Source organism: Sphaerotilus natans (genome assembly GCF_900156335.1).
Classification (GTDB): domain Bacteria; phylum Pseudomonadota; class Gammaproteobacteria; order Burkholderiales; family Burkholderiaceae_C; genus Sphaerotilus; species Sphaerotilus natans.
The window spans coordinates 1-56,755 of sequence record NZ_FTMZ01000013.1 but is presented as its reverse complement, the minus strand read 5'-3'; the positions used below and the strand labels follow the sequence as shown (position 1 = coordinate 56,755).

At 69.5% G+C, this 56,755-nt stretch carries 53 protein-coding genes and 1 pseudogene (1 of these 54 cut by a window edge); 28 read left to right on the top strand and 26 right to left on the bottom strand.

Annotation, left to right across the window (positions count from 1 at the left end):
• Nucleotides 1-1,683: the 5' portion of a formate dehydrogenase subunit alpha gene (locus BW996_RS12535; RefSeq protein WP_037480251.1), read on the bottom strand. It extends 1,314 nt beyond the left edge of the window; the window shows 1,683 of its 2,997 coding nt (coding positions 1-1,683); the start codon lies at nt 1,681-1,683; its stop codon lies beyond the left edge, outside the window.
• Between the two features lie 35 nt (nt 1,684-1,718).
• Complete coding sequence (locus BW996_RS12530) at nt 1,719-1,931, bottom strand: hypothetical protein (protein WP_037480253.1); 213 nt, start codon at nt 1,929-1,931, stop codon at nt 1,719-1,721.
• A 432-nt stretch (nt 1,932-2,363) separates the two neighbouring features.
• Here BW996_RS12530 and BW996_RS12525 point away from each other — a divergent pair, with 432 nt between their 5' ends.
• The 5 genes from BW996_RS12525 to mobA are packed head-to-tail and all read left to right on the top strand — an operon-like array spanning nt 2,364 to nt 6,825.
• Entirely contained in the window at nt 2,364-2,897 is a 534-nt protein-coding gene (locus BW996_RS12525; protein WP_037480255.1) for a DUF3305 domain-containing protein, read from the top strand.
• On the top strand, nt 2,894-3,505 hold the full coding sequence (locus BW996_RS12520) for a DUF3306 domain-containing protein (RefSeq protein WP_076458934.1): 612 nt from the start codon (nt 2,894-2,896) through the stop codon (nt 3,503-3,505). The genes BW996_RS12525 and BW996_RS12520 overlap by 4 nt, the downstream gene beginning before the upstream one ends.
• Nucleotides 3,405-5,579, top strand: a complete 2,175-nt coding sequence (locus BW996_RS12515) for a 4Fe-4S dicluster domain-containing protein (protein ID WP_241461914.1) — start codon at nt 3,405-3,407, stop codon at nt 5,577-5,579. Before BW996_RS12520 ends, BW996_RS12515 begins: the two co-directional genes overlap by 101 nt.
• Nucleotides 5,576-6,211 carry a TorD/DmsD family molecular chaperone gene (locus tag BW996_RS12510; protein WP_051631774.1) on the top strand — a complete coding sequence of 212 codons (636 nt, stop codon included), beginning with the start codon at nt 5,576-5,578 and terminating at the stop codon, nt 6,209-6,211. The genes BW996_RS12515 and BW996_RS12510 overlap by 4 nt, the downstream gene beginning before the upstream one ends.
• 14 nt (nt 6,212-6,225) lie before the next feature.
• The gene (gene mobA, locus BW996_RS12505; protein WP_037480259.1) at nt 6,226-6,825 is read left to right on the top strand and encodes a molybdenum cofactor guanylyltransferase MobA; all 600 of its coding nucleotides are present in this window, start codon (nt 6,226-6,228) and stop codon (nt 6,823-6,825) included.
• Here mobA and BW996_RS12500 read toward each other — a convergent pair.
• On the bottom strand, nt 6,815-7,300 hold the full coding sequence (locus BW996_RS12500; protein WP_037480261.1) for a YqaA family protein: 486 nt from the start codon (nt 7,298-7,300) through the stop codon (nt 6,815-6,817). The genes mobA and BW996_RS12500 overlap by 11 nt on opposite strands.
• Before the next feature lie 135 nt (nt 7,301-7,435).
• Here BW996_RS12500 and dusB point away from each other — a divergent pair, with 135 nt between their 5' ends.
• From dusB to kynA, 14 genes are all read left to right on the top strand, one after another.
• On the top strand, nt 7,436-8,476 hold the full coding sequence (gene dusB / locus BW996_RS12495) for a tRNA dihydrouridine synthase DusB (RefSeq protein ID WP_037480263.1): 1,041 nt from the start codon (nt 7,436-7,438) through the stop codon (nt 8,474-8,476).
• A gap of 104 nt (nt 8,477-8,580) precedes the next feature.
• Nucleotides 8,581-8,802, top strand: coding sequence for a helix-turn-helix domain-containing protein (locus BW996_RS12490; RefSeq protein ID WP_037480358.1), 222 nt, complete (start codon nt 8,581-8,583; stop codon nt 8,800-8,802).
• A gap of 53 nt (nt 8,803-8,855) precedes the next feature.
• The gene (gene purH / locus BW996_RS12485; protein ID WP_037480266.1) at nt 8,856-10,430 is read left to right on the top strand and encodes a bifunctional phosphoribosylaminoimidazolecarboxamide formyltransferase/IMP cyclohydrolase; all 1,575 of its coding nucleotides are present in this window, start codon (nt 8,856-8,858) and stop codon (nt 10,428-10,430) included.
• Between the two features lie 19 nt (nt 10,431-10,449).
• Complete coding sequence (locus BW996_RS12480; protein WP_051631775.1) at nt 10,450-10,923, top strand: GNAT family N-acetyltransferase; 474 nt, start codon at nt 10,450-10,452, stop codon at nt 10,921-10,923.
• Nucleotides 10,924-10,943: 20 nt separating this feature from the next.
• Nucleotides 10,944-11,498, top strand: coding sequence for a crossover junction endodeoxyribonuclease RuvC (ruvC, locus tag BW996_RS12475; protein ID WP_037480267.1), 555 nt, complete (start codon nt 10,944-10,946; stop codon nt 11,496-11,498).
• Between the two features lie 106 nt (nt 11,499-11,604).
• Nucleotides 11,605-11,781, top strand: coding sequence for a hypothetical protein (locus BW996_RS21715; RefSeq protein ID WP_156027831.1), 177 nt, complete (start codon nt 11,605-11,607; stop codon nt 11,779-11,781).
• A gap of 87 nt (nt 11,782-11,868) precedes the next feature.
• Nucleotides 11,869-12,783, top strand: a complete 915-nt coding sequence (locus tag BW996_RS12470; protein ID WP_037480269.1) for a helix-turn-helix transcriptional regulator — start codon at nt 11,869-11,871, stop codon at nt 12,781-12,783.
• 109 nt (nt 12,784-12,892) lie between these two features.
• Entirely contained in the window at nt 12,893-13,984 is a 1,092-nt protein-coding gene (locus tag BW996_RS12465; protein ID WP_037480271.1) for a hypothetical protein, read from the top strand.
• A 71-nt stretch (nt 13,985-14,055) separates the two neighbouring features.
• Nucleotides 14,056-15,678, top strand: coding sequence for an APC family permease (locus tag BW996_RS12460; protein ID WP_037480274.1), 1,623 nt, complete (start codon nt 14,056-14,058; stop codon nt 15,676-15,678).
• Complete coding sequence (locus BW996_RS12455; protein ID WP_076458933.1) at nt 15,675-15,965, top strand: YkgJ family cysteine cluster protein; 291 nt, start codon at nt 15,675-15,677, stop codon at nt 15,963-15,965. Before BW996_RS12460 ends, BW996_RS12455 begins: the two co-directional genes overlap by 4 nt.
• 206 nt (nt 15,966-16,171) lie before the next feature.
• Nucleotides 16,172-16,834 carry an IrmA family protein gene (locus BW996_RS12450; RefSeq protein ID WP_037480276.1) on the top strand — a complete coding sequence of 221 codons (663 nt, stop codon included), beginning with the start codon at nt 16,172-16,174 and terminating at the stop codon, nt 16,832-16,834.
• A 101-nt stretch (nt 16,835-16,935) separates the two neighbouring features.
• Entirely contained in the window at nt 16,936-17,565 is a 630-nt protein-coding gene (gene kynB / locus BW996_RS12445; RefSeq protein WP_037480278.1) for an arylformamidase, read from the top strand.
• Nucleotides 17,566-17,590: 25 nt separating this feature from the next.
• Complete coding sequence (gene kynU / locus BW996_RS12440) at nt 17,591-18,907, top strand: kynureninase (RefSeq protein ID WP_037480280.1); 1,317 nt, start codon at nt 17,591-17,593, stop codon at nt 18,905-18,907.
• 43 nt (nt 18,908-18,950) lie between these two features.
• Nucleotides 18,951-19,817, top strand: coding sequence for a tryptophan 2,3-dioxygenase (gene kynA / locus BW996_RS12435; protein WP_037480282.1), 867 nt, complete (start codon nt 18,951-18,953; stop codon nt 19,815-19,817).
• Here the strand turns inward: kynA and BW996_RS12430 are convergent.
• The 18 genes from BW996_RS12430 to rsmH form a co-directional block, all read right to left on the bottom strand.
• Entirely contained in the window at nt 19,747-21,816 is a 2,070-nt protein-coding gene (locus BW996_RS12430; RefSeq protein WP_076458932.1) for a putative bifunctional diguanylate cyclase/phosphodiesterase, read from the bottom strand. The two genes, kynA and BW996_RS12430, sit on opposite strands and share 71 nt — an antisense overlap.
• A 14-nt stretch (nt 21,817-21,830) precedes the next feature.
• Nucleotides 21,831-22,505, bottom strand: a complete 675-nt coding sequence (locus tag BW996_RS12425) for a glutathione S-transferase family protein (RefSeq protein WP_051631776.1) — start codon at nt 22,503-22,505, stop codon at nt 21,831-21,833.
• Between the two features lie 161 nt (nt 22,506-22,666).
• Entirely contained in the window at nt 22,667-22,852 is a 186-nt protein-coding gene (locus tag BW996_RS12420; RefSeq protein WP_037480284.1) for a hypothetical protein, read from the bottom strand.
• Between the two features lie 4 nt (nt 22,853-22,856).
• Entirely contained in the window at nt 22,857-23,792 is a 936-nt protein-coding gene (gene lpxC, locus BW996_RS12415; RefSeq protein ID WP_037480286.1) for a UDP-3-O-acyl-N-acetylglucosamine deacetylase, read from the bottom strand.
• A 121-nt stretch (nt 23,793-23,913) separates the two neighbouring features.
• Complete coding sequence (ftsZ, locus tag BW996_RS12410) at nt 23,914-25,131, bottom strand: cell division protein FtsZ (protein ID WP_037480288.1); 1,218 nt, start codon at nt 25,129-25,131, stop codon at nt 23,914-23,916.
• Between the two features lie 32 nt (nt 25,132-25,163).
• Nucleotides 25,164-26,405, bottom strand: a complete 1,242-nt coding sequence (gene ftsA / locus BW996_RS12405) for a cell division protein FtsA (RefSeq protein ID WP_037480290.1) — start codon at nt 26,403-26,405, stop codon at nt 25,164-25,166.
• A 25-nt stretch (nt 26,406-26,430) separates the two neighbouring features.
• Nucleotides 26,431-27,243 (bottom strand): cell division protein FtsQ/DivIB, encoded by an 813-nt coding sequence (locus BW996_RS12400; RefSeq protein ID WP_051631777.1) that lies wholly within the window; start codon nt 27,241-27,243, stop codon nt 26,431-26,433.
• A 20-nt stretch (nt 27,244-27,263) separates the two neighbouring features.
• Nucleotides 27,264-28,259, bottom strand: coding sequence for a D-alanine--D-alanine ligase (locus BW996_RS12395; RefSeq protein WP_037480291.1), 996 nt, complete (start codon nt 28,257-28,259; stop codon nt 27,264-27,266).
• A complete protein-coding gene (gene murC / locus BW996_RS12390) occupies nt 28,259-29,680 on the bottom strand; it encodes a UDP-N-acetylmuramate--L-alanine ligase (RefSeq protein WP_037480292.1) in 1,422 nt (473 codons plus the stop codon). Before murC ends, BW996_RS12395 begins: the two co-directional genes overlap by 1 nt.
• Complete coding sequence (gene murG, locus BW996_RS12385; protein WP_037480294.1) at nt 29,677-30,807, bottom strand: undecaprenyldiphospho-muramoylpentapeptide beta-N-acetylglucosaminyltransferase; 1,131 nt, start codon at nt 30,805-30,807, stop codon at nt 29,677-29,679. The genes murC and murG overlap by 4 nt, the downstream gene beginning before the upstream one ends.
• Entirely contained in the window at nt 30,804-32,051 is a 1,248-nt protein-coding gene (gene ftsW / locus BW996_RS12380) for a putative lipid II flippase FtsW (RefSeq protein WP_037480296.1), read from the bottom strand. The genes murG and ftsW overlap by 4 nt, the downstream gene beginning before the upstream one ends.
• Entirely contained in the window at nt 32,048-33,637 is a 1,590-nt protein-coding gene (gene murD, locus BW996_RS12375; protein WP_037480298.1) for a UDP-N-acetylmuramoyl-L-alanine--D-glutamate ligase, read from the bottom strand. The genes ftsW and murD overlap by 4 nt, the downstream gene beginning before the upstream one ends.
• Nucleotide 33,638: 1 nt before the next feature.
• Nucleotides 33,639-34,820, bottom strand: coding sequence for a phospho-N-acetylmuramoyl-pentapeptide-transferase (gene mraY, locus BW996_RS12370; protein ID WP_037480300.1), 1,182 nt, complete (start codon nt 34,818-34,820; stop codon nt 33,639-33,641).
• Nucleotides 34,810-36,270, bottom strand: coding sequence for a UDP-N-acetylmuramoyl-tripeptide--D-alanyl-D-alanine ligase (locus tag BW996_RS12365; protein WP_037480302.1), 1,461 nt, complete (start codon nt 36,268-36,270; stop codon nt 34,810-34,812). The genes mraY and BW996_RS12365 overlap by 11 nt, the downstream gene beginning before the upstream one ends.
• Nucleotides 36,271-36,286: 16 nt before the next feature.
• The gene (locus BW996_RS12360) at nt 36,287-37,858 is read right to left on the bottom strand and encodes a UDP-N-acetylmuramoyl-L-alanyl-D-glutamate--2,6-diaminopimelate ligase (RefSeq protein ID WP_051631778.1); all 1,572 of its coding nucleotides are present in this window, start codon (nt 37,856-37,858) and stop codon (nt 36,287-36,289) included.
• Nucleotides 37,858-39,678 (bottom strand): peptidoglycan D,D-transpeptidase FtsI family protein, encoded by a 1,821-nt coding sequence (locus BW996_RS12355; protein WP_375131339.1) that lies wholly within the window; start codon nt 39,676-39,678, stop codon nt 37,858-37,860. Before BW996_RS12355 ends, BW996_RS12360 begins: the two co-directional genes overlap by 1 nt.
• The gene (gene ftsL / locus BW996_RS12350; protein WP_037480307.1) at nt 39,675-39,968 is read right to left on the bottom strand and encodes a cell division protein FtsL; all 294 of its coding nucleotides are present in this window, start codon (nt 39,966-39,968) and stop codon (nt 39,675-39,677) included. Before ftsL ends, BW996_RS12355 begins: the two co-directional genes overlap by 4 nt.
• A complete protein-coding gene (gene rsmH, locus BW996_RS12345) occupies nt 39,965-40,957 on the bottom strand; it encodes a 16S rRNA (cytosine(1402)-N(4))-methyltransferase RsmH (protein WP_037480309.1) in 993 nt (330 codons plus the stop codon). Before rsmH ends, ftsL begins: the two co-directional genes overlap by 4 nt.
• 592 nt (nt 40,958-41,549) lie before the next feature.
• Between rsmH and BW996_RS12340 the strand changes: the two genes are divergently transcribed.
• A complete protein-coding gene (locus BW996_RS12340; RefSeq protein WP_139330869.1) occupies nt 41,550-42,800 on the top strand; it encodes a DUF6600 domain-containing protein in 1,251 nt (416 codons plus the stop codon).
• Nucleotides 42,801-42,809: 9 nt separating this feature from the next.
• Here the strand turns inward: BW996_RS12340 and BW996_RS12335 are convergent, their stop codons facing one another.
• The 3 genes from BW996_RS12335 to gatC all read right to left on the bottom strand — a co-directional run bounded on the left by BW996_RS12335 (nt 42,810) and on the right by gatC (nt 45,999).
• The gene (locus tag BW996_RS12335; protein ID WP_037480313.1) at nt 42,810-44,114 is read right to left on the bottom strand and encodes an Hsp70 family protein; all 1,305 of its coding nucleotides are present in this window, start codon (nt 44,112-44,114) and stop codon (nt 42,810-42,812) included.
• Nucleotides 44,115-44,185: 71 nt separating this feature from the next.
• Nucleotides 44,186-45,679 (bottom strand): Asp-tRNA(Asn)/Glu-tRNA(Gln) amidotransferase subunit GatA, encoded by a 1,494-nt coding sequence (gene gatA, locus BW996_RS12330; protein WP_037480316.1) that lies wholly within the window; start codon nt 45,677-45,679, stop codon nt 44,186-44,188.
• A gap of 20 nt (nt 45,680-45,699) precedes the next feature.
• The gene (gene gatC / locus BW996_RS12325) at nt 45,700-45,999 is read right to left on the bottom strand and encodes an Asp-tRNA(Asn)/Glu-tRNA(Gln) amidotransferase subunit GatC (RefSeq protein ID WP_037480318.1); all 300 of its coding nucleotides are present in this window, start codon (nt 45,997-45,999) and stop codon (nt 45,700-45,702) included.
• 261 nt (nt 46,000-46,260) lie between these two features.
• Here gatC and BW996_RS12320 point away from each other — a divergent pair, with 261 nt between their 5' ends.
• Genes BW996_RS12320 through rodA form a run of 5 tightly spaced genes read left to right on the top strand, consistent with a single transcriptional unit; the run spans nt 46,261 to nt 52,247 of the window.
• Complete coding sequence (locus tag BW996_RS12320; protein ID WP_037480320.1) at nt 46,261-47,304, top strand: rod shape-determining protein; 1,044 nt, start codon at nt 46,261-46,263, stop codon at nt 47,302-47,304.
• A gap of 45 nt (nt 47,305-47,349) precedes the next feature.
• Nucleotides 47,350-48,345 carry a rod shape-determining protein MreC gene (gene mreC / locus BW996_RS12315; protein WP_076458931.1) on the top strand — a complete coding sequence of 332 codons (996 nt, stop codon included), beginning with the start codon at nt 47,350-47,352 and terminating at the stop codon, nt 48,343-48,345.
• 11 nt (nt 48,346-48,356) lie between these two features.
• Nucleotides 48,357-48,875, top strand: coding sequence for a rod shape-determining protein MreD (mreD, locus tag BW996_RS12310; protein WP_037480323.1), 519 nt, complete (start codon nt 48,357-48,359; stop codon nt 48,873-48,875).
• A gap of 40 nt (nt 48,876-48,915) precedes the next feature.
• On the top strand, nt 48,916-51,084 hold the full coding sequence (gene mrdA / locus BW996_RS12305; RefSeq protein WP_076458930.1) for a penicillin-binding protein 2: 2,169 nt from the start codon (nt 48,916-48,918) through the stop codon (nt 51,082-51,084).
• 2 nt (nt 51,085-51,086) lie between these two features.
• Complete coding sequence (gene rodA, locus BW996_RS12300; RefSeq protein WP_037480380.1) at nt 51,087-52,247, top strand: rod shape-determining protein RodA; 1,161 nt, start codon at nt 51,087-51,089, stop codon at nt 52,245-52,247.
• A gap of 27 nt (nt 52,248-52,274) precedes the next feature.
• On the opposite strand, the gene BW996_RS12295 is transcribed toward rodA, so the two are convergent.
• Together BW996_RS12295 and BW996_RS12290 are read right to left on the bottom strand one after the other, a co-directional pair.
• Entirely contained in the window at nt 52,275-53,756 is a 1,482-nt protein-coding gene (locus BW996_RS12295; protein WP_081838039.1) for a sensor histidine kinase, read from the bottom strand.
• 64 nt (nt 53,757-53,820) lie between these two features.
• A pseudogene (locus BW996_RS12290) lies at nt 53,821-54,490 on the bottom strand (response regulator).
• Nucleotides 54,491-54,712: 222 nt separating this feature from the next.
• On the opposite strand from BW996_RS12290, the gene recA reads away from it, so the two are divergent.
• The 3 genes from recA to BW996_RS12275 all read left to right on the top strand — a co-directional run.
• Nucleotides 54,713-55,768, top strand: coding sequence for a recombinase RecA (recA, locus tag BW996_RS12285; protein WP_037480324.1), 1,056 nt, complete (start codon nt 54,713-54,715; stop codon nt 55,766-55,768).
• A gap of 14 nt (nt 55,769-55,782) precedes the next feature.
• Nucleotides 55,783-56,268, top strand: coding sequence for a recombination regulator RecX (recX, locus tag BW996_RS12280; RefSeq protein ID WP_037480325.1), 486 nt, complete (start codon nt 55,783-55,785; stop codon nt 56,266-56,268).
• A 161-nt stretch (nt 56,269-56,429) separates the two neighbouring features.
• On the top strand, nt 56,430-56,755 hold a 326-nt coding region (locus BW996_RS12275; RefSeq protein WP_175619123.1), incomplete at its 3' end, for an ATP-grasp domain-containing protein.

Genomic DNA, 56,755 nt, shown 5'->3' with positions numbered 1-56,755 from the left:
GGTGCACGAGCCCGAGGTCTCGAACTGCGTGCACGCCGGCAGCAGGTAGACCGCGCGGTTCGGATTCAGGTCATCCTTGTTCATCGGCGGCATCGCCGCCATCGCCGCGGTGGCGCTCGGGAACGGGTCGATGACGACCAGCAGGTCGAGCCTGTCCATCGCCTTCTTCATCTCGAGACCGCGCGTCTGCGAGTTCGGCGCATGGCCCCAGAAGATCAGGCCGCGCAGATTGCTGTCCTGGTCGATCAGCTCGTTCTTCTCGAGCACGCCGTCGATCCAGCGCGAGACCGTCATGCCGGACTTGGTCATCATGCCCGGCGCGTACTGCTTCTTGATCCACTCGAAGTCGACGCCCCAGACCTTGGCGAAGTGCTTCCACGCGCCCTCGGCCAGGCCGTAGTAGCCCGGCAGCGAGTCCGGGTTCGGGCCGACGTCGGTGGCGCCCTGCACGTTGTCGTGGCCGCGGAAGATGTTGGTGCCGCCGCCGGACTTGCCGACATTGCCCAGCGCCAGCTGCAGCAGGCAGGACGCCCGCACGATCGCGTTGCCGATGGTGTGCTGCGTCTGGCCCATGCACCAGACGATGGTGCCGGGGCGGTTGTCGGCCAGGATCTTCGCGACCTTGTAGGTGGTGGCCTCGTCGACGCCGCAGGCCTCCTGCACCTTGTCCGGCGTCCACTTGGTCAGACACTCCTCGCGGACCTTGTCCATGCCCCAGACGCGGTCCTCGAGGTACTTCTTGTCTTCCCAGCCGTTCTTGAAGATGTGGTGCATCACCCCGAACAGGAAGGGAATGTCCGAGCCCGAGCGGATGCGCACGTACTCGTCGGCCTTGGCCGCGGTGCGGGTGAAGCGCGGATCGACCACGATCATCTTGCAGCCGCGCTCCTTGGCATGGAGCATGTGCAGCATCGACACCGGGTGCGCTTCCGCCGCGTTCGAGCCGATGTAGATCGCCGCACGGGCGTTCTGCATGTCGTTGTACGAGTTCGTCATCGCGCCGTAGCCCCAGGTGTTGGCGACGCCGGCGACGGTGGTCGAGTGGCAGATGCGGGCCTGGTGGTCGGTGTTGTTCGAGCCCCAGAAGCTGATCCACTTGCGCAGCAGGTAGGCCTGCTCGTTGTTGTGCTTGCTGGATCCGACGACGAACAGCGAGTCCGGGCCGCTCTGCTTCTTCAGCTCGAGCATGCGCGCGCTGATCTCGGTGAGCGCCTGGTCCCAGGAGATGCGCTGGTACTTGCCGTCGACCAGCTTCATCGGGGTCTTCAGGCGGTATTCGCCGTGGCCGTGCTCGCGCAGCGCCGCGCCCTTGGCGCAGTGCGCGCCCATGTTGATCGGCGAGTCGAACACCGGCTCCTGGCGCACCCAGACGCCGTTCTCGACCACCGCGTCGACCGCGCAGCCCACCGAGCAGTGACCGCAGACGGTGCGCTTGACCTCGACCTTGCCGGTGCCGGTCAGCGCGGTGCGCGCCGACTCGGAGGCGTCGGCGCGCTTGACCAGCGTCAGCTGCGAAGCCGCCAGGCCGGCGCCCACGCCCAGGCCGGAGCGGCGCAGGAAGCTGCGGCGGTCCAGCGTCGGGATCGAGCGCTGCAGGCCACGGGCCAGGCTGGAGACGAGGGAAGAAGGGGCGGCGCCGGCCGCGGGGGCGGCAGTCGGCGTCGGACGGCGGGTCAGCAGCATGTCGATGTCTCCGGGATCCTCTGACTCAGACGCGGTCAGACGCGGGCGGTGCGGTAGTAGCGCTGCACATGCTCCGACAGCTGGTAGCCGCCGCCGCTCGAGGGCGTCGGCGCAGCAGGCTCGGCCGGTGCGGCCACCGGGCGGGACGTGCCCGGCAGCACCGCCGCCACGGCGGCCAGCGCGCCAACGGTGCCGGCAGCGGCGAAGACACGGCGGCGGGTCGGCGCGGGGCGGTCGGAAGTGCTCATCACGGAACTCCGGACAGGTCGGATGGAAGGGGGAAGGAAAGGGAGAAAAGGGATTCAGGCAGGCCAGGGCCGGCGCGATCAGGGATCGGCCGAGCCTGCGAGCGAAGGATTGAACCGTATTGGGCGCAGCCTATGCAAGCGCGGCAATAAGGGTTGTCACGCAGCGCATGGCAAGGGAATCGCGACAGTTTGTCGCTGGTGTCGCGACAATTTGTCGCGTCAGTTTGCCGCAGCCCGCCGCAGCCTCTGGGATTTGCCGGCCCCGACCGGTTGCGCAGAATGTCGCCACCCGGCTGGCAATTCGTCGCAGGGCGGCCCCCGAGGGCCCGGAAAAACATCGGAGCCCGCTGTCTCCGAATCGATACAAACCCTTGATCCGCGGCAAGACCGGGTGGCCGGCGCTAGACTGCCCGGCTTTGCCGACCCGCCGCCATGACCCAGCCCACCGATGAAAGCCCGCCCGCGCCGCCCGAGATCCGGGTCGCGGTGGTGATCGAACGCCACGCGCGTCCCAGCGTCTGGGAGGAATGGAGATTCTCGCTGGCCGAGGTGCTGATCGACGAAGGCCAGTGGGGAAACCAGCCGCGCTGCCTGCGCGACGACGGCCAGCGCGCGAGTTTCCTGTACCCGGGTTTCCCGGTGCGCCTGCACCGCGACGAGGGCGAGGGTTATTACCTGAACCTGAGTTCGGGCGCGCCGGTCTGGTTCGTGATGTGGCGCGTCGATGACGAGAATGCGTCGCAGGCCGCGCCGGAAACCGTCACGCTGTCCTACAACGAGGCCGGGCGGCTGCTCGACGCGCAGGAGCGGGTCGACAACCTGCCGCTGCCCGAGGCGGTGCGCGCCTGGCTGCAGGCCTGGACCGACGCCAACTACCGGCCCGAGCCGAAGAAGCGCCGCCGGCCGGCCTCCTTCGTCGATCCGGCGCGGCGCGGGCCGGGCGGCGACGCGCCGGAGTGCGCATGAGCGGCAGCGAAGGCTTCTTCTCGCGCTGGTCGCAGCGCAAGGTGCAGGTGCGCCAGGGCGAGGCGCCGCCCGAGCCCGCCCACGCAGCCGTGCCGGCGCCTGCGCCGCAGGCCGCGACGGGGATCGCCCCGCCGGCCCCAGCCCTGGCCCCGGCCGGACCCGCGCTGCCGCCGCCCACGCTCGACGAGGTCGCGCGCCTGCCCGACGGCGCGGAGGTCGCGCGCTTCGTGGCCCGCGGCGTCGATCCGTCGGTGAAGAACGCCGCGCTGAAGAAGCTCTTCGCCGATCCGCACTTCAACGTCATGGACGGCCTGGACATCTACATCGACGACTACGGCCGGCCCGACCCGCTGCCGGCGGCGATGCTGCGCCAGATGGCGCAGTCGCGCTTCCTGGGCCTGTTCGACGAGGACAGACCCGCCTCCGCCCCTGCCCCCGAATCCCTTGCCGACGCCCCGCCCGGCGACCTGCCCGATGAAGACCCTGATCTGCGACTGCAACCGAACGATGCCGCTGGACACGGCGGCGATCGCCCGCGCGCTGGCGACGACGCCGGGCGCCCGCTCAGAGGGCCTGGAGACGACGCACAGCCTGCTGTGCCGGCGTGAGGCGCCGGCCTTCCAGCGTGCGGCCAAGGCGGTCGGCCCAGGCGACCGGCTGATCGTCGCCTGCACGCAGGAGGCGCGGCTGTTCACCGAGCTGAACGACGCCACCGCCGGCAGCACGCCGGTGGCCGAGCGGCCGATCCGCTTCGTCAACCTGCGCGAGACCGGCGGCTGGTCGCGCGACGCCCGGGCCGCCACGCCGAAGCTGGCGGCGCTGATCGCGGCGGCGCAGCTGCCCGATCCGGCGCCGGTGCCGGGCGTGGGCTACCGCTCGGCCGGACGCTGCCTGGTGGTGGGCGACGCCGACAGCGCGCAGCGCGCCGGGGCACTGCTGGCCGACCGGCTCGACGTCACGCTGCTGGTCGACGGCGCCGGCGCGCTGGCGCAGCGCCGCGACCTGCCGGTGTTCGCCGGCCGGCTGAGCCGGGTGACGGGCTGGCTCGGCGCCTTCGAGGTGCAGTGGACCTCCGGCAACCCGATCGACCTGGACCTCTGCACCCGCTGCAACGCCTGTCTGGACGCCTGCCCCGAAGGCGCGATCGACTTCAGCTACCAGATCGACCTGTCGCGCTGCGGCGGCCACCGCGACTGCGTGCGCGTCTGCGACGCGGCCGCGGCGATCGACTTCGAGCGCCCACCGCTGCGCACCGACGAGCGCTTCGACCTGATCCTCGACCTGCGCGCCACGCCGGCCTTCAGCCAGCACCAGCCGCCGCAGGGCTATGTCCATGTGCCGCCGGGCAGCCAGCAGACCGCCGCGCTGGGCGAGGCGGTGCTGAAGCTGCGCGAGTGGGTGGGCGAGTTCGACAAGCCGAAGTTCTTCCGCTACGAGCCGCGGCTGTGCGCGCACAGCCGCAACGAGCAAATCGGCTGCAGCGCCTGCATCGACGTGTGCTCCACCCGCGCGATCCGCAGCGACGCCTCGCGCAAGGGCAAGGCGAAGACCGAGGCGGCCGGCGGCATCATCGTCGAGCCGCATCTGTGCGCCGGCTGCGGCGCCTGCACCACCGTCTGCCCGAGCGGAGCGCTGTCCTTCACCTATCCCGGTCCGGTCGACCAGGGCCGGCGGCTGCAGCGCCTGCTGGCGACCTACGCCAAGGCGGGCGGCCGCGACGCGATGCTGCTGTTCCACAGCGAGGGCGCCGGTGCGGCGCTGATCGACGAGCTGGGCCGCGCCGCGCGGGTCGACCGCGACATCCAGGGCGTGCCGGCCCGGGTGATCCCGCTGGCGCTGTGGCACACCGCCAGCGTCGGCCTCGACCTGTGGCTGGCGGCGATCGCGCAGGGCGCCAGCCAGATCCGCGTGCTGCTGACCGCCGAGGAGGCGCCCGAATACCGCGACGCGCTGGCCGCGCAGATGGCGCAGGCCCAGGCCATCCTGCACGGCCTGGGCTATGCCGGCGAGCACTTCGGCCTGGTCGAGGCGCGCGATGCCCGCGACCTGGCGGCGCTGGACGCGGCGCTGCGGGTGGCGCCGGCGCAGGGCGTCGCGCAGCCGACGGCGGTCGTCGCGCAGGCCGACAAGCGCGCCACGCTCGACGTGATGCTCGACCACCTGCTCGCCCAGGCGCCGCGCCGCGCCGAGCGGGCGGCGGCACAGGCCGAGCCGATCGCGCTGCCGGCCGCAGGCAGTGCCTTCGGCGCGGTGGTGGTCGATGCCGACAAGTGCACGCTGTGCCTGAGCTGCGTCGGCGCCTGCCCGGAAAACGCGCTGGGCGACAACCCCGAGAAGCCGCAGCTGCGCTTCACCGAGCGCGCCTGCGTGCAGTGCGGCCTGTGCGAGAGCACCTGCCCGGAGCAGGCGATCACGCTGGTGCCGCGCCTGTGGCTGGCCGACGAGGGCCGCGCGCGGCGCCAGCCCCGCGTGCTGCACGAGGCCCAGCCCTACCGCTGCATCCGCTGCAGCAAGCCCTTCGGCACGCTCAAGGCCATCGAGACGATGATCGGCAAGCTCGCCGGCCACCCCGCCTTCCAGGGCGCCGGCGCCGAGCGGCTGAAGATGTGCGGCGACTGCCGCGTCATCGACCTGCACAGCCGGACCGACGAGGTCCGCATCACCGACCTGCCCCGCCCATGAAACCGCACGAGATCCGCGCGCTGAGCTTCGCCAGCGCCGACGACGCCGAGGAGCTGGCCCGCGCCGAGCTCTACGGCCTGCTGGCCCGGCTGTGGTTCGCGCCGCCGGATGCGGCGCTGCTGCAGCAGTTCCGCGTCGCTGTCACCGAGGCGCCCGAGGCCGGCGGCTTCCTGGAGGCGCCGTGGCAGGCGCTGGTGGCCGCGATGCGCGCGACCACGCCTGAGGCCGCTGCCGCCGAGTTCGACGCGCTGTTCGGCGGCGTCGGCAAGCCGGAAGTCTTCGTCTACGGCTCCTTCTACCTCGCCGGCTTCCTGAACGAGAAGCCGCTGGCGGCGCTGCGCGGCGACCTGGCCGCGCTCGGCCTGGCCCGTGACGAGACCCGCGGCGAGACCGAGGACCACATCGCAGGCGTCTTCGAGGTGATGCGCTTCCTGATCGCCGGCGACGACATCGCGGTGTGCAACCTCGAGCAGCAGCGCCGCTTCTTCCGGGCGCATGTGCAGACCTGGGTCGAGCGCCTGTGCGACGCGGTCGAGGCCCATCCGCAGGCGCTGCTGTGGCGCCCGATCGGCGCGCTGACGCGCGCCTTCGTGCAGGTCGAGGCGCAGGGCTTCGATCTGCTGGAACTGTGAAGGGAGCCGGCACGATGATCGATCCGCAGGACATCACCGGCCTGATCCTGGCCGGCGGACGCGGCAGCCGCATGGGCGGCGTCGACAAGGGGCTGCAGAACTACCAGGGCCTGCCGCTGGCGCTGCACGCCCTGATGCGGCTGCAGCCGCAGGTCGGCAGCGTGATGGTCAACGCCAACCGCAACCTGGGCGCCTACGAGTCCTTCGGCGTGCCAGTCTGGCCGGATGCCGACAGCGACTTTCCCGGCCCGCTGGCCGGCTTCCTGGCCGGGCTGGAGCGCTGCGAGACCCCGTATCTGGTGACGGTGCCGTGCGACTCGCCGCGCTTCCCGCTCGATCTGGTGGCGCGGCTGGCCGAGGCGCTGCATGCGCAGCAGGCCGATCTGGCGATGGCGGTGACGCGCGAGGCCGACGGGCGCGAGCAGCCGCATCCGGTCTTCTGCCTGATGCGCGCCTCGCTGATGGACAGCCTGGTGGCCTTCATGGCCGGCGGGCAGCGCCGCATCGACCGCTGGACCGGCCAGCACCGCTGCGCGAACGTGCTGTTCGAGGACAAGGACCCGGGCGCCAGCGCCTTCTTCAACGCCAACACGCCCGAGGACCTCAGGGCGTGAACTGCCCCGGAAACACCCACAGCAGCGCCGCCGTCATCACCAGATAGCGGCCGAACTTGCCGATCGCCATGTAGAGCACGCAGGGCCAGAAAGGGAGGCGCAGCCAGCCGGCGACCGCGCACAGCGGATCGCCCACGCCCGGCAGCCAGCTCAGCAGGCAGGCCTTCGGGCCGAAGCGGCGCAGCATCGCCAGCGCGCGGTGCTCGGTGGCGGGCCGGTTCGCGACCTGCTCCCAGGCCTTCTCGGCGCCGAAGCCCATCCACCAGGAAATCGCCCCGCCAAGCGTGTTGCCGACGGTGGCCACGCCCACCGCCGGCCAGAACAGCGCCGGATCGAGCTTGACCAGCCCGAAGACCGCCGGCTCCGAGCCCAGCGGCAGCAGCGTGGCCGAGATCAGCGAGACGATGAAGACGGTGCTCAGGCCGAACTTCGGCAGGGCCAGCGCGGCCAGCAGGGACTCGATCCAGGTTTCCATGGCGCGGATTCTGCGCGAAGGCGAGCCGCTATACTCTGCCTCCTTTTTCAGCAGTTCCCGGCCGGCACCGCTCCGGCCGGACGCGCCCGACTCCCGCTTCGCCCGGCCCTTCACCCTGTTCTCTGCCCGTTCCCGATGCGCATCGGTCCCCACGAGTTGCCCAACCGCCTGTTCGTCGCGCCGATGGCCGGCGTGACCGACCGGCCTTTCCGCCAGCTGTGCAAGCGGCTCGGCGCGGGCCATGCCGTCAGCGAGATGGTGACCTCGCGTGCCGATCTGCGCGACAGCCTGAAGACCTCGCGCCGTCTGAACCACGACGGCGAATCCGCGCCGATCGCGGTGCAGATCGCCGGCACCGACGCCGAGATGATGGCCGAGGCCGCGCGCTACAACATCGCGCGCGGCGCGCAGATCATCGACATCAACATGGGCTGCCCGGCCAAGAAGGTCTGCAACAAGTGGGCCGGCTCGGCGCTGATGCAGGACGAGACGCTGGCGCTGGACATCGTCGCGGCGGTGGTCGAGGCCAGCGCGCCGCACGGCGTGCCGGTGACGCTGAAGATGCGCACCGGCTGGTGCCAGCAGGCGAAGAACGCGCTGACGATCGCGCGCGGCGCCGAGGCCCGCGGCGTCGCGCTGGTCACGGTGCACGGCCGCACCCGCGAGCAAGGCTACAGCGGCCAGGCCGAGTACGAGACCATCGCCGCGGTCAAGGCCGCGCTGTCGATTCCGGTCTGCGCCAACGGCGACATCGACAGTCCGGAGAAGGCCCGCGACGTGCTGGCCGCCACCGGCGCCGACGCCATCATGATCGGCCGCGCCGCGCAGGGCCGGCCGTGGATCTTCCAGGAGATCGCGCATTTCCTGGCCACCGGCGAGCACGCCGCGCCACCGGCCACGCTGCAGGTGCGCGAATGGCTGCTCGAGCACCTCGAGGACCACTACGGCCTGTACGGCGAGCTGGCCGGCGTGCGCACCGCGCGCAAGCACATCGGCTGGGCGGTGCACGCCCTGCCCGGCGGCGAGGACTTCCGCCGCCGCATGAACCGGATCGAGACCACCGCCGAGCAATCGCGCGCGGTGCATGACTTCCTGGGCGAACTCGCCGGCGCGCATCCGCTCTGGCCCGAGGCCGCCCCGTTTCCCGCAGAACCCGTCGACGCCCTGGCGGCATGACATCCATGAACGACATGAGCATCCGCGCCCTGACCTCCCTGCCGGACTCTCTGGTGGACGATCTGGTGGACGAGCCCGCCGACGCCCCGCCCTCCGGCAGCCCGATCGACCAGTCGATCCGCAGCACGCTTGGCACCTATTTCGACGACCTCGACGGCACCACGCCGCACGGCCTGTACGACATGGTCATCAAGGCGGTCGAGCGTCCGCTGCTCGACGTGGTGATGGCGCGCGCCGACGGCAACCAGAGCCGCGCCGCCGAATGGCTCGGCATCAACCGCAACACGCTGCGCCGCAAGCTGGTCGAGCACCGGCTGATCGACTGAGCCGCCCGGCCGCCTCCGCCCCTTCCCGATTCCCCACCGATCGTCATCCCACCATGACCACCGCCCTCCTTTCCGTCTCCGACAAGACCGGCATCGTCGAGTTCGCCCAGGCGCTGCACGCGCGCGGCATCCGCCTGCTCTCCACCGGCGGCACCGCCAAGCTGCTGGCCCAGAACGACCTGCCGGTCACCGAAGTGAGCGAGATCACCGGCTTCCCCGAGATGCTCGACGGCCGCGTCAAGACGCTGCACCCGCGCGTGCACGGCGGCCTGCTGGCCCGGCGCGACTTCCCCGAGCACATGGCCGCGCTGAAAGAGCACGGCATCGACACGATCGATCTGCTGATCATCAACCTCTACCCCTTCGCGCAGGCCACCGCCAAGGCCGACTGCACGCTGGAAGACGCCATCGAGAACATCGACATCGGCGGCCCGGCGATGCTGCGCGCGGCGGCCAAGAACTGGCAGGACGTGGCCGTGGTCATCGACCCGAGCGACTACGCCCAGGTGCTGGCCGAGCTCGACGGCGCAGGCCTGACCCGCAAGACCAAGTTCGGCTTCGCGAAGAAGGTGTTCTCGCACACCGCCGCCTACGACGGCATGATCAGCAACTACCTGACCTCGCTGGAAGCCGGCGCGGAAGACAAGACCGCCGACGTGCCCGCCCGCGAGGAATACCCGAGCGTCTTCAACCTGCAGCTGCACAAGGTGCAGGGCATGCGCTACGGCGAGAACCCGCACCAGTCGGCCGCCTTCTACAAGGAAGCCCAGGTCGCGAACGGCCTGCTGGCCGGCTGGACGCAGATTCAGGGCAAGGAGCTCAGCTTCAACAACATCGCCGACGCCGACGCCGCCTGGGAATGCGTCAAGGCCTTCGACGTGCCGGCCTGCGTGATCGTCAAGCACGCCAACCCCTGCGGCGTGGCCGTGGGCGCGACGCTGCTCGAAGCCTACGAGAAGGCCCTGAAGACCGACCCGACCTCGGCCTTCGGCGGCATCATCGCCTTCAACCGCCCGCTCGACGCCGACGTGGTCGAGAAGATCAACGCCAACAAGCACTTCGTCGAAGTGGCGATCGCCCCGGTGATCACCCCGGCAGCCCGCGCAGCCTACGCCAGCAAGGTCAACGTGCGCCTGCTGGAAGTACCGGTGAGCCAGGCGGTCAACGCGCTGGACTTCAAGCGCGTGGGCGGCGGCATGCTGCTGCAGTCGGCCGACAACGTCGACATCGTCGGCGAGATCAAGGTGGTGACGAAGCTGGCCCCGACCGAGCAGCAGATGCAGGACCTGCTGTTCGCGTGGAAGGTCGGCCGCTTCGTCAAGAGCAACGCGATCGTCTTCTGCAAGGACGGCATGACCTACGGCGTCGGCGCCGGCCAGATGAGCCGCCTGGACTCGGCCCGCATCGCCTCGATCAAGGCCAAGGCCGCCGGCCTGAGCCTGGACGGCACGGCCGTGGCCAGCGACGCCTTCTTCCCGTTCCGTGACGGCCTGGACGTGGTCGTCGATGCCGGCGCCACCTGCGTCATCCACCCGGGTGGCTCGATGCGCGACCAGGAAGTCATCGACGCGGCCGACGAGCGCGGCATCGCGATGGTCTTCACCGGCACCCGCCACTTCCGCCACTGAGCCCGGCGAGCCGCGTCCGATGAGCGCCCCGATCTCGATCCGCCCGGCCGGACTGGCCGATCTCGACGCGGTCGCGGCGCTCTTCGACGCCTACCGCCAGTTCTACGCGCAGGCGCCCGACCGGGCGCGCGCCACCGCCTTCATCCAGGCGCGGATGCAGGCGGGCGAATCGGTCATCCTGCTGGCCGAGCGCGTGCCGCCGGCCGGCCCGGCCGAGTCGGTGGGCTTCTGCCAGCTCTATCCGAGCTTCTGCTCGGTCGAGGCGGCGCCGATCTTCGTGCTCTACGACCTGTTCGTCGCGCCCGAGGCGCGCCGCAGCGGGCTGGGCGCGGCGCTGCTGCGCGCGGCCGAGGCCCAGGCGCGCCAGGGCCGCCGCGTGCGCATGGACCTGACCACCGCGCACGACAACCACACCGCCCAGCGCCTGTACGAGTCGCTCGGCTGGGTGCACGACACCGTCTTCCGCACCTACACCCGCCGCGTCGCAGGCTGAGTCCGGACACGGCCGCCGCCATGCGCATCCTCGGCATCGATCCGGGCCTGCAGATCACCGGCTTCGGCCTGATCGACGTCGACGGGCCGCACCTGGCCTATGTCGCCAGCGGCACCATCCGCACCGCCGAGGCACCGCGCGGCGACCTGCCCGCGCGCATCCGGCTGATCTTCGACGGCGTGCGCGAGGTCGTCTCGACCTACCAGCCCGACGCGGCCGCGCTCGAGATCGTCTTCGTCAACGTCAACCCGCAGAGCACGCTGCTGCTCGGGCAGGCGCGCGGCGCGGCGCTGGCCGCGCTGGTGGCCGGCAGCCCGCCGCTGCCGGTGGGCGAATACACCGCAGTGCAGATGAAGCAGGCCGTCACCGGCCACGGCGGCGCCGCCAAGGCGCAGATCCAGGCGATGGTGCAGCACCTGCTCAAGCTGCCCGGCCAGCCCGGCAAGGACGCCGCCGACGCGCTCGGGATCGCCATCACCCACGCCCACGCCAGCCGCAGCTTCGCCGCGCTGGCCCAGGCCACGCCGCTGGCACGCCGGCAGCACGCGCTGTATCGGGGCGGGCGGAGCTATTGAGGCCCGTCGCCGCATCGCGGCACCCGGCCCTCGGGCCCTTCAGATCGTTCACTTGCAGAACGAGCGCGACACCACCTGTCGCGGGCGGTGTCTAGGCTTGCGCGTCATGAAACCGCTGATGTTCCTTCTGACGCTGCTCTACCTGCTGCTGCTGGCCACGGCCCGGCTGACCCATGGTGCCGATGCCACGCTCACGCAGCAAAACCATCCGGAACCAGAAAAAATTCACAGCAGCCTCCACCCCGGAATGCGGGGCAAGCCGCAACAAGACCTACCCTCTTGATCCAAAGAAAACAAACAAGAACACCGGGCTGATAGAGAAAAAGACCAGAAGTCAGCCCTCCGATCGACTGTCAACGATCCGCTTTCCATGACAAGAAGCGCAGGGCACGACACGCTGGCTGACCGGCTGACGCTCATTCTTTGCAGGCTCAACCAGGGTCACACGCTGCATCCGGCCGATCTCGCGGACGAGTTCGCCGTGAGCGTGCGCACCATCCAGCGCGATCTGTCGCAGCGTCTCGGCCAGCTCGGTGACCTGATCGAACGCACCGAGGACGGCGGCTACCGGATGGCGCCGCAGTACTTCGGCAAGCTGACGCTCACCGATCTGGAGCGATTCGCCGCGCTGACCGGCCTGAGCGGCCTGTATCCGGTCTTCGATGACAACTTCGTGCGCGAGCTGCTCGACAGCCGGCTGGAGTCGGTGCTGCAGGTGCGCGGCCACAGCTACGAGGCGCTCGACAGCGCGCAGCAGCAGCGCTTCCGGCAGGTCGAGGCGGCCACCCGCGAGCGCCAGCTCATCGGCTTTCGCTACCGCAAGCCCGAGGGCGAGAAGACCTACGAGGCCCTGCACCCCTACCGGCTGGTCAACCACACCGGCATCTGGTACCTGATGGCGCTCGACGGCAGCACGCTCAAGAGCTTCGCCTTCAGCCGGATCAGCGCGCTGCTGGTCTCGCCCGAGCGCTTCGAGCCCGAGCCGGCCTTGACCGCCCGGCTCGATGCCGAGGACGGCATCTGGCTCAACGAGCAGAAGACCGAAGTCGTCCTGAAGGTCTCGCGCGACGCCGCCGGCTATTTCCTGCGCCGCAAGCTCGTGCCCGCCCAGGAGATCGTCCGCCACCTCGAGGACGGCAGCCTGCTGGTGTCGTCCCGCGTCGCCCATCCCAACCAGATCCTGCCGATCGTGCGGTATTGGGTGCCGAATGTGCGGATCGTGAGTCCGGAGGGGTGGCAGAAAGATCTGAAGCGAGAGTTGGCGACGTATGTCAGTCAAGCATAAAAATCGACTTCAAAATTTTTAAAACAAGAACATTCTCCGTCGCTCTGTCTTCTCAAGGACTCGAGCATTCATGAAACCAGGGCCGTTCAAGCCCTCAGAAGGAAATCTCATGCCTCTTCCCCTCATCATCGGTGCGGCTGCGCTGGTCACGGCCGCCTATGGCGCCAAAAAAGGCTATGACGGCTACCAGAAGCACTCGGAAGCCGATGACATCGTCAATTCGGCCAAAGCACGTTACGCCAAAAACAAGGATGAGTTCGACGCACAGGAAAAGTCAACCAACAAGGCACTGGAGGCACTGGGGCGAGAAGAACTGGAGATTGGCAGAAATTTCAACGAATTCAAGACTATCGCCAATGAGCTGCTGAAAAAGCTCAATGCGGACCGCCAAGACAAGCTGAAGATCAACATTCCTCAGCACAAGCTACAAAGCATCGAAAGTTACAGCTATACCGCTGTTGGGGTACTGGGTGCCACCGCTGGGGCAGGCCTTGCAGGTGCAGCGACTGGATTCGCAGTATACGGCGGTGTCATGGCGCTGGGTGCAGCATCCACCGGCACGGCCATTTCCTCGCTGGCAGGCGTGGCAGCGACCAATGCAACACTTGCAGCAATCGGTGGAGGTTCGCTTAGTGCCGGCGGTTTGGGCATGGCTGGCGGCACCGCAATACTAGGTGCCGCTGTGGCGGGCCCGGTGCTGGCCATCGCTGGCTGGGCTTATGACAGTCATGGTGATGAAGCCCTGAAGAACGCGCACAAGGCCGACCGCGAAGTGGACAGTGCGATTGCCAAGCAGCAGAAGGCTCAGCAGCAATTGGTCAAAGTGGAAGAGTATGCCTTTGAGATCAGATCTGTTTTGAAGTCAACATACAGGCAATTCGACAAGCATTTCGAAAATATCAAGTACGTTAATAATCGCCTCAACGATCTCCGCTCAAGAAATATTGACCCGAGCGCTGACTTGGCCAGCATGAGTGACAGCATCATGCAAGCAATCGAGAATGGCTACGCCTTGGCCGCAATAATGGTCGACCTGATCACCACCCCACTATTCAAGGTCAAGAAATTCAATGGCAATGTGGTCAAGGACAAAAATAATGTCCCCATCATGGACACCGATGCTGATGGCTCAATGCTGCTCAACAGCAACGAGCTAGATGAGCAAATCGACAAGACCCGAACCGAGGCACAGGGTCGATAACAAGGAAGAATTTTTATGCGGAGCCACGAGGCTCCGCCACCACTTAAAATTTATTCAACATCAACACCAGCATGCACGCCGCAGCAAAAAATTTCCCTTGGGCAGACGAACTCGAGAAAACCGTAATCACCAGTCTCACCACCAGCTTTGGCTTAGATTTTCTACTATTCAAGGACAAGCTCGGCGGCGAAGTAGATACCATTCACAACGTACGCAACGGCGTATGGGCAACCGCAGCAGAGAAGAATCGCTTTGACCAACGCGGGGAATACGATTCCACGCCCTACCATCAACATGAAAATTATGTTGCCAAGGGCACGGAAGACAAAGCCAGCCACGCTGCAGGCACATTGGAGGACCCTTACAGAAACAAGGCGATGTCCGCCAACGAACGGCGGGACCTAGATCACGTCATCAGCGCCAAGGAGATCCACAATGATGCAGGTCGGGTACTCGCCGAACTGAATGGCGTAGAACTGGCCAACCAGAGCAGCAACCTGCAAAGCACCCTCAGCACGATCAACCGGTCGAAGCAAGCCACCCCGATCGACGAATGGATTGACAATCTTCCCAGCCGGATATCCAATCTTGAAAGCGAACTGACAAAAGATCGCGAACGACTGACAAAAATGCCGCGCGAAACGCCGCAACAAAATAATGCCGCGCGCGGCCTAGAAGACAGCATCAGAAAAAACGAAGAAAAAATTAAAGCCCTTAAAACGGTTGATTTGGACGGCATGAGAAAACGCGATGCTGAAGCGCGGCATGCCTACGAAGGACAAATCAACAAGACATACTATACCAGCAGCAAATTCCTGCAACAGACAGCCAGCTCTGCCGGCCTGGCAGGCATCTCAATGGGCACCCGACAGATGCTTGGATTGGTGATGGCGGAAGTCTGGTTCGAACTGCGTGAGCAACTGCCAAAATTACTGGAAAATCTCAAGAAAAATTTCAACCTCGAATCATTTGTTGAGAGCATCAACAGCTCACTCAAGGGGATCTGGAAGCGGGTTCAATTACGTTTCAATGATTTTCTTATGGCATTTAAGGATGGGGTATTCGCCGGTGTATTAGGCAGCTTGACAACCACGATCTTCAACATCTTCGCCACCACTCAAGCAATGGCGATCAAGATCATCAGAGAACTGTGGAGTCAGTTGGTCAAGGCCATCAAATTGCTGGCATTCAACCCCGACGAGCTAAGCCTCGTAGAGCAATGCAAAGCAGTCACCTCATTGCTGTCAGTTGGCGTTGCCTCGGTCGTGGGGACCATGGCATACACCCAACTAGTGCCGCTCTGCAGCTTCCCGTTTGGCTCTGAGTTGGCCTCCTTTGCAGGCGCGCTCGTAACGGGCCTAATCACCCTTGGATTGAACTACTTCCTGCTGCACAGTGAGATGGCAGGCAAGCTCTGGAATTTCATAGAAGATTTGTCGCCACACGCCAGCACGGTACGTGAATTTCAAGCAATCAACGCCGAGTTAGACCGCTACCTGTTGGAGCTGAGCCGACTGGATTTCAATTTGAACACGGCAGAATTAAAATCCTTCACCGACGAACTTGATTCGGTCAATGACGAAATCCAGCGCGGCAAGCTACTAAAGAAGACCATCGAGGCACGTGGCATAGAATTGCCGTTTGAGATGGGAAATTCAGCAAGCACGCGAAAGTGGCTGGCATCTCTGGTATGACGCCATCAGAATTTCCCTGCACCCAATGTGGCCTGTGTTGCCAGCATGTTGATCTGAGCGCCGAGACCCGGCTTCTTGATCGTGGTGATGGCACCTGCCGTCACTACGGCGAGGAAAATAAAATATGCACTATATATGCAGACCGGCCTTCCATTTGCCGGGTAGATGTACAGTACGAGGAAAAATATTCTGGAAAATACTCGTGGAATGAATTTGTGGAAATAAATACCCACGCATGCAAAGCCATAGAGAAAATTCATTTCCACCCAACACGTCGCCTCGGCTGAAAAATTCAGAAAAACCTGAGACTGTAATCGAGCGCAACAAGCAGACCACGCGACATCACCTGTCGCGAGCGACTCATACGCTCACCACTCGATTTGAATCTGCAACGCACTCAACGAAACTCATGCCGCTGACCGCACGCCCTCCCCTGCGACCATCCACGACTTCCACGGCCCGGTCCCGCCCAGCGCTGTGGCGCCATCTCCCCTTGCTCGCACTGGGCAGCCTGCTGAACCTGCCCGCCCAGGCCATCGAGGTCTGGCACAGCAACACGGTCTTCGGCGGCCAGGGCCAATGCGTCGCCACGCTCACGCTTGACAGCGGGCTCGACGAGTTCCGGCAGGTGCGACTGCAGGCCACTGTGCTCGACAAGGCCGGGCGGCGGCTGATGGCCCAAACCCTCGATCTGCCCAGCATCGGCTCCAGCTCCGCAGAACGCTTCGCCGAAGTCATGATCGACGGCGAGGCGCTCTGCGACGAGCAACTGCAACTGCAGATCACCTCCGCCACAGCCGTCGCCAACGGCAAGCGCATCGACCTGTTGCGCACCGGACAGCTCACGCCTCGCGTCTTCAAGCCGATGCCCATCCGCATCTCAGCGCCGGCGGCCGCGGCGGCCCCCAAGCCGGCTGCACCGGCGGGCCGGGTCATCGACCTGCACCTGACGACGGCGCCACAACTCAGCCAAGAAGGCATTCACATCCAGAGCGCTCAAGGCCGGCATTCGATGTTCGCGGTCAATGCCAGCGAAGCTGTCTGGCGCACCTTCCAGAAGGCTCGCGCCGGGCAATGCCTGCGTCTGTACGTCGGCCCCGAGTTCAACTTCTCCGACGCCTCATCCATTCAGCGGATCGAAGCGAACTGCAAGTGATGGTGGCCCACGCCCTCGCCTCAGAGGTGGCCCGTATTTCCCCTCCCCGTTGCAAACAACCGACACCATGGCCTGCGGAACGCCCTTAACGTGCCGCCGCCATGAACCCGCCCACCCTGCACGACATCTCGCCCCTGGTCAGCGCAGCGGCGCCGATCTTCCCCGGTGACGAGCCCTACGCGCTGCGCTGGACCGCCCGCCTGGGCCCCGGCTGCCCGGTCAACCTGAGCGCGGTGACGATGTCGCCGCACGTCGGCGCTCATGCCGACGCGCCGCTGCACTACGCCGACGACGCGCCCGCCATCGACGCGGTGGACCTGCACGCCTACCTGGGCCCGTGCCGGGTGATCCACGCCATCGGCTGCGGCCCGCTGATCACCATCGACCACCTGCGCCACGCCGCCGCCGGCCTGCCGCCGCGCGTGCTGGTGCGCACCTGCGAGCGCGCCGACACGGTCTGGAACCCTACCTTCAGCGCCTACGCCCCCGAGACCCTGGCCTGGCTGGCCGATCAGGGCGTGCGCCTGGTCGGCATCGACACGCCCAGCGTGGACCCCGGCGACAGCAAGACGCTCGACGCCCACCAGATCCTGCGCCAGCGCGACCTGCGCGTGCTGGAGAACCTGGTGCTCGACGCGGTGCCCGCCGGCGACTACGAACTGATCGCGCTGCCCCTGAAGCTGGCCGGCGCCTGCGCCTCGCCGGTGCGCGCCGTGCTGCGAACCCTCTGAACCGAACCCCGTGGAGCCGACATCCATGACCGACCCCCAAGCCCTGGACCGCGCTGCCTGCGCCGCCCGTGACACCGCCGACCCGCTGGCCCCGCTGCGCGAGCAGTTCGATCTGCCCGCCGGCGTGAACTACCTCGACGGCAACTCGCTGGGCGTGCTGCCGCGCGCCACCGCCGCCCGCGTGCAGGACGTGGTGACCCAGGAATGGGGCCAGGGCCTGATCCGCAGCTGGAACAGCGCCGGCTGGATCGACCTGCCGCGCCGCGTGGGCGACAAGATCGGCCGCCTGGTGGGCGCCGCCCCGGGCGAGCTGGTGGTGGCCGACTCGACCTCGGTCAACCTGTTCAAGGTGCTGAGCGCCGCCGCCCGCATCGCCCAGGCCGACGACCCGGCACGCCGGGTGATCGTCTCCGAGCGCAGCAACTTCCCCACCGACCTCTACATCGCCGAGTCGGTCGCGGCCCAGCACGGCATGGTGCTGGAGCTGCACGACATCGACGCGATCCCGGCCCGCCTGGCGTCCGGCGCCGGTTCGGACGTGGCCGTGCTGATGCTCACCCAGGTCAACTACCGCAGCGGCCGCATGGCCGACATGGCCGCCGTCACCGCCCAGGCCCACGCCGCCGGCGCGCTGATGCTGTGGGACCTGGCACACTCGGCCGGCGCGGTGCCGGTGGACCTGAACGGCGCCAACGCCGACTTCGCCGTGGGCTGCGGCTACAAGTACCTCAACGGCGGCCCCGGCGCGCCGGCCTTCTGCTGGGCCCACCCGCGCCACGCCGAGCGCTTCTGGCAGCCGCTGTCGGGCTGGATGGGCCACGCCGCGCCCTTCGTCTTCGAGCCCGGCTACCGCCCGGCGCCCGGCATGCAGCGCTACCTGTGCGGCACGCCACCGGTGATCGGCGCCAGCGCGCTGGAATGCGGCGTGGACGCCATGCTGGCCGCCGAGCCCCTGGGCGGCATGGCCGCGCTGCGGACCAAGTCGGTCGCCCTGTCCGAGCTGTTCATCGCGCTGGTGCGCCAGCACCTGGCCGGCAGCGGCCTGACGATCCACACCCCGCTGGACGCCGCGCAGCGCGGCAGCCAGGTGTCGCTGGGCGTGCCGGCCGATGGCTCGATCGACGGCTATGCGGTGATGCAGGCCCTGATCGCCCGCGGCGTGATCGGCGACTACCGCGCCGGCGACGGCACCGCCGCCGAGCCGCACCTGCTGCGCTTCGGCTTCACGCCGCTCTACACCCGCTTCGTCGACGTGTTCGACGCCATCCAGGCCCTGGCCGAGGTGCTGGCCCGCGGCGAATGGCGCGAGGCCCGCTTCATGGCCAAGGCCGCGGTGACCTGAACGACGACCGAAACGACGACCGGAACAAGAACAAGGAGACCGCATGTCCTGCCCCTACCACGCCCCGTCCGCACCCCGCGGCGAGGCCATCGTGCGCGACGAAGGCGCGCAGCTCGATTTCTCCGGCGACATGAGCTATGGCGACTATCTGCAGCTCGACCAGATCCTCACCGCGCAGAAGCCTCTCTCGCCGGACCACAACGAGCTGCTGTTCATCGTCCAGCACCAGACCTCCGAGCTGTGGATGAAGCTGATGCTGCACGAGCTGACCACCGCGGTCGGCGCCATCGCGCGCGACGAACTGCAGCCGGCGTTCAAGATGCTGGCCCGCGTCTCCAAGATCATGGAACAGCTGGTCCACGCCTGGGATGTGCTGGCCACGATGACGCCGCCCGAGTACTCGGCCATCCGGCCCTACCTGGGCCACTCCAGCGGCTTCCAGAGCTGGCAGTACCGCTGCATCGAGTTCAGCCTGGGCAACAAGAACGCCGCCATGCTGCAGCCGCACGCGCACCGGCCGGACCTGCTGGCCACGGTGGAGGCGGCCTGGCAGGCGCCGGGCCTGTACGACGAGGCGCTGCGCCTGCTGGCGCGCCGCGGCATCGCCGTGCCCATCAGCCACCTGGAGCGCGACTGGACCCAGCCCTACGTGGCCGACGAGGCGGTCGAGCAGGCGTGGCTCACCGTCTACCGCGATCCCCAGCGCCACTGGGATCTCTATCAGCTCGGCGAGGAGCTGACCGATCTGGAGGACGCCTTCCGGCTCTGGCGCTTCCGCCACCTGACCACGGTGGAGCGGGTGATCGGCTTCAAGCGCGGCACCGGCGGCACCGGCGGCGTCAGCTACCTGCGCCGGATGCTGGACACGGAGCTGTTCCCGGAGCTGTGGGCGCTGCGCACGCAGCTGTGAGGATCGGCCAGCGCCGCTCGAACTCGTCCGGCGGCACGGCCGGGCCGAACAGCCAGCCCTGATACTCGTGCACGCCGTGGCCACGCAGCCATTCCAGCTGCCCGGCCAGCTCGACGCCCTCGGCCACCATGGTCACGCCGAGCATGCGGCACATGGTGACGATCATCTCGGTGATCGCCGGGCGGTCGGACAGCGCGCGGATGAAGGATCGGTCGATCTTCAGCGTGTCGACCGGATAGCGGTGCAGATAGGCCAGGTTGGAGTAGCCGGTGCCGAAATCGTCGATGGCGATGCGCAGGCCCATCTGACCGAGCGACTCCAGCGCAGTGACGGTGCGGTCGTCGTGGCCGAGCAGCACCGACTCGGTGATCTCCAGCTCGATGCGGCGCGGATCGCAGCCGGTGCGCTTCAGGATCGCGTCGATCTCGTCGATCAGGCCGGCGTGGAAGAACTGGCGCGGCGACAGGTTGACCGACACGGTCAGCACGCGCCCGGCCCCCGCCCAGGCCACCTGCTGCGCGCAGGCCTTCTCCAGCACCAGCGCGCCGAGCTCGCAGATCAGGCCGCAGTCCTCGCAGACCGAGATGAAGACATCCGGCGGGATCATGCCGCGCTCGGGATGGTGCCAGCGCACCAGCGCCTCGGCGCCGACGATGCCGCCGCTGACCACATCGACCCGCGGCTGGTAATGGACGCTGATCTGCCCCTGCGCCAACGCCCGGCGCAGCTCGACTTCCAGCGCCAGGCGCGACTGCGCCGAGGCGGTCATCTCGGGACGGAAGCGCATCGCACCACCGCGCCCGGCCGCCTTGGCGCCGTACATCGCCAGATCGGCGTGGCGCATCAGCGTGTCGATGTCCTCGCCGTCGTGCGGGAAGACACTGATGCCGATCGAGGGCGTGACGCGCAGCTCGGTCTGCGGCAGCACCACCGGCTGGGAGATCAGCGCCACCAGCGCGTCAGCGCGCCGCTCGGCCCGCGCGGCGGCCTCGCGGTGCGGCAGCAGCAGCAGGAACTCGTCGCCGCCCAGCCGTGCCACCCGCTCGCCCGGCTCGAGCGCATCGTTCAGGCGCCGTGCCAGCTGCACCAGCAGCTCGTCGCCGACCGCATGGCCGAGCGAATCGTTGACCCGCTTGAAATGGTCCAGATCGACGAAGACCAGCGCCGCCTCGTCGCCGCGCAGCCGGCAGGCCTTCAGGGTCTGGGAGAAGTCCTTGATGACCTGGTTGCGGTTGGGCAGGCCGGTGAGCTGGTCGTGGTCGGCCAGATACTGCGCCTGGGCCTGGGCCTGCTTCAGGCCGCTGATGTCGATCTCGGTGACCAGCAGCGCGCGCCGTCCGGTCACCGGATCGCTGCACAGCCGCGCCGACAGGTCGTGCCAGCGCTCGCCCGCCGCGGTGCGCACCCGCGCGATGATCTTGCCTTCGCCGCAGACCTGCAGCGCGGTGACCAGATCACGCAGGTCCTCGCGGTCGACCAGCCGGGACGACAGCCGCTCCGACCCTTCGGCCACGCTGGAGCGCGAGGCCGGATTGCGGTAGAGCGCACGACCAGCACGGCTGTACAGCGTGGTCATCACCTCGGTGTGCAGCAGCGCGTCGACGCTGCGCAGCGAGTCCGGCGGCGCAGCCGTCTCGGCACGCCGGGCGTCGCACAGCATCGCCATGCGGCCGTCGTCGAGCCGCCAGCCGCTGAAGTCGACCCACAGCGTGACCGGCACGCCGGCCGGATACAGCGTCCACTGCTCGCCGAAGCGCTCGCCGGACTGGAAGTCGGCCTGGTACTGGCGCAGCCGCCGCGCCACCGCCACCGACATGCCACGGCCCATGTCGCGGGCGCGCAGGTCCTCGAGGCTGCCGGCCTGCCACATCCGCACCGCCTCGGCATTGGCCCAGTGCACCCGGCCACGATCGATGTCGAAGATCCACACCGGATGATCGAGCCGGTCGAGCAGCACGGCCGCGTCGACCCGCGCGGGCTCGAGAGTCAGAGCCTGCATCGGCGCACTCCCGCTCAGGCCAGAGGCTGAAGCAGATCGGCCACCGGACGGTGGCCGGGCTGCGAGCGCACCCGCTCGATCCAGCGCAGCACGGCCGGATGGCGATCGAGATCGAAGCCGCCCTCGCGGGCCAGGTGCGTGTAGCCGAAGACCGCGATGTCGGCGATGCCGTAGCCGCTGTCGCACAGGAACTCGCGCTCGGCCAGATGCGCGTCCAGCAGCGCCAGCCCGGCATGGCCGGCGTCCAGCCAGCCGGGAAAGCGTGCCGCGTTGGCCTCGCGCAGCGCCGGCACGAGGGTCGAGAAGAAGCGTGCCGGCGAGATGTTCGGCTCCAGCGCGGTCTGTTCGAAGATCATCCACTGGATGGCCTGCGCCCGGTGCAGCGGCGCGGCCGGGATCAGCGCGCTGCCCTCGGCCAGATACCAGGCGATCGCGTTCGACTCGCCCAGGCGCTCGCCACGGTCGGTCAGCAGGAAAGGCACCTGCCCGCGCGGATTGATGGCCAGGAAGCCAGGCCGGCGCGTCTCGCCGCCGAGCACGTCGATCGGCTGCAGATGGCAGTGCACCGCAGGTGTCCCGGCGCCGCGCTGGGCCAGCACCTGGACCGGCTTGTAGCTGTTGCCAGAACCCGCAGTGATGTAGAGCGTGTGCGAGGCGGCTTGAACGCCACCGGATGCGCCAGTGCTCATGTGTCGTACCTCCCTGCCCCGGTCGGGGCTCGACGGGCTGAGCAGCCCGGAAACGGTGGGAGGCTCCCCACGGAGCATCCCGCCGGGGAGATCGGAGAAAATCTGCGGAAATTGAGCGATGCCGACTGGAGCCTGGCGCGCACCCGGCCCCGCCGCGTGACCTACAGCACCAGCGCGAGCCGCTGCAGCAGCAGCACCGCGAAGAATCCCAGCGCGGCGATGACGGTCCAGCGCACGATCAGCAGCCCCAGCCGACGCCAGCGCGCCTCGCCAGTGGCCAGGTAGACCGCGAAGCTCAGCAGCCCGGCCACCATCAGCAGAAAGACCAGGGTGCGGAAGACCAGCACGGGATCACCAGGCCGGCGCCAGATCGGCCAGACCCCGCGGCGCCAGGCGCTCGTCCTGGAAGGTCACGATCTCCCAGGCGGACTCGTCGGCCAGGAGCGCGCGCAGCAGGCGGTTGTTGAGCGCATGGCCGCTCTTGTAGGCGGTGTAGTCGGCCAGCAGCGGCCGGCCGCAGACATGCAGGTCGCCGATGGCATCAAGGATCTTGTGCTTGACGAACTCGTCGTCGTAGCGAAGCCCCTCGGCGTTGAGCACGCGGTAGTCGTCGACGACGATCGCGTTGTCCATGCTGCCGCCCAGGCTGAGGCCACGCGAGCGCATCATCTCGACATCCTTCGTGAAGCCGAAAGTGCGCGCCCGCGCGATGTCCTGCTTGTAGCGCCCTGAAGCGAAGTCGAAGACGACGCGCTGCCCGGTGGCGTCCACCGCCGGATGGCCGAACTCGATCTCGAAGCCGAGCCGATAGCCGTGGTAAGGCGCCAGCCGCGCCCACTTCAGCGTGCGGCCCTCGCCTTCACGGATCTCCACCGGCTTGCGCACCCGGATGAAGCGCTTGGGCGCGTCCTGCAGCGCGATGCCGGCGCTCTGCAGCAGGAAGACGAAGCTGGCCGAGGAGCCGTCGAGAATCGGCACCTCGTCGGCGGTGATGTCGATGTGCAGGTTGTCGATGCCCAGACCGGCGACCGCCGACAGCAGATGCTCGATGGTCTGCACCTTCGGCGCACCGGGATCACCGCCGGGCGAGATCGTCGTCGCCATGCGGGTGTCGCAGACCGACTGCGGCGTGACCGGAATGTCGACCGGCGTGGGCAGGTCGATGCGGTGGAAGACCAGACCGGTGTCCGGCGCGGCCGGGCGCAGCACGAGCTCGACCTTCTGGCCGCTGTGCAGGCCGACACCGACGGCGCGGGTCAGCGACTTGAGGGTGCGTTGGGGCAGCATGACCACATTCTAGGCAGCACGATGTCGCGCGGGCGTTGCGCAAACGACAAGGCCCGGTGTCCGCGAGGACACCGGGCAAACAGGAAGCAGCAAGGAAAGGGAACGGGAGCGTGCGGGCGTGTCAGTCCGCCTGCTTGCGCAGGAAGGCCGGGATCTCGATCTCGTCCATGCCCTTCGAGGCCATCGCGTCGACCCGGGCCGCGGCCTGGGTGCGGTTCGGACGCCACACGCTCGGCGAGGACGAGCCGACCGAGGCACCGCCGCGCTGCTGGTCGACCAGCGGATGCGTCAGGACCGGGATGTTGTCGGTGCCGGTGCGTTGCCCTACTGCGGGCGGCACCACCTGGACCACACGCTGCTGCGGCGCCACCGGCTGGACCTTGGCGCCCGAGGACAGACCGGTCGCGATGACGGTCACCCGCAGCGCGTCGCCCAGGCTCTCGTCGTAGGCGGTGCCGTAGATCACATGGGCCTCTTCCGCCGCGTAGCGACGGATCGTCTGCATCGCGTTGCGGCTTTCCGACAGCTTGAAGTTCTGCTTGCTCGCGGCGATCAGCACCAGCACGCCGCGCGCGCCGGACAGGTCGACGCCCTCGAGCAGCGGGCAGGCCACGGCCGCCTCGGCGGCCTTCTTGGCGCGGTCCGGGCCGCTGGAGGTGGCGGTGCCCATCATCGCCTTGCCCGGCTCGCTCATGACGGTCTTGACGTCCTCGAAGTCGACGTTGACCAGGCCAGGAATGTGGATGATGTCGCTGATGCCGCCGACGGCATTGCGCAGCACGTCGTTGGCCTCGGCAAAGGCCTCTTCCTGGGTGATGTCGTCACCGAGGACCTCGAGCAGCTTCTCGTTGAGCACGACGATCAGCGAATCGACATTGGCCTCGAGCTCGTTGAGCCCGGTGTCGGCCTGCTTCATGCGGCGCGGGCCCTCGAACTCGAAGGGCTTGGTGACCACGCCGACGGTCAGGATGCCCATGTCCTTGGCCAGGCGGGCAATGACCGGGGCCGCGCCGGTGCCGGTGCCACCGCCCATGCCGGCGGTGATGAAGACCATGTGGGCGCCTTCCAGCGCCGCCTTGATGCGGTCGACCGCTTCTTCGGCCGAGGCCTTGCCGGCCTCCGGACGCGAGCCTGCGCCCAGACCGGTGTGGCCGAGCTGCAGCAGCGTGTGCGCCTTGGAACGGTTCAGTGCCTGTGCGTCGGTGTTGGCGCAGATGAACTCCACGCCCTGCACGCCGCGGTTGATCATGTGGTCGACCGCATTGCCGCCGCCGCCACCCACGCCGATCACCTTGATCTGCGTGCCCTGATTGAACTCTTCGATCATCTCGATACCCATGCCGCTCTCCTTGTGTCTGCGTCTGAATTACATCAGAAACTTTTCAGGAACCAATCCCTGGCCCGGACGAACAGTCCCTGGGCCACTCCCGGGGATGCTGCACCGCTCGGCGCCGATCGCATGCCGCGCACTCTTGCCAGGCGCGCCTCCTCCAGCAGACCCATCGCGGTCGCCGAGCGGGGGCTCGCCACCATGTCGTAGAGGGCCCCGCCATAGGTCGGAACCCCCTTGCGCACCGGCTTGAGGAAGATGTCCTCGGCCAGTTCGACCATACCCGGCATCACAGCCGATCCCCCGGTCAGGACAATGCCCGATGAGAGAAGTTCCTCATGGCCACTTTCCCGGATCACCTGCTGGACAAGCGCAAATATCTCTTCTACGCGGGGTTCGATCACGCCCGCCAGCGCCTGACGGCTCAAGATCTTCGGAACCCGGTCACCGAGTCCGGGCACCTCGAGCTGCTCGGCCGGATCGGCCAGCAGCTGCTTGGCCACCCCATGTTCGATCTTGATCTCCTCGGCATCCTTCGTCGGCGTGCGCAGCGCCATCGCGATGTCGCTGGTGATCAGATCCCCCGCAATCGGAATCACGGCAGTATGACGGATCGCGCCATCCGTGAAAATCGCCACATCGGTGGTGCCGGCACCGATGTCGACCAGCGCCACGCCAAGCGCCTTTTCATCGGGCGTCAGCACCGACAGGCTGGAGGCGCTCGGGTTGAGCACCAGCTGCTCGACCTCCAGCCCGCAGCGCCGCACGCACTTGACGATGTTCTCGGCCGCGCTGTGCGAGCCGGTAACGATATGCACCCTGACCTCGAGCCGCGCGCCGCTCATGCCGACCGGCTCGCGCACCTCCTGGCCGTCGATGACAAATTCCTGCGGCTCGACCAGCAGCAGGCGCTGGTCGTTGGGAATGTTGATCGCCTTGGCGGTCTCCACCACCCGCGACACATCGAAGGGCGTGACCTCCTGGTCGCGCACGATGACCATGCCGGTGGAGTTGCGCCCGCGCACATGGCTGCCGGAAATGCCGACATGGACCCGGCCGATCTTGCAGTCGGCCATCATCTCGGCCTCTTTCAGCGCCTGCTGGATCGAGTGCATCGTCGCGTCGATGTTGACGACGCTGCCGCGCTTGAGTCCGAGCGAGGGGGCCACGCCCAGCCCGGCCAGACGCAGCTCGCCGTCCGGCAGCAGCTCGGCCACCACCGCCATCACCTTGGCGGTCCCGATGTCGAGCGCGACGACGAGTTCGTTGTATTCCTTGGACATGGCTGCGTCTTTCTCGCGAGCGTGCTCAGTGCTTCCTGGCCGGTGCCGGATGGGCGGTGGTGCCCATGCCGGCCAGCTTCAGCGCATAGCCCTCGACATGCCGCAGATCGGCATATTCGATGGCGCGGTTCTCGAAGCGGCGCGACACCTGGCCGACGCTGGCCACGAAGCGCCGGGTGCGATCGACGATCTCGTCGGCATCACCCCGCCCCAGCTCGATGACCGCGCCCCGGTCGAGATGGGCACGCCACGATCCGCGGTCTGACAGCTCCAGCCGGTCCACCCGGCTGCGCATCGAGGCGAAGACCGGCACCAGGCGCTTCCACATCGCCAGGACCTGGGCCGAGGTGTCGCGCGGCCCGCGCAGCGTCGGCAGCGTCTCGTCCTCGACATCGCCGAGGTTGACCTCAAAGACCTCGCCGAAGCTGTTGACCAGCAAGGGCTCGCGCGCCTCGCGTTCCCAGTAGGCGACCGGCTGGTGCTCCTCCAGCCGCACGATCAGGTCGTGCGGCCAGACGCGGCGCACCTCGGCGCGCCGCACCCAGGGAATCGACTCGAAGGCGGCCCGCGCCTCGACCAGATCCAGCGTCAGGTAGTTGCCTTCCAGCCGGGGCAGCGCATGGCGTCGGATCGAGTCGGTGGTGCTGTGCTCGACCTCGCCCTCGACATGGACCTGCTTGAGCGCGAACCAGGGCGAATGGACCAGCCAGTGGCCGCCGACCAGCAGCAGGCCCAGCACCAGCAGCCAGACCAGCACCGACGAGCCCGAGCGCATCAGCTGCACGTCGAGCGGCAGCATGACCGGATCGGACGGGGCGGAGCTGTCGCGTGTCGTCATACCAGCGCCTTCGTTCGCCTTCACTCGCGAGGCGCGGCCGGAGCCACATCCAGGCGCGCGGCCGCCAGCAGCCGCAGGCACAGGTCCTCGTAGCTGACGCCGGCCGCGCGGGCCGACATCGGCACCAGCGAGTGGCCGGTCATGCCCGGCGAGGTGTTCATCTCCAGCAGGAAGGCCTGGCGGTCGCTGGCGCGGATCATCAGGTCGGCGCGGCCCCAGCCGCGGCAGCCCAGCGCCTTGTAGGCCGCCACGACGATGCGCTGGATCTCGCGCTCCTCGTGCTCGGGCAGGCCGCTCGGGCAGAGGTAGCGCACCTCGTCGGTGAAGTACTTGTTCTGGTAGTCGTAGCCGGCCTCGGGCGGCACGATACGGATGACCGGCAACGCGTGCGCGCTCTCGCCCTCGCCCAGCACCGGGCAGGTGATCTCGTCGCCGGCGATGAAGGCCTCGGCGAGCACGTCCGGGTCATGGCGCAGCGATTCCTCGACCGCCGCGGCCACCTGCGCCGCCTCCAGCACCTTGGTCACGCCGATCGACGAGCCCTCGCGCGGCGGCTTGACGATCAGCGGCAGGCCCAGGCGCGCGGGCAGCGCGGCAATCGCCTCGGGCGACTGCTCCTCGGGGGCCAGGCGCACGTGCGCCGGCGTCGGCAGGCCTTCGGCGATCCAGACGCGCTTGGTCATCACCTTGTCCATCGCGATCGCCGAGGCCATCACGCCGGAGCCGGTGTAGGGGATGCCCATCATCTCGAGCGCGCCCTGCACGCAGCCGTCCTCGCCGTGGCGGCCATGCAGCGCGATGAAGGCACGGTCGAAGCCCTGCTCCTTGAGCTCGTGCAGGTCGCGCTCGGCCGGATCGAAGGCCTGCGCGTCGACGCCGCGCGCGCGCAGCGCCGCCAGCACGCCCGCGCCGCTCATCAGCGAGATCTCGCGCTCGGCGGAGGTGCCGCCCATCAGCACGGCGACCTTGCCCAGCGCGCGGACATCGACAGTCACGACAGGTTCCTGGGCACTCATCACGCACGCTCCTTCAGCAGATCGTTCAGCCGCTCGATCACCTTGGCGGGCACGCCGCCGATGGAGCCGGCGCCCATCGCGATGACGACGTCGCCGGCCCGCGCCTGCTCCAGGATCACCTGCGGCAGCTCGGCGATGTCGTCGACGAAGACCGGATCGACCCGGCCAGCCACCCGCAGCGCGCGCGTCATCGCGCGGCCGTCGGCGGCGACGATCGGCGCCTCGCCGGCCGCGTAGACCTCGGTGAGCAGCACCGCATCCGCCGTGCCCAGCACCTTGACGAAGTCCTCGAAGCAGTCGCGGGTGCGGGTGTAGCGGTGCGGCTGGAAGGCCAGCACCAGGCGCTGGCCGGGAAAGGCGCCGCGCGCGGCGGCGATCACCGCAGCCATCTCGACCGGGTGGTGGCCGTAGTCGTCGATCAGCGTGAACAGGCCGCCCTCGCGCGCCGGGTGGTCGCCCCAGCGCTGGAAGCGCCGGCCCACGCCGCCGAACTTCGCCAGCGCGGCGACGATCGGCGCATCCGGCAGCTCCAGCTCGGTGGCGATGGCGATGGCCGCCAGCGCATTGCGCACATTGTGTTCGCCGGGCAGGTTCAGCGTGATCTGCAGGTCCGGCAGCGTCACGCCGTTGCGGCGCTGGCAGGTGAAGCGCATCTGGCCGCCGGGCAGCGCCTGCACGTCCACCGCGCGCACCTGCACGCCCTCGTCCAGGCCGTAGGTGATGACCGGGCGCGAGATCATCGGCAGGATCGAGCGCACGCCGGGGTCGTCCGCGCACAGCACCGCCGAGCCGTAGAACGGCATCTTGTGCAGGAAGTCGACGAAGGCCGCCTTCAGCCGCGCGAAGTCGTGGCCGTAGGTGTCCATGTGGTCGGCGTCGATGTTGGTGACGACCGACAGGATGGGCAGCAGGTTCAGGAAGGAGGCGTCGGACTCGTCGGCCTCGACGACGATGTACTCGCCCGAGCCCAGCGCCGAGTTGGCACCGGCCGAGTTGAGCTTGCCGCCGATGACGAAGGTGGGGTCGACGCCGGCCTCGGCCAGCACGCTGGTCACCAGCGAGGTGGTGGTCGTCTTGCCGTGCGTGCCGGCGATGGCGATGCCCTTCTTCAGGCGCATCAGCTCGGCCAGCATGACGGCGCGCGGCACCACCGGGATGCGCCGCGAGCGCGCGGCGATCACCTCGGGGTTGTCGCCCTTCACCGCGGTGGAGGTGACGAGCGCCTCGGCGCCGGCGATGTGCGCGGCGTCGTGGCCGATGTGGATGCGGATGCCCAGCTCGGCCAGCCGGCGGGTCACCGCGCCATCGGCCTGGTCGGAGCCGGAAACGGTGTAGCCGAGGTTGTGCAGGATCTCGGCGATGCCGCTCATGCCGGCGCCGCCGACACCGACGAAGTGGATGTGCTTGACGGCGTGCTTCATGCTTGCTTGAGGGGGGTCGTCATCAGGGGATTCGTGAGGTGCTCGATCTCGTCGGCGACGCGCTGGGCCGCGCGCGGCTGCGCCAGCGTGCGTGCGCGCTGCGCCATCTGCAGCAGCCGGGTGCGGTCGAGCCGACGCAGCAGCTCGGCCAGCGATTCAGGCGAGAGCTCGGCCTGCGGCAGATGGATGGCGGCCTTCTGCCGGTCCATCCAGATCGCATTGTCGCGCTGGTGCGCGGTGGTGCTGACGATCAGCGGCACCAGCACGCTGGGCACGCCGGCCGCGCACAGCTCGCTGACGGTCACCGCGCCGGCGCGGCAGACGATCAGGTCGCACTCGGCCAGGCGGCGCGGCATGTCCTCGATGAAGGGCAGCACCTCCAGCCCGGCCGCCGACGGGTCGAGCCCGGCCTGCACATAGGCCGCACGCACGGTCTCGAGATGGGCCACGCCGGTCTGGTGGGTGACGACCGGGCGCTCGGCCGGCAGCAGCCGGGCCAGCGCGCGCGGCAGCGTCTCGTTGAGCACCTGCGCGCCCAGGCTGCCGCCGACCACCAGCACCCGCAACGGACCGCTGCGGCCGGCAAAGCGCTGCTCGGGCGGTGCGATCGCCTCGATCTCGGCACGCACCGGATTGCCGGTCACGATGCCCTGGGCCACGCCGCGCGCGGCCTCGCCATCGAAGCCGAAGGCCACCCGGTCGGCGAAGCGCAGCAGCGAGCGGTTCGACAGCAGCAGGCCCGCGTCCGCGTTGACCAGCATCAGCGGCCGCCCCAGCAGCCGCGCGATCAGCCCGCCGGGAAAGCAGACATAGCCGCCCATGCCCAGCACCGCGGTGGTCGAGCGCCGCTTCAGGATGCCCAGGCACTGCGCCAGCGCGCGCGCGAGCTGCAGGCCACCGCGCAGCAGCCCGAGCGCGCCCTTGCCGCGCAGGCCGGCGAAGCCGATGGTGTCCATCGGAATGCCGGTCGGCGGCACCAGGCGGTTCTCCATGCCCTTCGGAGTGCCCAGCCAGCTCACGGTCCAGCCGCGGCGCATCATTTCGCGCGCCACCGCCAGGCCCGGCATGATGTGGCCGCCGGTGCCGGCAGCCATGATGACCAGATGACGCTGTGCCGACGCGCTCATGGGCGCCCTCCTCTCAGGATCTGGCGGTTTTCCATGTCGATGCGCAGCACCACCGCCAAGGCCACGCAGGTCATGATGATCGCCGATCCGCCGTAGCTCATCAGCGGCAGCGTCAGGCCCTTGGTGGGCAGCACGCCCAGATTGACGCCCATGTTGATGAAGGTCTGCCCGCCCATCCACAGGCCGATGCCCTGCGCGGTCAGGCCCGAGAACACCCGGTCGAGCGCCACCGCCTGGCGGCCGATCACGAAGATGCGCCTCACCATCCAGAAGAAGGCGACGATGACGACGCTCACGCCGACCAGACCGAGCTCCTCGCCGATGATGGCCAGCAGGAAGTCGGTGTGCGCCTCGGGCAGGTAGTGCAGCTTCTCGAGCGACTGGCCCAGGCCCTGGCCGAAGTACTCGCCCCGGCCGAAGGCGATCAGCGAGTGCGTCAGCTGGTAGGCCTTGCCGTCGGCGTTGTCCTTGGCCCAGGGATCCAGGAAGGCGAAGATGCGTCCGCGCTTCTCGGGCGACACGGTGATCACCAGCACCAGGGCCGAGACCAGCACGCCGATCATGATCACGAACACCCGGCCATTGACGCCACCCAGGAACAGGATGCCCATCGAGATGATCGCGATCACCATGAAGGCGCCCATGTCCGGCTCGGCCAGCAGCAGCAGGCCCACCACGCCCAGCGCGATGGCCATCGGCAGCACCGCGCGGGTGAAGCTTTCCTTCACGTCCATCTTGCGCATCATGTAGCTGGCCGCGTACATGGCCATCGCCATCTTGGCCAGCTCGCTGGGCTGGAAATTCATGACGCCCAGCGGAATCCAGCGCCTCGAGCGGTTGACCACCTTGCCGACCCCCGGGATCAGCACCAGGATCAGCAGCAGCAGCGCCGCGACGAACAGCCACGGTGCCATCTTCTCCCAGGTCCGCATCGGGATGGCCAGCGTCACGCAGGCGGCGATCACCGCCAGCCCCACCGACAGCACATGGCGCGACATGAAGTGGGTCGGCGTGTAGTTGCTGTATTTCGGACTGTCGGGCAGCTGGATGGAGGCCGAGTAGACCATCACCAGCCCGAGCGAGATCAGCCCGGCGATCACCCAGGCCAGCGTCTCGTCGAAGCCGACCCAGCGCGGCGGCGTGCCCGAGGACAGGCTGTTCCAGCTGCGCACCGGCACGTCGCCGCCGGCGCCGCCGCGCAGGCGCTGCCACAGCCCGCCGAATCCTCCTGGTGCGGCGCTCACGGCCCGAACTCCCCGCGCTCCTGCGCGATCGCCTCGACCTCGGCGACGAAGACCTCGGCGCGGTGGGCGTAGTTGCGGAACATGTCGAGGCTGGCGCAGGCCGGGCTCAGCAGCACCGCGTCGCCCGAGCGCGCCTGCACGAAGCTCCAGCGCACCGCCGCCTCCAGCGTGTCGAAGCGCTCGACCGGCAGCGCCGCGTCGGCCAGCACGGCGGCGATCTCGCCCGCGTCACGCCCGATCAGCGCGACCGAGCGTGCATGCGCGGCCACTGGCGCGGCCAGCGACGAAAAATCCTGGCCCTTGCCGTCGCCGCCCAGGATCAGCGCCAGCCGGCCGGGCAGCCGGTCGGCGCCCAGGCCGGTCAGCGCCGCGACGGTGGCACCGACATTGGTGCCCTTGCTGTCGTCGTAGGCGTCGATGCCGTCGATCGTGCGGATGAACTCGACCCGGTGCGGCTCGCCGCGGTATTCGCGCAGGCCGTGCAGCATCGGCGCCAGCGGCACGCCGGCGGCGCTGGCCAGTGCGAGCGCCGCCAGCGCGTTGGCGGCGTTGTGGCGGCCGCGGATGCGCAGCGCGTCGGCCGGCATCAGGCGCTGCAGCACCACCGGCGCGGCGCCGATGCCCGCGCCGCCACGGCGCCCGCGCGGCAGCTCGTCCTCGGCCGCCTGCGCACGCGCCAGCCAGGCCATGCCGTTCTCGACCACCAGGCCCCAGTCGCCGGGGCGGCGCGGCGCGTCCAGCCCGAAGCGCACCATGGCGGGCGCGGTGGCATCCTCGGTTGGCGCCGCCGCGCGTCCGCGCGTCGGGCGAGCCACCGGTTCGGCCGGGGCCATCGCCTCGACCACCGCGTCGTCGCGGTTGAGCACCCGCACGCCCCGGCGGCCGAAGATGCGCGCCTTCGCCTCGGCATAGGCGGCCATCGAGCCGTGCCAGTCGAGGTGGTCCTGGGTGATGTTGAGCACGGTGGCGGCGGTCGGCTCGAAGTCGGTCACGCCGTCGAGCTGGAAGCTCGACAGCTCGAGCACCCAGACCTCGGGCAGCGCGGCCGTGGCCTCGTCGGGCGCGGCGGCGCGGCGGTCCAGCGCCTCGCCCAGCGTGCCCAGCAGCGTCGGGCCGATGTTGCCGGCCAGGCCCACGCGCAGGCCGGCGCGCTCGCACAGCTGCGCGGTCAGCGAGGTGGTGGTCGTCTTGCCGTTGGTCCCGGTGATGGCCAGCACCTTGGGCGCATAGCTTTCCAGGCGCTGCAGGTCGCGCAGCGCCCAGGCGAACAGCGTGAGCTCGCCCTGCACCGGCAGACCGCGCCGGGCGGCCTCGTCGAGCAGCGGCCGCAGCACCGGATCGTTCGGGGCCAGGCCGGGGCTCTTGAAGACTGCCTTCACGCCGTCGAGCAGCGCCGGGTCGGGCGCGCCGCAGCGCAGCTCGGCGCCGGGCACGTCGCGCTCGAGCGCGCCGGCCTGCGGTGGCGCGGCGCGGGTATCGGCCACGACGATACGTGCGGCGCCGCAGCGCCGTGCCCAGCGTGCCATCGCCAGGCCCGAATCGCCCAGGCCCAGGATCAGCAGGGCGGTGTCCTTGAGTGCTTCCATGTCAGCGCAGCTTCATCGTCGACAGACCGACCAGGCACAGCAGCATCGTGATGATCCAGAAGCGGATCACCACCTGCGTCTCCACCCAGCCCTTCTTCTCGAAGTGGTGGTGCAGCGGCGCCATCAGCAGGATGCGCCGGCCCTGGCCGTACTTCTTCTTGGTGTACTTGAACCAGCCGACCTGGACCATGACCGAGAGCGCCTCGACGACAAAGATGCCGCCCATGATCGCCAGCACGATCTCCTGGCGCACGATCACCGCGATGGTGCCCAGCGCGCCGCCCAGCGCCAAGGCGCCGACATCGCCCATGAAGACCTGCGCCGGATGCGCGTTGAACCACAGGAAGGCCAGGCCCGCGCCGGCCATCGCGGCGCAGAAGATCGCCAGCTCGCCCGCGCCGGGAATGTGCGGCAGGAACAGGTACTTCGAGTAGACCGCGTTGCCGGTCGCATAGGCGAACAGCCCCAGCGACGCGCCCACCAGCACCACCGGCATGATCGCCAGGCCGTCCAGCCCGTCGGTCAGGTTGACCGCGTTGCTGAAGCCCACGATGACCAGGTAGGTCATGATGATGAAGCCGAACACGCCCAGCGGATAGCTGACCGACTTGAAGAAGGGCACGATCAGGTCGGCCTTCGGCGGCAGGCTGTTCGAGAAGCCCGACATCACCCAGTCGAAGAACAGCTCGAGCACGCGCAGGTTGGAGGTCTCCGAGACGCTGAAGGCCAGGTAGAGCGCCGCCAGGATGCCGATCAGCGACTGCCACAGGTACTTCTCGCCCGAGGGCATGCCCTCCGGGTTCTTCTGCACCACCTTGCGCCAGTCGTCGACCCAGCCGATCGCGCCGTAGCCGAAGGTGACGACCATCACGATCCAGACGAAGCGGTTGCTCCAGTCGAACCACAGCAGCGTCGAGACCGCGATCGACAGCAGCACCAGCACGCCACCCATCGTCGGCGTGCCGCGCTTGACCAGGTGGGCCTGCACGCCATATTCGCGCACCGGCTGGCCGATCTTCAGCTCGGTCAGGCGCCGGATGACCCACGGGCCGAAGGCCAGACCGAGCAGCAGCGCGGTCATCGCGGCCATCACCGCACGGAAGGTGATGTACTGGAACACGCGCAGGAAGCCCAGCGTGTCCGGATACAGGCCTTGCAACCACTGTGCGAGGCTAATGAGCATGTCGTTCTCCTGGTGCGGCCGATCCGAGGTCGCCCTCTTCGCGGATCGCCGCGACCACCTGTTCCATCTTCATGAAGCGCGAGCCCTTGACGAGCACCGAGCGCACCTCGCCCAGCGCCGCCCGACCCGCGCCCGCGCGCATCGCCGCGACCAGCGCCGCGGCGTCGGCCTCGTGGCGCACCGCGGTGCCGGCGCCGGCCGACGTCGCGGCCTGCGCGGCGTGGGCCGCGAGTATGCCTGCGCTCCAGAACAGCTCGATGCCGCTGGCCGCGGCGTGGGCGCCGACCTCGGCATGGAAGGCCGGGCCGTCGTCGCCGACCTCGCCCATGTCGCCCAGCACCAGCCAGCGCGGGCCGGGCAGCGCCGCCAGCACGTCGATGGCCGCGCGCACCGAGTCGGGGTTGGCGTTGTAGCTGTCGTCGATCAGCGTGATCGTGCGCCCGCGCCAGGCGCGCTGCTCGACCGCCGAGCGGCCGCGCACCGGCCGGAAGGCCGCCAGCCCGTCGCGCACCGCCGCCAGCGGCACGCCGGCGGCCAGCGCGCAGCCGGCCGCCGCCAGCGCGTTGAGCAGGTTGTGGCGCCCGGCCACCTGCAGCGCCAGCGCCGCCTCGCCCGCGGGCGTGTGCAGCGTGGCGGTCCAGTGGTCGCCCGCCCAGGCGGCTTCGGCGCGCAGGTCGGCACCCGGCTGATCGAGCGCGAAGGTCTGCACCGGGCGCGCGCCAGCCAGCTCGCGCCACAGCGCGGTGTAGGTGTCGCCCGCGGGGAAGACGGCGGTGCCGCCGGCCGGCAGCGCGGCGATCACCGCGCCGTTCTCGCGCGCGACCGCCTCGACCGTCTTCATGAATTCCTGGTGCTCGCGCTGGGCGTTGTTGACCAGCGCCACCGTCGGCTGCGCGATGCGCGCCAGCTCGGCGATCTCGCCGGGGTGGTTCATGCCCAGCTCGATGACCGCCAGCCGGTGATGGCAGCGCAGGCCCAGCACCGTCAGCGGCACGCCGATGTGGTTGTTGAGGTTGCCGGCGGTGGCATGCGCCGCCTCACCCGCGGCCGCGCGCAGGATCGAGGCGATCATCTGCGTGACCGTCGTCTTGCCGTTGCTGCCGGTCACGCCGATCACCGGCAGGTCCAGCGCGGCGCGCCAGCCCTCGGCCAGCGCCTGCAGCGCCGCCAGCGCGTCGGGCACCTCCAGGCCGGGCAGGCCGGCCTCGGCCAGACCCCGCTCGGCCAGCGCGGCGCAGGCCCCGGCCTCGCGGGCCTGTGCCAGAAAGTCGTTGGCATCGAAGCGCTCGCCGCGCAGCGCGACGAACAGGTCACCGGCGCGCAGCGTGCGGGTGTCGGTATGGACGCGGGCGAAGGCCTGGGCCGGATCGCCGATCAGGCGCACGGACGGCAGGCGCGCGGCCAGCAGCGCGTGCGCCTCGCCCAGGGTCATGAAGTCGTCGGAAGTCATCGTGAGGGAAAGGCGGTCAGGCCGCGGTGGAGGTGCGTCGTTGTAGCGCGGCCTCGGCCTGCTCCAGATCTGAAAAATGATGCCGGACGCCTGCCGTCTCCTGATAGTCCTCATGGCCCTTGCCGGCGATCAGCACCACGTCGGCCTCGTCGGCGTCATGCAGCACGGTGGCGATCGCCGCGGCCCGGTCCTCGATGACGGCCAGCGTCGGCGCGGAAGTGCAGCCGGCCAGGATCTGCCCGAGGATGGCCGCCGGCGCCTCGTGGCGCGGATTGTCGCTGGTGAGCACGACCTCGTCGGCCAGCGCCTGCGCGATGCGGCCCATGACCGGACGCTTGGTGGCGTCGCGGTTGCCACCGCAGCCGAAGACGCACCACAGCCGCCCGCCGCGCGCCTGCGCGAACGGGCGCAGCGCCTGCAGCGCCTTCTCCAGCGCGTCCGGCGTGTGCGCGTAGTCGACCACCACCTGCGGCAGGTCCGCGGCGCCGGCCGGTGGCTCGACCCGCTGCATCCGCCCGGGCACCGGGGTGAAGTCGGCCGCCAGCGCCGCGACCTCCGCCAACGGCAGGCCCAGCGCGCGCAGCACGCCGATCACGCCGACGACATTGGCGGCGTTGTAGTCGCCGATCAGCGCGGTGCGCACCTCCACCGGCGCGTCGGCGTGCTCGCCCTGCTCGGCCAGCCGCAGGCACAGGCCGGCGCCGTCGTAGCGCAGATCGCTGGCCTGCAGCCGCGCCGGCCGGGCCGAGGGCCGGGTCGAGCAGGTCCAGACCGCGATCCGCCCTGCCGCCTGCAGCTCGTCGGCCAGGATGGCGCCCTGCGGATCGTCGATGTTGATGACCGCCGCGCGCAGGCCCGGCCAGTCGAACAGCGCCCGCTTGGCCTGCCAGTAGGCGGCCATGCTGCCGTGGTAATCGAGGTGGTCGGGCGTGAAGTTGGTGAACAGCGCGACATCGATCTTCACCGCGTCGAGGCGGTGCTCGGTCACGCCGATCGAGGAGGCCTCCATCGCGCAGGCCGCGAAGCCGCGTGCGGCAAAGTCGCGCAGCGCGCGCTGCAGCGTGACCGGATCGGGCGTGGTCAGGCCGGTGGAGATCACCCGGGCCTCGGGCGCGACGCGGCTGGGCGGCTCGCCCACGCCCAGCGTGCCGACGACGCCGCAGCGCCGCCCGGCCAGGCTGAGCGCCTGCGCCAGCCACCAGGCGGTGGAGGTCTTGCCGTTGGTGCCGGTGGTGGCCACCACGTCGAGCCGGCGGCTCGGATGGTCGTGCCAGGCCGCGGCCAGCGGCGCGGTGGCCGCCTTCAGCGCCGGCAGTGCCGCGATGCGCGCCTGCGCGGCCGCGCCGAAGTCGAAGGCCTCGACGCCGTCGGCCTCGACCAGACAGGCGGCGGCACCCGCAGCCAGCGCCGCCGGCACATGACGACGCCCGTCCTGGGCGGCGCCCGGCCAGGCGATGAAGACATCCCCCGGCAGGACCTGGCGGCTGTCGGTGCGCAGCACCGCCTGCGGCGCGACGCGGCGCAGCCAGGCCAGCGTCTCGTCGACATCCCGGCAAAAGGTCAAAAGGGTCGGTTGCGTCGATCCCATCAGAACGATTCCTCCTCGGTGCGGGCGGCCTGCGTGCGGGCGATGATCTGCGGCGTCACCTCGCGATCCGGCGGCACGCTCAGCACCCGCAGCGTCTGCTGCACCACCTGGCTGAAGACGGGTGCCGCGACCAGGCCGCCGTAGTACTGGCCCTTGCTCGGCTCGTCGATCATGACCGCCACGACGATGCGCGGCTGGTTGAGGGGGGCCAGCCCGACGAACCACGAGCGGTACTTGTTGCCGGCATAGCCCTTGCCCTCCTGCTTGTGCGCGGTGCCGGTCTTGCCGCCGACCGAGTAGCCCAGGGCCTGGGCCTTCGGCGCGGTGCCGCCCTCGCCGGCGGCCATGCCGAGCATCTTGCGCACCGCCCGGGCCACCTCCGGCCGGAAGACCTGCGTGCCCTCGACCGGATGCTCGCGCCGCTGCAGCGTGACCGGCACGAGCTGACCGTCGCGCGCGAAGACGGTGTAGGCCTGCGCCAGCTGGAACAGCGAGGCCGACAGGCCGTAGCCGTAGCTCATCGTCGCCTGCTCGATCGGCCGCCAGCTCTTGTAGGGCCGCAGCCGACCCGAGGCCAGACCGGGAAACTCCATCTCGGGCTTCTGGCCGAAGCCCACCGAGCGGTACAGCTCCCACATCTCGCGCGGCTGCATCTGCATCGCCATCTTGACGGTGCCGACGTTGCTGGACTTCTGGATGATCTGCTCGACCGTCATCACGCCGAGCGGATGCGAGTCGCGGATCGTCGAGCCGGTGATGGTGATGCTGCCCGGCGCGGTCTGGATCACCGTCTCCGGCCGCACCCGGCCGGCCTGGATCGACTGCGCGGCGATGAAGGGCTTCATCGTCGAGCCGGGCTCGAAGGTGTCGGTCAGCGCGCGGTTGCGCAGGTTCGCGCCGGTGCGGGTGCGCCGGTCGCCGGGCGTGTAGGAGGGATAGTTGGCCAGCGCCAGCACCTCGCCGGTGCGCACGTCCAGCACCACCACGCTGCCGGCCTGCGCCTCGTGCTGAGCCACCGCCTCGCGCAGGCGCTGGTAGGCGACGAACTGCACCTTGCTGTCGATCGACAGCGCGATGTCCTTGCCGTCCTCCGGCTCGACGATCTCGCCGATGTCCTCGACCACACGCCCGAGCCGGTCGCGCACCACGCTGCGGCTGCCGTTGTGGCCCTGGAGCTGCTTCTGGAAGGCCAGCTCGATGCCCTCCTGGCCTTTTTCCTGCAGGTTGGTGAAGCCGACCACATGCGCCGCGGCCTCGCCCTCCGGGTATTCGCGCCGGTATTCGCGCTCGATGGTGATGCCCTTGATCTTGAGCTCGCGGATGCGTGCGGCGGTGGTCTCGTCGATCAGGCGGCGCAGCCAGACGAAGTTGCCGCCTTCGCGCACCTTGGCCGCCAGGTCTTCCGGGGTGATGCCGAGCAGGCGGGTCAGCTCGGCCACCTGCGCCGACGTGGCCTGGAAATCCTTCGGCATCATCCAGACCGAGGGTGCGGGCACGCTGGCGGCCAGCACCTCGCCGTTGCGGTCGGTGATGCGGCCGCGGCTGGCCTGCAGCTCGAAGGTGCGCTGGTAGCGCATCTCGCCCTGGGCCTGGAAGAATTCCTTGTCGATCGCCTGCACATACATCGCGCGGCCGAGCAGCAGCGCGAAGCTCAGGCCGACCACCACCAGCGCCAGCCGGGAGCGCCAGATCGGCGTCTTGGCCGTCAGCAGCGGGCTGGAGGCGTAGCGCGCCCCGGCAGGCGCCCCCTTCTTGCCTGCCGCCGGCGCCAGCCGGGCCGCCAGCCGGGAGCGGGCCCGGTCCAGCCAGCCGGCGCTCACGGCCGTGCCTCCTGCGCCGTCGAGGCCGGAGCCGCGTCCAGATACTGGGTCACTGCCGGCGTGGCCACGCTCATGTGCAGCCGCTCGCGCGCGGCCAGATCGACGCGCACATGGGTGGCCTCGGTGCGCAGCTGCAGGCGCAGCCGCTCGGCCTCCTGCTCGAGGCGGCGGGCCTCGTTGCGCTCGCGCTCGAGCTGCACGAACTGGCGGCGCGAGTCATAGGAGACATGCACCAGATACAGCGCGCTGGCCACGACCGCCAGCAGCAGCACGATGTTGATCCGGGTCATGCGCGCCTCCGCGACGGCGCCGCGGACACCGGCGGCAGCGGCACCTCGGTGCGCCGGGCCACCCGCAGGATCGCCGAGCGCGAGCGCGCATTGGCCTCGATCTCGGCCTCCGAGGGCTTGATGCGCGCGACCTCCTCGAGCAGCGCCGGCTTCGGCGTGGCGAAGGGCGCGCGCCGGTCGAACTCCTCGCGGGCGTGGCGCTGGATGAAATTCTTGACGATGCGGTCTTCCAGCGAGTGGAAGCTGATGATGGCCAGCCGCCCGCCCGGCGCCAGCGCCGCCAGCGAGGCCTCCAGCGCCTGCTCGAGCTCGTCGAGCTCGCCGTTGACCAGGATGCGCAGCGCCTGGAAGGTGCGGGTGGCCGGATCCTGGCCGCGCTCGCGGGTGCGCACCACGGTGGCGGCCAGCGCGGCCAGCTCGGAGGTGCGTGCCAGCGGCTGGCCAGCCTCGCGCCGCGCCACGATCGCGCGCGCCAGCGGGCCGGCGAAGCGCTCCTCGCCATAGACGCGGATCACCTCGGCGATGCGCTCGAAGGGCGCGGTGGCCAGGAATTCGGCCGCGCTCTGGCCGCGCGTCGGGTCCATGCGCATGTCCAGCGGCCCGTCGTGGCGGAAGCTGAAGCCCCGCGCCGGATCGTCGATCTGCGGCGAGGACACGCCGATGTCGAGCAGGAGGCCGTCGACCTGCGCCACGCCGTGCGCGGCCATCACCTCGGGATAGTCGGCAAAGCGCGTGTGGTCGATCGAGAAGCGGGCGTCGTCGATGCGGGTGTCGCCCTCGCGGGCATGGGCGACGGCCTCGGGGTCACGGTCGATCGCCATCAGCCGCCCGCCCGGCGCCAGACGCGACAGGATCAGGCGCGAATGGCCGCCGCGGCCGAAGGTGCCGTCGATGTAGGTGCCGTCGGGGCGATGCAGCAGCGCGTCGACCGCCTCGTGGAGCAGCACGGTGATGTGCTGCCGGCTGGTGGATTCGGCAGGAACGGCCATGAGGGGGGAGAAATCAGAGGCGGAAACCCCGCAAGCGCGACGGCAGCGGCGGCAGGCAGTGCCCGGAGGGTCGGGGCCGCATGACCGGCATCGCGCTTCCGGCGGCCAGGCCGCCGCGAGGACGCGCAGGCACGCTCAGGCGCCCTGCGACATCCGGCGCAGGCGCCGAAGTCCTCTGGAAGTGAAAGTCGACCACAAAAACCCACAAAACGACACGGTCGCCCACTGTAGCGGACAAATTGCGCGAGGGTCAAGGAAGCCACACGCGAATCACCAATGAAATCAAATACTTAGGTGACCACGGCCCTTTGGCCGACGAATCGGGCCAGCGCTGAAAAAAACCATGTGGATGAAGCACTTAGGAATATGTCCCGGCGCCGGGCAGAAGATCAGCGCCTGAGCCAGCCGCCTAAAAATGTGAAATATGCCCAGATGCGACCCCAAGAAGCGGCAGGAAAGACTTTCTTATCGGCGCATGAAACAGGCTCATTTTCCGAGCTCGCCAGCCGATTGAGCGCGTCGCACGCGCGAGGCGCGGGTCATCGGATCGGGCCGACCGACCGTTGGTGACAGGACTTCGATGGAGAACGCGATGGATCGAATCCTGCACCGGTCGGTGCCTGCCGCCCTGGCCCTTGGGGCGGCCCTGCTGCTGGCGCAGCCCGCTGCGGCCTGGCAAGGCACGGACGAGCTGCGCATCGAGCGTCGCGCGCCGATGCGCGAGGGCGAGCGCCTGCGCAGCGCCGCCGGATCACGCACCGAGATCGCCTTCGGCAGCGACCGCCTGCGCCTGGACGAGAACAGCGTGCTGAGCGTGCGCCGGCTCAGCGCCGGCCGCATCGAGCTGCGCCTGGAGCAAGGCAGCCTCGCGCTGCTGCTCGAAGGCGACGACGATCCGCTGCGCTGGCGCATCGAGACCGCCGCGGCGATGCATCGGCCGCAGGGCCCAGGCCTGTTCCGCATCGACGCGCCGGAGTCGGGGCGCTGGTTCGACGGGGCCTCGGCCACCGCCTGGCGCAGCCCGATGCACCTCGAGAGCGCCGACGACTCGCTGCTGCTGCAGCCGGGCCGCCGGGCCGAGCTGGAGGGCCGACGCGGCTGGCAGACCGGCCTGCCGGTGGCCGACCGCTTCGCCCGCTGGGCCATGGACGACACGCGGGAGCGCTGGGATGGCCAGGATGAGGACGGGCGCCGCAGCAGCCTGCGCCCCCGAGCCCCGGTGGAACTCCCGGACGACATCGACGGCGTCGACACCCTGGATCGGCATGGCCGCTGGGAACATGCCTCGGACTGGGGCTGGGTCTGGGTGCCGCGCGCGAGCCTGAGCTGGGCGCCCTACCGCCAGGGCCGCTGGCGCCGCAGCGCCGACGGCTGGCTCTGGATCGACAGCGCACCCTGGGGCGTGGCGACCTTCCGCCACGGCCGCTGGGTGCGCTGGGACAGCCACTGGGCCTGGCTGCCCGGGCCTGCGCTGCGCCATGTCGAGCCGGTCGCACCGGTCTGGGAGGCACCGCCGCCGCGTGTCATCGTGCAGCCGGCCCCGGTCATCATCGAGACCCGGCCCGCTCGGCCGATCTATCCCGACACGCCGGTCCGGCCCGCCCCGGCCCCGCCGGTCGTGCGCATCGTGCCGGCCGCGCCAGTGGCCCCGGTCATGCCGGCCCCGGCGCCAATCATCGTTCGCCCGGCCCCGCAGCCGACGCCACAGCCGATCCAGCCGCCGGCACCCGCGCCGATCCGGGAGGCCGCGCCGCGCCCGGACCGCCGCATTCACGAGAACATGATGTCGCCCGCCGCCCGGGAGGCGTCCGAGGAGCTGCGCCGCGCCCAGCGCCAGCAGTGAGCGAACGCCTCAGCCCCGGAAGCGCCGGCGCGCGTCCAGCCCCAGGCCGCTGGCCACGCTGGCCAGGCGGTCGCCGTGCAGCGCCTGCGCCTGCGGGAAGGCCGCAGCCAGCCGCTCGGTCAGCGCCTTCAGCCCGGTCGAGCCGCCGGTGAAATAGACCGCATCGATGCCCTCGGCCGAGAGGCCGGCGCGACGCACCGTCTCGCGGGCGGCCTCGACGATACGGCCGATGTCCTCCTCCAGCGCCTCGCGCGCCTGCTGCGCCGTCACCTCGACCGCCAGGCCGCGCTCGACCCAGGCCAGGTCGATGCGTGCAGCCTCGCCGGCAGCGGTGTCGATCTTGGCGCGCTCGGCACGGCCGAGCAGGTCGTGGCCGAGCTGATCACCCACCACCTTCATCAGCCTGGCATGCTGGACCGGATCGGCATAGTCGCCGCGCATCATGCGCAGCTCCTGCAGGCGCGCCGGACGGTAGACGGTGTTGATCAGGTGCCAGGTGGCCAGATCGAAGTAGACGCGGCTGGGCACCTCGCGCGGGGGCTGGCCGCCGATCGAGGGCCCGAGCGCGCCGAAGCCCAGCGCCGGCATGACCGATGCCAGCTCGACGCGGCGGTCGAAGTCGGTGCCGGCCACATGCAGGCCGTGGTGGGCCAGCACGTCGTCGGCGCGGTCGATGCGGTCGCGCCGCTGCGGGCCGACGCGCACGATCGAGAAGTCGGAGGTGCCCCCGCCGATGTCGGCGATCAGCACCCGCTGCTCGGCCTCGATGCGCGACTCGTGGTCGAAGGCCGCCGCCAGCGGCTCGAACTGGAAGGCGACCTCCTCGAAGCCGGCCTCGCGCGCGGCCTGCTCCAGCGCGGCCTGGGCCTGCGCGTCGCGCTGCGCGTCCTCGTCGACAAAATGCACCGGCCGGCCGATGACCGCGCGGCGCGGCGCGACACCGTTGTGCTGCTCGGCGGCGCGGCGCAGGTGGCGCAGATAGCCGGAGATGACGTCGGCGAAGCCGATCGCGCGGCCGGCGCCGATGTCGGTCTGCTGCGTCATCAGGCCGGTGCCCAGCGCGCTCTTCATCGAGCGCATCAGCCGGCCCTCGCTGCCCTCGACATAGGCCGCGAGCGCGGCGCGGCCGTGCAGCCGCGGCAGATCCTGCAGGCCCGGGCCCTCGGCCAGGTAGAAGGTGGCGGTCGGCATCGTGACCGCGCCGTCTTCCAGCGGCACCAGCCGCATCGCGCCGCGGGCGTCAGGCACCGCGATCGCGGAATTGGAGGTGCCGAAGTCGATGGCGCAGAAGTCGGGGATCGGGGAGGCAGTCATGAGCGGCGGGCGGACGGGCGGAAGGGGCGCGATGATACCGGCGCCCCGCTCCTGATCCGTCGACCGCAGGCTCAGAATCCCGCCGGCGCCTTCAGATGCCAGTCGGTCGCCTGCTGCAGCGCGTGGCCGGCGTGCAGCAGCGCGCCCTCCTGCCAGTAGTTGCCGATCAGCTGCAGGCCCACCGGCAGGCCGCCGGCGCCGAAGCCCGCCGGCACGCTGATGCCCGGCAGCCCCGCCAGCGAGGCCGGCAGCGTGAAGATGTCGGCCAGATATTCGGCCACCGGGTCGGTCTGGCTGCCGATCGGGCGCGCCACCGTCGGCGCGACCGGGCCGGCGATCAGGTCACAGTCCTTGAAGGCGGCCTGGAAGTCGTCGGCGATCATGCGGCGCAGCTTTTGCGCCTGCAGATAGTAGGCGTCGTAGTAGCCGTGGCTCAGCACATAGGTGCCGATCATGATGCGGCGCTTGACCTCGGGGCCGAAGCCCTCGCTGCGGCTCTTGCGGTACAGATCGTTCAGGTCCTTGTACTGCGCGGCGCGGTGGCCGTAGCGCACACCGTCGAAGCGGCTCAGGTTCGAGCTGGCCTCGGCCGGGGCGATGATGTAGTAGACCGGAATCGACAGCTCGGTGCGCGGCAGGCTGACCTCGACCAGCGTGGCGCCCAGGCGCTCGAGCTCGGCCAGCGCGGCGCGCACCGCCGTCAGCACGTCGGCCGACACGCCCTCGCCGAAGAACTCCTTCGGCAGGCCGACGCGCAGGCCCTTGAGCGGCTGGTCCGCGGTGGCGACCTCTCGCCGCGCGGTCGTGGCGGCGACGAAGTCGGGCACCGGCTGTTCGGCGCTGGTCGCATCACGCGGGTCGAAGCCGCTCATCGCCTGCAGCAGGTGCGCGCAGTCCAGCGCCGAGCGCGCCATCGGGCCGGCCTGATCCAGGCTGGAGGCGAAGGCGATCATGCCGTAGCGCGAGCAGCGGCCGTAGGTCGGCTTGATGCCGGTCACGCCGGTCAGGCTGGCGGGCTGGCGCACCGAGCCGCCGGTGTCGGTGCCGGTCGTGGCCGGCACCAGGCGCGCGGCCACCGCCACCGCGCTGCCGCCCGACGAGCCGCCGGCGATGCGCGACGCATCCCACGGATTGCGCGCCGGAAAGTAGGCCGAGTTCTCGTTGGAGCCGCCCATCGCGAACTCGTCGCAGTTGAGCTTGCCCAGCGTCACCGCGCCGGCCGCAGCCAGACGGCTGACCACCGTGGCATCGAAGGGGCTGCGGTAGCCCTCAAGCATCTTCGAGCCGGCGGTGCTGGGCAGATCGCGGGTGACGAAGATGTCCTTGTGGGCGATCGGCACGCCCAGCAGCGGATGGGCCGGGCCGTCGACGCCGCGCGCGCGCCAGAGGTCGGCCGCGCCGGCCTGCGCCAGCGCGATCTCCTCGTCGACCGCCAGGAAGGCGCCGAGCGACGCGTGCGCGGCCACGCGGGCCAGCAGGTGCTTCGTCAGCTCGACGCTGGAGACCTGCTTCTCGTCGAGCAGGCGCGACAGCTCGGCCACGCCGAGTTCATGCAGCTGGGTCATCGTCTGGTTCTCCCCCGGTCTCACTCGATCACCCGCGGCACCAGGAACAGGCCGGCCTCGACCGCCGGCGCGCTCTTCTGGTTGGCTTCGCGGTTGTCCGGCTCGGTCACCGCGTCCTCGCGCAGGCGCAGCGCCACCTCCTGGATGGCCGACAGGGGCGTGTACAGCGGCGCCACGCCGGTGGTGTCGACCGCCCGCATCTGCTCGACGATCGCGAAGAAGCCGTTGAGCTCGCCCAGCAGGCTCGCCTGCTCGGCCGGGCTGAGTTCAAGCCGCGCAAGGTTTGCGATGCGGCTCACATCCTGAGGCGTGAGTGCCATTTTTCGTGACGGATTTGGTGGTTTGAGCAATACAGGCGCCGACCCTATCCCTCCAACGAAGGACAGCGAGCGCCGACATGCAGTGGCTTGGCCGGGCCGCCGGATGCGTGCCACAAGCCATGGGGTATTATCACCCGCCCTTGCTTGATGCCCTGCCGGGCGCCGGCCCGATGGCGCCGGACAGGCAGGGTTCACGGTTTCCAGTTCAGACCCGCGTTTCGTGGCTGGTCGTCACGCCACTGAAATGCCTTCGAGTTCACCATGTTCGGATCGTTGCGTCGCTATTTCTCCACCGATCTCGCGATCGACCTCGGGACCGCCAACACCCTGATCTATGTGCGTGGCACCGGCGTCGTGCTCAACGAGCCGTCGGTGGTGGCGATCCGCCACGAAGGCGGCCCGCACGGCAAGAAGACCATCCAGGCGGTCGGCGCCGAGGCCAAGGCCATGCTCGGCAAGGTGCCGGGCAACATCGAGGCCATCCGCCCGATGAAGGACGGCGTGATCGCCGACTTCACCGTCACCGAGCAGATGCTCAAGCAGTTCATCAAGATGGTGCATCCGCGCTCGCTGCTGCGGCCGAGCCCGCGCATCATCATCTGTGTGCCCTGCGGCTCGACCCAGGTCGAGCGCCGCGCGATCCGCGAGTCGGCGCTCGGCGCCGGCGCCAGCGAGGTCTACCTGATCGAGGAGCCGATGGCCGCGGCGATCGGCGCGGGCATGCCAGTGTCGGAGGCGTCGGGCTCGATGGTGGTGGACATCGGCGGCGGCACGACCGAGGTCGGCGTGATCTCGCTGGGCGGCATGGTCTACAAGGGCTCGGTGCGTGTCGGCGGCGACAAGTTCGACGAAGCCATCATCAACTACATCCGCCGCAACTACGGCATGCTGATCGGCGAGCCCACCGCCGAGGCCATCAAGAAGGAAATCGGCTCGGCCTTCCCCGGCTCCGAGATCAAGGAGATGGAAGTCAAGGGCCGCAACCTCAGCGAAGGCGTGCCGCGCAGCTTCACGGTCTCCAGCAACGAGATCCTCGAAGCCCTGACCGACCCGCTCAACCAGATCGTCTCCTCCGTCAAGAAGGCGCTGGAGCAGACCCCGCCCGAGCTGGGCGCCGACATCGCCGAGCGCGGCATGATGCTGACCGGCGGCGGCGCGCTGCTGCGCGACCTCGACCGCCTGCTCGCCGAGGAGACCGGCCTGCCGGTGCTCGTCGCCGAGGATCCGCTGTCGTGCGTGGTGCGCGGCTGCGGCATGGCCCTGGAGCGCATGGAGCGCCTCGGCTCGATCTTCACGTCCGAATAAGCGGCCGCGCGCCGACGCTGCCGGCCGCGCCGATCGCTTCCCGACATGCCGCTGGGCACCCTCGACCGCACGCCGCCACCGTTCTTCCGCCAGGGCCCGTCGGCCCTGACGCGGCTGATCGTGTTCGCATCGCTGTCGGTGTTCCTGATGGCCGCCGACACCCGGCTGGGTCTGACCGGTCCGCTGCGGGCCGCGGCGGCCGTGATCCTGCACCCGATCGAACGGGTGCTGCTGGCCCCGGTGCGCGGCGCGCTGTCGGCCGGCCTGTATGTGGACGGCGTCGCCCAGGCCCAGACCCGCGCCGACCAGGCCCGCGCCGAGCTGACCCGCCAGTCGGAACGCTCCCTGCAAGCCGGCCAGCTGCAGCAGGAGAACGCCCGGCTGCGCGCGCTGCTGGAGCTGCGTGAGCGGCTGTCGCTGCGCGCGCGCGCCGCCGAGGTGCTCTACGACGCGCCCGACCCCTACACCCGCAAGATCATCATCGACCGCGGCAGCAGCCACGGCATCCTGCCAGGCTCGCCGGTGGTCAACGAGGACGGCGTGCTCGGCCAGGTCACCCGGGTCTATCCGATGACCGCCGAGATCACGCTGGCCATCGACGAGGACGCCGCCATCCCGGTGCACAACCTGCGCACCGGCCAGCGCGGCGTGGTCTTCGGCTCGCCCTCGAGCGACAGCATGGAGCTGCGCTTCGTGGCGGCCAACGCCGACGTGCAGGTCGGCGACCTGCTGCAGACCTCCGGCCTGGACGGCGTCTATCCGCCCGGCCTCGCGGTGGCCAAGGTCAGCCGGCTCGACCGGCGCACCCAGTCCGACTTCGCCAAGATCATGCTGCAGCCGATGGCCTCGCCCGACCATGTGCGCCATGTGCTGGTGCTCGAGCCGATCGGCCTGCACCAGCCGCCCCGCCCGGGTGCCGACGAGCCCTCGCTGCCGGCCCACGGCAAGGACGGCAAGGAAGCCCGCGAACGCACGGGCGCTGCCAGCGCAGCCGCCTCGGCCGCGGCCTCCGCCGCCTCGGCGTCGCGCCGCTCGCCCTGAGGAGATCGCCGATGATGCCCCGCTCGTCGGACCAGCTGCTGCTGCCGGTCAACCCGTGGTTCATGTGGACCACGCTGGTCGGCGCGCTGCTGCTCAACCTGATCCCGCTGGGTCGCCAGCCGGCGATGCCGGACCTGATGGCGCTGGCGCTGGTGTTCTGGAACGTGCACCAGCCGCGCCGCGTCGGCGTCGGCGCCGCCTTCATGTTCGGCCTGCTGATGGATGTGCACGACAGCGCGCTGCTGGGTCAGCATGCGCTCGCCTACACGCTGCTGAGCTATTTCGCGATCACCATCCACCGCCGCATCCTGTGGTTCACGCCGGGCGCGCAGGCGGTGCATGTGCTGCCGCTGTTCGCCGCCGCCCATGTGACCTCGCTGCTGCTGCGCCTGGCCACCGGCGCCGAGTTCCCCGGCTGGCCGATGCTGCTGGCGCCGCTGTTCGAGGCGCTGCTGTGGCCGCTGGCAAGCTGGCTGCTGCTGGTGCCGCAGCGCCGCGCCCCCGACCCGGACGAGAACCGGCCGCTGTGAGGCCGGCCGTGATCCGCCGCCGCGCCGCCCCGCCGTCACGATGACCGAACTGCGCAACGTCGAACAGGAGCTCGACCGCTTCCGCACACGCCTGCTGGCGGCCGCGCTGCTGGTGCTGATCTGCTTCGGCCTGATCGTGGCGCGGCTGCTGGTGCTGCAGGTGGTCAAGCACGAGGAGCTCTCGACCCGTGCCGAGAAGAACCGCATCTCGATCGTGCCGATCGTGCCCAACCGGGGCCTGATCGTCGACCGCAACGGCGTGGTGCTGGCCGACAACTACTCCGCCTACACGCTGGAGATCACCCGCTCGCAGCTGGTCGACGATCTGGACACCGTGATCGACCAGCTCGCGGAGGTGGTGGAGATCGCGCCGCGCGACCGCCGCCGCTTCAAGCGGGTGATGGTCGAGTCCAAGCGCTTCGAGTCGCTGCCGATCCGCACCAAGCTCACCGACGAGGAGGTCGCACGCTTCACCGCGCAGCGCTACCGCTTCCCCGGCGTGGAGATCAAGGCGCGGCTGTTCCGCAACTATCCCTTCGGCGAGACGGCCGGTCACCTGATCGGCTACATCGGCCGCATCAACCAGCGAGAGAAGGACATGATGGCCGAGTGGTCCGACGAGGACCAGGCCAACTACCGCGGCACCGAGGTGATCGGCAAGCTCGGCATCGAGCAGAGCTACGAGCGCGAGCTGCACGGCATCACCGGCTTCGAGGAGGTCGAGACCTCGGCTGGCGGCCATCCGGTGCGGCTGCTGCGCTCGGAGCCCGCCACGCCGGGCAACACCGTGCGGCTGTCGATCGACATCAAGCTGCAGTCGCTGGTCGAGGAGCTGTTCGGCAAGCGCCGCGGCGCGCTGGTGGCGATCGACCCGCGCAACGGCGAGGTGCTGGCCTTCGTCAGCCAGCCCGGCTTCGATCCCAACCTGTTCGTCGGCGGCATCGACCAGGACTCCTGGAAGGAGCTCAACGAGTCGCTCGACAAGCCGCTGCTCAACCGCGCGCTGCGCGGCACCTACCCGCCGGGCTCGACCTACAAGCCCTTCATGGCGATGGCCGCGCTGATCACCGGCAAGCGCACCGCCGGCCAGGCCATCTTCGACAACGGCTCGTTCATGTTCGGCAACCACCGCTTCCGCAGCCACGGCGATCACGGCCTGGGCTCGGTCGACATGGCCCGCTCGATCGTGCAGTCGAGCAACGTCTACTACTACATGCTCGCCAGCGAGATGGGCGTGGACATGATCCACGACCAGATGGCGCCCTACGGCTTCGGCGAGAAGACCGGCATCGACCTGCAAGGCGAAGCCACCGGCGACCTGCCCTCGACCGAGTGGAAGCGCAACAAGTACAAGCGCCCGGAGCAGAAGCGCTGGTACGCCGGCGAAACCATCTCGCTGGGCATCGGCCAGGGCTACAACAACTTCACCATGCTGCAGCTGGCCAGCGCGCAGGCCACGCTGGTGGCCGGCGGCAAGCGCTACGCGCCGCGCGTGGTGCGCGGCATTGAGGACGCGGTGACGCGCGAGACGCGCATCCTGTCCTCGCAGCTGGTGCTCGACATGAAGCTGCGCGAGCCCGATGTCGACGTGATCAAGAACGCGATGTTCGGCGTGACCCAGTCCGGCACCGCTACCCGGGTCTTCGCCGGCGCGGCCTACGCCAGCGGCGGCAAGACCGGCACCGCGCAGGCGGTCACCATTCGCCAGAACGAGAAGTACAACGCCTCCCGGCTGGCCGAGTACAAGCGCGACCACTCGCTCTACACCGCCTTCGCGCCGCTGGACGAGCCGCGCATCGCGCTGGCGATCGTGGTGGAGAACGCCGGCTTCGGCGCCGAGGCCGCCGCGCCGATCGCGCGCCGCGTGCTCGACTACGTGATCGCCGGCCGCTACCCCTCGCCCGAGGACATCGCGATGGTCCAGAAGGGCCAGGGCGCGGCACCGGTCGGCCCCTTTGTCGCCGTCGCCGACGTGCCGCTGCCGCCGGCGCGCAGCGGCGGCATGGAAAGCGATCTGCCTGCGGCGGCGGCCTCCTCGGCCGCCGCTGCCGCGACCGCCAGCCCGCCGCGCCAGATCGACCCGACCCCGCCGGGCGAGCCGCCGCAGGCCCGCGCGCTGCAGCGCTGGTGGGTGCCCCGACGCGATGCGCCGCCCGTGCAGCCGGCCCCCAGCGCTCCGGCCTCCTCACCGAAGGATTCCGCGCCATGATCATCAACACCCCGTTCGACCGCCCGACGCTGTGGCAGCGGGTACAGCCGCTGTTCCACGGCTTCGATCTGCCGCTGCTGCTGGCCATCCTGATCATCGCCACCATCGGCCTGACCGCGATGTACTCGGCCGGCTACGACAACGGCGCGCGCTTCGGACTGCAGGTGCGCAACATGCTGCTGGCTGGCCTGGTCTTCTTCCTGGTGGCCCAGGCGCCGCAGCAGCGGCTGATGTCGCTGGCGGTGCCGCTGTACACGCTGGGCGTCATCCTGCTGCTGCTCACCGCCGCCTTCGGCATCGACCCGACGAACAAGGGCGCCCGGCGCTGGCTCAATGTCGGCATCGTCATCCAGCCCAGCGAGATCCTGAAGATCGCCACCCCGCTGATGGCCGCCTGGTGGTTCCAGCGCCGCGAAGGTCGCGGGCAGACCGGCGACATCGCCAAGGCCTTCGTGCTGGTGCTGGTGCCCTTCCTGCTGGTGGCCAAGCAGCCTGACCTGGGCACCGGCCTGCTGATCTTCTTCGCCGGCTTCTTCGTCATCTTCTTCGCCGGCTTGTCGTGGAAGCTGATCCTGCCAGCCATCGCGCTGGGCAGCGTCGGCATCATCGCGCTGATCCTGGCCGAGCCGACCATCTGCCAGCCCGGGGTGGACTGGCATGTGCTGCACGGCTACCAGAAAGGCCGCGTCTGCACCCTGCTCGATCCGAACCGCGATCCGCTGGGCAAGGGCTTCCACATCATCCAGGGCATGATCGCCATCGGCTCGGGCGGCCTGACCGGCAAGGGCTTCATGCAGGGCACCCAGACCCACCTGGAGTTCATCCCGGAGCGCACCTCCGACTTCATCTTCGCCGCCTTCGCCGAGGAATTCGGTCTGGCCGGCGGCTGCGTGCTGCTGATGGCCTACACCTTCCTGATCTTCCGTGGCCTGGTGATCGCGTACGAAGCGCCGACCACCTTCTCGCGCCTGCTGGCCGGCTCGATCACGATGAGCTTCTTCGTCTATGCCTTCGTCAACATGGGCATGGTCAGCGGCATCCTGCCGGTGGTGGGCGTGCCGCTGCCCTTCATGAGCTACGGCGGCACCGCGCTGGTCACGCTCGGGCTGTCGCTGGGCATCCTGATGTCGATCGCAAGATCGCGCCGGCTGATGCAGAGCTGATGCAGCGCTGAAGCCGGGCCGCGCGGCTCAGACCGGCATCTCGTCGGAGCGCGCAGGCTCGACCGCAGGCCCTTCCGGCGACATGGCCTCCGGCACCGGCGCCTGGCGCAGCCGGATGGTGAAGCGAGCGCCGGGCCCCTCCCCGGCGGGCACCTGGACCGGATCGCGGGCATCGTCGAGCTGGACCGCACTGCCGTGCTGGTGGGCGATTTCCGCGACGATCGCCAGCCCCAGGCCCGAGCCGTCGACCGTGGTGCCCAGCGCACGGTAGAAAGGCTGGAAGACCAGCTCGCGCTCGGCCGCCGGAATGCCCGGCCCCGAATCCTCGACCTGCAGCACCACCGTCTGCGCGAAGGGATCGGGCACCACCCGCACCGTGACCGTGCCGCCGCGCGGGGTGTAGTGCAGCGCGTTGTCGACCAGATTGGAGATCAGCTCGCGCAGCAGCAGGGCGTGACCCAGCACCTCGGCCTGGCCGGGGCGCTGCAGGGCATCGGGCAGCTGGGAGTCCGCGCCCTCGTAGCCCAGATCGATGCCGGCATCGAGCGAGCGCGGCACGAAGTCGCGCACCACGTCGGTGGCCAGGGCCTCCAGATCGATGCGGTCGCGGGCCTCGACGCCGGCGCGGGCATCGGCACGCGCCATCGACAGCAACTGGTTGACCATGTGTGCCGCCCGCTGCGAGGCCCGCGCCATCTGCTGCAGCGAGACGCGCAGCAGCTGCGGATCACCGTGGCCGGCGTCGATCTCGCGCGCGGCCAGCTCGGCCTGCATGCGCAGCCCCGCCAGCGGCGTCTTGAGCTGGTGCGCCGCGTCCGCCAGGAAGCGCTTCTGCGTCGCCAGCGAGGACTGCTGGCGCTCGAGCAGATCGTTGATCGCCTGCACCAGCGGGGAGACCTCCTCGGGCACCTCACGCACGTCGATCGGCGAGACATCGTCGCTGGCGCGCTCGCGGATGCGCTGCTGCAGCGCCGTCAGCGGCGCCAGCCCGCGCACCAGCGCCATCCACACCAGCAGCACCGCCACCGGCAGGATGACGAACTGCGGCAGGATCACGCCCTTGATGATCTCGGTGGCCAGCCGCGAGCGCTTGGCCTGCGTCTCGGCCACCTGCACCAGCACCGCACGCGCGTCCGAGCCGGGCACGATCCCCTGGTAGGCCACCCGCACGCTGTCGCCATGGATCTCGTCGTCGCGCACCTTGACCTGGCCGGGCGTGCGCGGCTCGCCCTCGGGCGGCAGCGGCAGGTCGCGGTCACCGCTGACAGTCTCGCCGCGCGGACCGCGCACCAGGTAATAGACATTGTCGACCTCGTCGGCGCGCAGCATGCGCGCCGTCTCGCGCGACAGGTCGAACAGGATGTCATCGCCCCGCACCTCGACGCGCTGGCCCAGCGAGCGCACCGACTCGATCAGCGCCCGGTCATAGGGCAGGCTGGCGATGCCCTGCGCGGCCAGCCAGGTCAGCGCCAGGCTCATCGGCCACAGCAGCAGCAGCGGCGCGAGCATCCAGTCGAGGATCTCGCCGAACAGCGAGCGCTGCTCGCGCCGACGCGGCGGCGCCTCCACCGTCTCAGGCGGCGATCTTCTCAAGGCAGTAGCCCAGGCCGCGCACGGTGGCGATGCGGATCGGGCCCTGCTCGATCTTCTTGCGCAGCCGGTGGATGTAGACCTCGATGGCGTTGTTGCTCACCTCCTCGCCCCACTCGCACAGGCGCTCGACCAGCTGGTCCTTGCTCACCAGCCGGCCGGCGCGCTGCAGCAGCACCTCCAGCAGGCTGAGCTCGCGCGCCGACAGATCCACCATCTGCTCGTTGATGTAAGCCACGCGGCCGGTCGCGTCGAAGGTCAGCGGGCCGTGCTTGATCAGGCTGCTGGCCGAGCCCAGGCCGCGCCGGGTGAGCGCGCGCACCCGGGCCTCCAGCTCCTGCAGCGAGAAAGGCTTGGCCATGTAGTCGTCGGCCCCCAGGTCCAGGCCCTTGACGCGCTGCTCGATCGAGTCGGCCGCGGTCAGGATCAGCACCGGCACCGCCGAGCCGCGCGCGCAGCTTCTTCAGCACTTCCAGGCCGTGCATCTTGGGCAGCCCCAGATCGAGGATCAGCAGATCGAACTCGTGGGCCGCCAGCGCGGCATCGGCTTCCGATCCGCTGGCCACATGGTCGACGGCATAGCCGGCGCTGCGCAGGCTGCGCAGCAGTCCGTCGGCCAGGACCTGGTCATCTTCGGCGATCAGAATGCGCATGTCAGTCTCCTCTGTATCCTGCCGGACCCTGAGGGATCCCTGCTTCTGGTCCCGATTGTAGAAAGCCCCGCACCGTACCGCATCGGGACAGATCGGGACAGATGCGATGATGCCGCCGACACCTTGCGTCTCGTCAGGCAACAGGCCTGCAGGATCATCACATCAACACTGTACAAATAGACAGTCTCTGAGATAATGGCCGCCACACCCAGGAGAACCTCGATGGATGCATCCAAGTCCGCCCCCGCCTCGCTGAACACCGAGAAGGCCAAGGCCCTGCAGGCCGCGCTGGCGCAGATCGACAAGCAGTTCGGCAAGGGATCGATCATGCGCCTCGGCGAGGGCGAGGTGATCGAGGACATCCAGGTCGTCTCGACCGGCTCGCTGGGCCTGGACATCGCACTGGGCGTGGGCGGCCTGCCACGCGGGCGCGTCATCGAGATCTACGGACCCGAGTCCTCCGGCAAGACCACGCTGACGCTGCAGGTCATCGCCGAGATGCAGAAGCTCGCCGGCACCTGCGCCTTCATCGACGCCGAGCATGCGCTCGACGCGCAGTACGCGCAGAAGCTCGGCGTGAACCTGCAGGAGCTGCTGATCAGCCAGCCCGACACCGGCGAGCAGGCGCTGGAGATCGTCGACGCGCTGGTGCGCTCCGGCGCGGTCGACCTGATCGTCGTCGACTCGGTCGCCGCCCTGACGCCAAAGGCCGAGCTCGAGGGCGAGATGGGCGATGCCCTGCCCGGCCTGCAGGCCCGTCTGATGAGCCAGGCGCTGCGCAAGCTCACCGCCACCATCAAGAAGACCAACTGCACCGTCATCTTCATCAACCAGATCCGCATGAAGATCGGCGTGATGTTCGGCAGCCCCGAGACCACCACCGGCGGCAACGCGCTGAAGTTCTACGCCTCGGTGCGTCTGGACATCCGCCGCGTCGGCAGCATCAAGAAGGGCGACGAGGTCATCGGCAACGAGACCCGGGTCAAGGTCGTCAAGAACAAGGTCAGCCCGCCGTTCAAGACCGCCGACTTCGACATCCTCTACGGCGAGGGCATCAGCCGCGAAGGTGAGATCCTCGATCTGGGCGTCAACGCCAAGCTGGTCGACAAGTCCGGCGCCTGGTATGCCTACAAGGGCGAGAAGATCGGCCAGGGCAAGGACAACAGCCGCGAGTTCCTGCGCGAGAACCCGGATCTGGCCCACGAGATCGAGAACCGCATCCGCGAATCGCTCGGCATCAGCCTGCTGCCGCCGCTGGCAGGCACCGAAGGCGCCTGAGCCGGCAGGCACCCGTGCCGGCGCCCAGCCTCAGTCTGAAGGGACGCGCGCTGCGCTCCCTGAGCCTGCGCGAGCACTCGCGCAGCGAGCTCGCGCGCAAGCTGGCACCGCACGCCGAGAGCGCCGAGCAGGTCGAAGCCCTGCTCGACGAACTGACCACGCTGGGCTTTCTCAGCGAGCAGCGCTTCGTCGAATCGCTGCTGCACCGGCGCGCCGCGCGCCACGGCAGCAGCCGCATCCGCCAGGAGCTGAACGCCAGCGGCATCGATCCCGCCGATCACCAGGAAGCGCTCGACGCCCTGAAGGACAGCGAGCTGAGTCGGGCGCGGGCCATCTGGTCACGCCGCTACGCCAGCGCGCCGTCCGACCTGAACGAACGTGCGCGCCAGACGCGCTTTCTGCTCGCTCGCGGCTTCTCGTCCGCCATCGTCCGCCAGGTGCTGCAGGCCGCGGCACAGGCCGAGATCGACAGCGCTGACGAGCAGGATCTGCCGGGCTGACCCAGTCATACGACATCCCAACACTGTGGGAAGCACGCATCCTGTTGATGCGGCGCAACATGCTACAGTTCGCGCGCCTCGGCAAAGCCGCCGACCAGGGCGCCGCCGCAGCGCGCCAGGACGCATTCATTCCTGAATCCCTTCAGAACAGAGCTCAAGCGATGAAGATCCACGAATACCAAGGCAAGGAAATCCTGCGCCAGTTCGACGTGCCGGTGCCGCGCGGCTACCCGGCGTTCACGGTCCAGGAGGCGGTGGAAGCCGCCGAGAAGCTGGGCGGCCCGGTGTGGGTCGTGAAGGCGCAGATCCATGCCGGCGGCCGCGGCAAGGGCGGCGGCGTGAAGGTCGCGAAGTCGCTCGACGACGTGCGCGCGCGCGCCACCGACATCCTGGGCATGCAGCTGGTCACGCACCAGACCGGCGCCGAGGGCCAGAAGGTGCGCCGCCTGTACATCGAGGACGGCGCCGACATCGGCAAGGAGTTCTA

Bases quoted from the DNA above. Each gene is read 5' to 3' on its own strand.
- BW996_RS12295 (WP_081838039.1), bottom strand. From the start codon at position 53,756: ATGCTCGCGCCGCTGCTGCTGCTGTGGCCGATGAGCCTGGCGCTGACC.
- mobA (WP_037480259.1), top strand. From the start codon at position 6,226: ATGATCGATCCGCAGGACATCACCGGCCTGATCCTGGCCGGCGGACGC.
- murG (WP_037480294.1), bottom strand. From the start codon at position 30,807: ATGAGCGCGTCGGCACAGCGTCATCTGGTCATCATGGCTGCCGGCACC.
- ruvC (WP_037480267.1), top strand. From the start codon at position 10,944: ATGCGCATCCTCGGCATCGATCCGGGCCTGCAGATCACCGGCTTCGGC.
- ftsA (WP_037480290.1), bottom strand. From the start codon at position 26,405: ATGTCCAAGGAATACAACGAACTCGTCGTCGCGCTCGACATCGGGACC.
- BW996_RS12500 (WP_037480261.1), bottom strand. From the start codon at position 7,300: ATGGAAACCTGGATCGAGTCCCTGCTGGCCGCGCTGGCCCTGCCGAAG.
- BW996_RS12510 (WP_051631774.1), top strand. From the start codon at position 5,576: ATGAAACCGCACGAGATCCGCGCGCTGAGCTTCGCCAGCGCCGACGAC.
- BW996_RS12340 (WP_139330869.1), top strand. From the start codon at position 41,550: ATGGATCGAATCCTGCACCGGTCGGTGCCTGCCGCCCTGGCCCTTGGG.
- BW996_RS12515 (WP_241461914.1), top strand. From the start codon at position 3,405: ATGCCGCTGGACACGGCGGCGATCGCCCGCGCGCTGGCGACGACGCCG.
- mraY (WP_037480300.1), bottom strand. From the start codon at position 34,820: ATGCTCATTAGCCTCGCACAGTGGTTGCAAGGCCTGTATCCGGACACG.
- BW996_RS12480 (WP_051631775.1), top strand. From the start codon at position 10,450: ATGAGCGCCCCGATCTCGATCCGCCCGGCCGGACTGGCCGATCTCGAC.
- BW996_RS12455 (WP_076458933.1), top strand. From the start codon at position 15,675: ATGACGCCATCAGAATTTCCCTGCACCCAATGTGGCCTGTGTTGCCAG.
- BW996_RS21715 (WP_156027831.1), top strand. From the start codon at position 11,605: ATGAAACCGCTGATGTTCCTTCTGACGCTGCTCTACCTGCTGCTGCTG.
- BW996_RS12400 (WP_051631777.1), bottom strand. From the start codon at position 27,243: ATGACGACACGCGACAGCTCCGCCCCGTCCGATCCGGTCATGCTGCCG.
- purH (WP_037480266.1), top strand. From the start codon at position 8,856: ATGACCACCGCCCTCCTTTCCGTCTCCGACAAGACCGGCATCGTCGAG.
- BW996_RS12320 (WP_037480320.1), top strand. From the start codon at position 46,261: ATGTTCGGATCGTTGCGTCGCTATTTCTCCACCGATCTCGCGATCGAC.
- ftsL (WP_037480307.1), bottom strand. From the start codon at position 39,968: ATGACCCGGATCAACATCGTGCTGCTGCTGGCGGTCGTGGCCAGCGCG.
- BW996_RS12470 (WP_037480269.1), top strand. From the start codon at position 11,869: ATGACAAGAAGCGCAGGGCACGACACGCTGGCTGACCGGCTGACGCTC.
- dusB (WP_037480263.1), top strand. From the start codon at position 7,436: ATGCGCATCGGTCCCCACGAGTTGCCCAACCGCCTGTTCGTCGCGCCG.
- BW996_RS12465 (WP_037480271.1), top strand. From the start codon at position 12,893: ATGCCTCTTCCCCTCATCATCGGTGCGGCTGCGCTGGTCACGGCCGCC.
- recA (WP_037480324.1), top strand. From the start codon at position 54,713: ATGGATGCATCCAAGTCCGCCCCCGCCTCGCTGAACACCGAGAAGGCC.
- BW996_RS12360 (WP_051631778.1), bottom strand. From the start codon at position 37,858: ATGGGATCGACGCAACCGACCCTTTTGACCTTTTGCCGGGATGTCGAC.
- BW996_RS12395 (WP_037480291.1), bottom strand. From the start codon at position 28,259: ATGAGTGCCCAGGAACCTGTCGTGACTGTCGATGTCCGCGCGCTGGGC.
- kynB (WP_037480278.1), top strand. From the start codon at position 16,936: ATGAACCCGCCCACCCTGCACGACATCTCGCCCCTGGTCAGCGCAGCG.
- BW996_RS12525 (WP_037480255.1), top strand. From the start codon at position 2,364: ATGACCCAGCCCACCGATGAAAGCCCGCCCGCGCCGCCCGAGATCCGG.
- mreD (WP_037480323.1), top strand. From the start codon at position 48,357: ATGATGCCCCGCTCGTCGGACCAGCTGCTGCTGCCGGTCAACCCGTGG.
- BW996_RS12460 (WP_037480274.1), top strand. From the start codon at position 14,056: ATGCACGCCGCAGCAAAAAATTTCCCTTGGGCAGACGAACTCGAGAAA.
- murD (WP_037480298.1), bottom strand. From the start codon at position 33,637: ATGGAAGCACTCAAGGACACCGCCCTGCTGATCCTGGGCCTGGGCGAT.
- BW996_RS12430 (WP_076458932.1), bottom strand. From the start codon at position 21,816: ATGCAGGCTCTGACTCTCGAGCCCGCGCGGGTCGACGCGGCCGTGCTG.
- gatC (WP_037480318.1), bottom strand. From the start codon at position 45,999: ATGGCACTCACGCCTCAGGATGTGAGCCGCATCGCAAACCTTGCGCGG.
- BW996_RS12530 (WP_037480253.1), bottom strand. From the start codon at position 1,931: ATGAGCACTTCCGACCGCCCCGCGCCGACCCGCCGCCGTGTCTTCGCC.
- gatA (WP_037480316.1), bottom strand. From the start codon at position 45,679: ATGACCCAGCTGCATGAACTCGGCGTGGCCGAGCTGTCGCGCCTGCTC.
- mrdA (WP_076458930.1), top strand. From the start codon at position 48,916: ATGACCGAACTGCGCAACGTCGAACAGGAGCTCGACCGCTTCCGCACA.
- rsmH (WP_037480309.1), bottom strand. From the start codon at position 40,957: ATGGCCGTTCCTGCCGAATCCACCAGCCGGCAGCACATCACCGTGCTG.
- murC (WP_037480292.1), bottom strand. From the start codon at position 29,680: ATGAAGCACGCCGTCAAGCACATCCACTTCGTCGGTGTCGGCGGCGCC.
- BW996_RS12365 (WP_037480302.1), bottom strand. From the start codon at position 36,270: ATGACTTCCGACGACTTCATGACCCTGGGCGAGGCGCACGCGCTGCTG.
- mreC (WP_076458931.1), top strand. From the start codon at position 47,350: ATGCCGCTGGGCACCCTCGACCGCACGCCGCCACCGTTCTTCCGCCAG.
- BW996_RS12425 (WP_051631776.1), bottom strand. From the start codon at position 22,505: ATGAGCACTGGCGCATCCGGTGGCGTTCAAGCCGCCTCGCACACGCTC.
- kynU (WP_037480280.1), top strand. From the start codon at position 17,591: ATGACCGACCCCCAAGCCCTGGACCGCGCTGCCTGCGCCGCCCGTGAC.
- kynA (WP_037480282.1), top strand. From the start codon at position 18,951: ATGTCCTGCCCCTACCACGCCCCGTCCGCACCCCGCGGCGAGGCCATC.
- BW996_RS12520 (WP_076458934.1), top strand. From the start codon at position 2,894: ATGAGCGGCAGCGAAGGCTTCTTCTCGCGCTGGTCGCAGCGCAAGGTG.
- BW996_RS12335 (WP_037480313.1), bottom strand. From the start codon at position 44,114: ATGACTGCCTCCCCGATCCCCGACTTCTGCGCCATCGACTTCGGCACC.
- lpxC (WP_037480286.1), bottom strand. From the start codon at position 23,792: ATGCTGCCCCAACGCACCCTCAAGTCGCTGACCCGCGCCGTCGGTGTC.
- ftsZ (WP_037480288.1), bottom strand. From the start codon at position 25,131: ATGGGTATCGAGATGATCGAAGAGTTCAATCAGGGCACGCAGATCAAG.